We start from the raw sequence: 57,671 nt of genomic DNA, 5'->3' as shown, positions 1-57,671 counted from the left end.
ACCGAGCTCATCGACTACGAGGCCTTCTGCGGCGTCGTGTCCGAGGAGGCCCAGGAGGCGGCGGCCGGTTCCACGATCACTCCCAAGCAGCTCAAGGAGTGGATCGACGGCGACGAGAAGATCGAGATCATCGACGTCCGCGAGCCGAACGAGTACGAGATCGTCTCGATCCCGGGCTCCCGGCTGGTCCCGAAGAACGAGTTCCTGATGGGCAACGCCCTCCAGGACCTTCCGCAGGACAAGCGCATCGTCCTGAACTGCAAGACGGGCGTCCGCAGTGCGGAGGTCCTCGCGGTGCTCAAGTCGGCGGGCTTCGCCGACGCGGTGCACGTCGGCGGCGGTGTCATCGGCTGGGTCCACCAGATCGAGCCCGAGAAGCCGGTCTACTAGGCCCGCGGCAGTACATAGCGAAGGGGTCGGCTCCACACCGGAGCCGGCCCCTTCGCTTGCCGTGGCCTCAGGAGCAGGTGCGACCGTCCGCGGGGACCTTCCCTTCCAGGAAGCAGGCGTCGACGAGCGAGGTCACGCAGCCGCTCTCGCCGTAGTCGCCGTGCCACTCACCCCGCCGCGCCCCTGCGGGCCCGTCCACATGGGCGCATGCGCGCTCCCTCCCCGTGCCCGAAGGCCGCACGGAGAGGCGGCCCGGGTGTCACCGATGTCCGTCCGACGAGTGGTCACTCGCAGACCGTTCCCGACTTCGGGACCTTCCCTTCGAGCAGATAGCCGTCCACGGCCTTCTGCACGCAGGTGCTGCCGCCGTTGTACGCCCCGTGGCCCTCGCCCTTGTACGTGAGCTCGATCCCGACTCCCTTGCCGAGCTCGGCGGCCATCGCCTTCGCCCCGGCGTACGGCGTCGCCGGGTCCCCGGTGTTGCCGATGACCAGGATCGGGGCCGAACCGGGGGCGCTGACATCCGGGGCGTCCCATGCGCCCGCGACGGGCCAGCCGGTGCAGGCCATCAGGCCCCAGCCGAGGTAGTCGCCGAAAACGGGGGAGGCCTCGCGGAATTCGGGGAGTGCCTTCCTGGTCTGCTCCAGGGTGAACCGCTGCTTGGAGTCCGCGCAGTTGATGGCGGCGTTGGCGGCGTTCGAGTTGTCGTAGTGCCCGTCCTCGGAGCGGCCGTTCAGCGAGTCGGCGAGCGCGAGCAGCAGTCCGCCGTTGTTGCCGTCCGCCTCGTCGAGGCCCTGTTCGAGCAACGGCCAGGTCTCCTTGGAGTACAGGGCCGACGCGACGCCGGTGGTGGCCTGGGTCTCGGTCAGCTTCCGCTCGCCGAGCCCCGGGGCGGGCTTCTTCTCCAGCTTGGCCAGGAGGGCGGCGATCCAGTCCTGGACCTCCTTGGAGGTGGCCCCCGGGAGCTTGCAGTCGTCGCGTTCGGCGCAGTCGGCGGTGAAGTTGTCCAGGGCGAGCTGGAATCCCTCCGCCTGGCCGAGCGAGGACTGCAGGGAGTCCTCCGTCGGGTCGACGACCGCGTCCAGGACGGCCCGGCCGACCCTCTTGGGATACAGGTGGGCATAGACGCCGCCCAGTTCGGTGCCGTACGAGATCCCGAAGTAGTACAGCTTGTCGTCACCGAGCACCTGGCGCAGCAGATCCATGTCCCGGGCCGCGTTGGTCGTGCCGACGTAGGGCAGTTCGTCCCCGGAGTTCTCCTCGCAGTCAGCGATGTAGGACTTCTGGTCCTCGGCGAACGCCTTCTCCTCCTCGGCGTCGTCCGGGGTCCCGTCCTGCTCGTAACGTCTGTCCAGGGTGCTGTCGTCCGAGCACTCGACGCCCTCGCTGCGGCCGACCCCGCGCGGGTCGAAGCTCACCAGGTCGTAGCGGGTGCGGAGCGCGTCGTACGCGGTGCCGAACGACGGCAGCGTGGCGACGCCGGAGCCGCCCGGCCCGCCGAAGTTGAAGACCAGCGAACCGATCCGCCGGTCCTTGTTCCGGGCGGCGGCGCGGATGAGCGCCAGTTCGATGGTCCGCCCCTCCGGGTCCGCGTAGTCGAGGGGTACGTCCATGAAGGAGCACTCCCAGGAGGCCCCGCCCGGCAGCGGCGAGGGGGACGTGCCGCTGCCCTGGGCCTCGTTGGGGGCCGGGCACCGTTGCCAGTCGAGCTTCTGGGAGGACAGCTTCTCCGCCGTCGCCGTGGGGGAGGCCGTCGAGGCCGCCGATGGCCTCGCCGTCTCCGTACCCCCGTCGTCGCCGTCGTCCGAACAGGCGGCCAGTGGCAGCAGCATGCCGGTGGTGGCGACGAGGGCGGCGGCACGCAGAGCGGGGGAGGTCCTCATGAACCCATCGTGCGGCGGGGCGCGTGGGATCGCGCGGGGCGCGGTCCATGCGAGTGGCGCGCCCCCGTGCGTATGGACTGTGCGGATACGGCCTAGAGCTCGCCCTTGCGGGTCAGCTGGTTGAAGCAGATCCAGCCGGGAAGGACCGGCAGCCACAGCGTCATCACGCGGTACAGGAGCACGGCCGGCGCCGCGACCTCCTTCGGCAGGCCCACCGCGATCAGACCCAGGGTCAGCGCACCCTCGACCGCGCCCATACCGCCCGGGGTGGGCGCCGCGGATCCGATGGCGTTGCCCGCGAGGAAGACGACCGCGATGCTCGCGTAGCTGAGCTGGGGGACGTCAGGACCGCTGAACGCGCGGATCGACGCGTCGAGGCACAGCACGAACAGCCCGGTCAGCAGCAGCATGCCGCCGATGCCGGTGACCAGCTTCTGCGGGCGCTGCACCACATCGAGCATGCGGGGCACGACGCCGGCGAACAGTGACCGCACCCGGGTGACGACGAACTTCCGCAGGAACGGGATCGCGGTCACCACCAGCACGAGCACGGCGACCGTGAGCAGACCCGCGATGACCGTCCTCGACGGGGTGAGCGAGTCCGGGGTCTTCTCCGTGCCGGTCAGATACCCGAACAGGGCGAGCAGCAGGATGTGGCAGCCGAGACCGAACAGCTGGGACGCGCCCACGCTCGCGACGGCGAGCCCCGGGCGCACTCCGGCGCGTTGCAGGAAGCGCGTGTTCAGCGCCACCCCGCCGACCGCCGCCGGTGCCACGATCTTCACGAAGGAGCCGGCCACCTGCGCCAGCACGGTCTTCCCGAAGGCCACCCGCTCCGGCACGAAGCCGAGCAGGCTCATGGCGGCGGCGACGTAGCTCAGGGCGGAGAAGCCCAGCGCCGCCGCCACCCAGCCCCACTCCGCCTCGTCCACGACCGTGCCGAAGTCGGCCTCGGTGACCTGTGAGATCAGGAAGTAGGCGGCGATCGAACCCGCGATGAAGCTGAAGAGGGTGCGCGGCTTGATGCGCTCCAGCCGGACCGGCTCGACCGGTGCCTGCGGCCTGATCAGCAGCACCTGGCGGCGGATCTGGGCCAGCATGTCCTCCTCGCGGGCCTCTTCCAGGGCATCGTCTATCGCCCGCTTCTCGGCCTGCTTCTCCGTGCGCAGCGACTTGCGGACGGTCTTGCGGTCGCCGGCCTCCGAGCCCTGCTCCTCCGCCTTGGTCTGCTTCGCCGCCTGCGACGCCTCCAGCACCGCCTCACGCTCGCGCTGCGAACGCTCCCGGGCGATCCTGCGCAGCGTCGCCCGGGTGGACCGGCTCAGGGCGATGGGCTGCAACAGCGGCAGGCAGTCGGCGACGGCGTCCGGTCCGAGCACGGCGAGTGCCGCGGCGACGGCCCGTTCGGCGCCGACACGCAGACCTGTGGTGGTGAGCAGCTGGGCGACGTCCATACGCAGGATCAGGTCGCCCGCGGCGATCTCGCCGCCCCGCAGATCGGTGACGAACACCGTGCCGGAAAGATCCACCAGGATGGCGTCCCCGGTGAGCCTGCGGTGCGCGATCCGCCGCGACTGGAGCGCCTTCACCTGCTGCCAGGCGCTCTGCACGAGATCGTCGGTGATCTCCTCGTCCTCCATCGCGTCCAGCGAGCGCCCCCCGATGTGCTCGTACACGAGCATCACGGCGTCGGGCCCGAGTTCGGACGTGGCGATCAGCTTGGGTGCGTTGGCCCCGGCGGCGATCGCCGCGTACGCGAGGAGGGCCTCCTGCTCCAGGGCCTGACGCAGCGACTGGATGGAGCGCCGCTGGGTGATGCTGCGCAGGGTGAGCCTGCGCCACACCCGGTAGAAGAAGCCCTGGGCCTGCTGTTCACGGTCGACGACCGTCACGTCCAGCGGTGGCCCGTCCTCCAGGGTCACCAGATAGCGGCGGCCCCGGTCGATCTGGTCGATGTTCTCGGGAGCGTCCTCGGTGCGCATCGCCGCGACCGGACGGAAGCCGACATGGCGCAGACCGGCCATCAGGTGCTGACCGGTCGGGCGGACGTTCGGAGAGCCGACCGCGTACAGCGTGCCGTAGGCGACGGTCCAGCCGATCAGCACGGTGAGGACGATCGAGAACGGGGTGGTGTAGCCGCCGACCAGCATCGCGAAGGCGTCCAGGAGCAGCACCACCCACAGGACGACCCGCCAGCGCGGTCTGCGGGCCATCCCGACCGCCGTCATATAGGCGATGACGGGCGCGAGGTATCCGTGCACGGGATCGGTGAGCGCGTCCCCCGGCTGGGGCTGGGTCAGCGCCTCCCGGATGGTCCCGGGGGCCGACCGGGCGACCCAGAGGTCGGTGGCGAGGGTCACCCCGTGCGCCAGCACGGCGGCGAGCACCCCGTCCGCGATCCTCAGCCCGTCGCGTTTCACCAGACGCTCGATCGCGAAGGCGACCGGCACGAGGAGCACCGCGATGCTGGACACCAGGCCCGCGAGCTTGATCAGCAGATCGGGGGCCTGGTCGGTGCCCTTGGAGATGTCGTCCTCGAGGCCGGTGGTGGTCCCCTGGGCGAACGCGGCGACGGAGAACAACAGGACGATCGCGAGGACCCCGACGAGGAGCCGCAGCAGATCGGAGGGGCGATGGACCCGGGCGGGCAGCAGGGGCTCGTCACCCGACACCCGGTCGGTCAGGCTCGTCCCGGCCGACGCGAGCGTCGAGCCCGAGAGATGCTCCCCGGACGACCCGGGCATCTCCTCGGCGTCGGAGGCACCAGAGGCGTCAGGCGTGTCCGGGCGCGGCTCGGCGTCAGAGGCGTCCGCCGCCTTCGGTGGCTGCACGCCCTGCTCCTTAGCCTCTGACGAATCTTCGTGTTCTCGTATCACCGGTCACCGCCCGCATGATGGTGGCACGGCCTGCAGACAGAGGGGGGCATCAGGGTGCATTGCGCGGGCGCGATGCGCAACATACGCTGCTCCGCCCGCCCGTGCACGGTGTGTGACCAGGACGACACCTGGGGCCTTCCGCCAGGACCGGTTGTCGGTGGGGTACGGCAGGATGGGACGGATGAGCCAAGACCGGACGAGAGGCAGCAGCCGGACAGCGCCTTCCGGCCCCGTGACCGCCGAGCTGCCCGTCTACGCAGAGCGGGTCCTGGACGTGGCCGACCTGATCCCGCCGGGCCGCGTCATGACGTACGGCGATGTCGCGGAGTGGCTCGGTGACGGCGGGCCGAGACAGGTCGGCCGGGTGATGGCCCTGTACGGCTCCGCGGTGCCCTGGTGGCGTGTCGTGCGCGCCGACGGGCAGCTGCTGCCCGGCCATGAACTGCGGGCGCTCGGCCACTACCGCGAGGAGGGCACGCCGCTGAGAGCGGCCCCGCGCGACGCGGACGGCCATGTTCCGCGCCTCGACATGAGGCGCGCCCGATGGGACGGCGTGACCGGTGGCCCGGGCGACGAAGCTCACAGCTGACCGCTTCCGCCATCGTGACCCACCGGGACAGGCGGCCGGCCGGTGAGCGGGGCGCACCGGCGGGCCGGTATGTGACGGGTGACGCGGCCCATTGCCCGCTGTCCGCCCCGTCGGCGGCGTAGCGTCGTCCACACGCTGCACGCTCCGCTCCCTCATCCGAATACGTTCCCTGTCCGTTCCGTCCCTCATCCGTCCCCGTCACGACCGGCCGCCGTCACCCGGCCCTCAGCACCGTCCGGGGCCAGCAGCCGTCACACCCGGGCCCGTCACCCCATGGCCGGCCACCGCGCAGACCCAGTACACCCACCAGGACCGGCGATCCACGTGAGTTCCTCCTTCACCACCCGGAACAGCCCGCACCGCCAGGCACGGCGGCGGGCCCCGGGCGCGTACCGGCTGGTGCGCACCCCACCGGGCTCCGTGGACCCCCCTCTCCTGGACGCACCGCAGCGCGCCGTGGTTGACCACCGGGACGGTCCGCTGCTGGTCCTGGCCGGACCCGGCACGGGCAAGACGACGACGCTGGTCGAGACCGTCGCCCGGCGGGTGGCCGACGGGACCGACCCCGCGCGCATCCTCGTCCTCACCTTCAGCCGTAAGGCGGCGGTCGAGCTGCGCGACAGGATGGCGGCCCGGCTCGGCGGCATCCGTGGCCCACAGGCCACCACCTTCCACTCGTACTGCTACGCCCTGGTCCGTGCCCACCAGGACGCCGACCTGTTCGCCGATCCCCTGCGCCTGCTGTCCGGGCCCGAGCAGGACGTCACCGTCCGTGAGCTACTCGCCGGCCAGCTCGGCCTGGAGCAGGCAGGACTGGCCCATGTCCGCTGGCCGGACGAGCTGCGGGCGTGCCTGACCACCCGGGGCTTCGCCGACGAGGTGCGCGCGGTGCTGGCCCGCAGCCGCGAGCTGGGACTGGGCCCGGACGCGCTGGCCGCCTTCGCCCGACGCACCGGCCGCCCGGACTGGAGCGCCGCCGCCCAGTTCCTCGCCGAGTACCTGGACGTCCTCGACGCCCAGGGCGTTCTCGACTACGCGGAACTGGTCCACCGGGCGGTCCTGCTCGCCGAACGGCCGGAGGTGGCGGCGGCGCTGGCCGGAAGCTACGACGTGGTCCTCGTCGACGAGTACCAGGACACGGACCCCGCCCAGGTGCGGCTGCTGCACGCGCTGGCCGGGAACCAGGGCGGTGGAGCACCGGACACCGGCGGTGGCCGGACACTGATCGCCTTCGGCGACCCCGACCAGTCGATCTACGCCTTCCGGGGCGCCGACGTGAACGGCATCCTGGACTTCCCGGACGCCTTCCGCCGTGCCGACGGCGCACCCGCCCCCGTCGGGGTGCTCACCACCTCACGCCGCTCCGGCGCACAACTGATCGAGGCCACCCGGCTGCTCACCCGCCGGATGCCACTCACCCGCCTGCCCTCGGACAAGGTCCGTGCCCACCGGGCGCTGTCCGCCGTACGCGACGGCGGGCGCGTCGAGGCCTACACCTATCCGACGCCCTCCACCGAGCTGGAGAACATCGCCGACCTGCTCCGGCGCGCCCACCTGGAAGAGGGCGTGCGCTGGAGGGACATGGCGGTCCTCGTACGCGCCGGAGGGCGTTCGATCCCAGCCGTACGCCGGGCGCTCACCTCCGCCGGAGTCCCTCTGGAGGTGGACGGCGACGATCTTCCGCTGCGGCACGAGCCGGCGGTCGCCCCGCTCCTGACCGCCCTGCGCACCGTCGCCACGGCGTCGCTGCACCGCGCCGCGGCCGAGGACCCGGAGGACGAAGCCGGCGCCGGGAGCGACAGTGCTCCACCCGGCCGGCTCGACACCGAGACCGCCCTCGCCCTCCTCGCCTCGCCCCTCGGCTCCATGGACGCCGCCGACCTGCGCCGTCTCGGCCGTGCCCTGCGTGACGAGGAACGGGCCGCCGGGAACCGCGTACCGCCGCCGTCCGGGGAGCTGCTGGCCCGGGCGCTCTCCGAGCCCGAGCGCCTGGTGACGCACGACCCGGCGTACGCCCGCGGAGCTCAGCGGCTGGGCGCGCTCCTGCGCGAGGCCCGTGAACTCCTGGAGCGGGGCGGCACCGCCGAGGAGGCCCTGTGGACCCTGTGGAACGGCACCCCCTGGCCCGGCCGGCTGGAGCGGGCGGCGCTGCGCGGTGGTCCGGGCGGCCGGAACGCCGACCGTGACCTCGACGCCGTATGCGCCCTCTTCGACACAGCGGCACGGGCCGAGGAGCGCACGGGAGGGCGTGGCGCGCTCAACTTCCTGGAGGAGGTCGACGCCCAGGACATCGCGGCCGACACCCTGTCCCGGCGCGCCGTCCGGCCCGACGCCGTACGGCTGATGACCGCGCACCGCTCCAAGGGCCTGGAGTGGCGCCTGGTGGTCGTCGCCGGGGTGCAGGAGGGGCTCTGGCCCGACCTGCGCCGCCGGGGATCGCTCCTGGAGGCGGACCGGATCGGGCGCGACGGACTGGCCGAACCGCTCACCCCGGGTGCGCTCCTGGCCGAGGAACGCCGCCTGTTCTACGTGGCCGCGACCCGGGCCCGTGAACGTCTCGTCGTCACCGCCGTCAAAGCCCCCGCCGACGACGGCGACCAGCCCTCCCGTCTCCTCACCGAGCTCGGGACCGAGCCCCGGGACGTCACCGGACGCCCCCGCCGCCCACTCGCGGTGGCATCCCTCGTCGCCGAGCTCCGGGCGACGACCGTCGACCCCGCCGCGTCGGAAGCCCTGCGCGACGCCGCCGCACACCGGCTCGCCCGGCTCGCGGCGCTCACCGACGACGAGGGTCAGCCACTCGTGCCCGCGGCCCACCCGTACCGCTGGTGGGGGCTGGACGAGCCGACCCGCTCCGAGGTCCCGCTGCGCGACCGGGACCACCCCGTCGCGCTCTCCGGGAGCGCGCTCGACCAGCTCGCCAACACCTGCGCGCTCCAGTGGTTCCTGGGCCGTGAGGTCAAGGCCGACGCCCCGGCGACGGCGGCCCAGGGCTTCGGCAACGTCGTCCACGTCCTCGCGGACGAGGTGGCCTCCGGACGTACCGGCGCCGACCTGGACGTCCTGATGGAGCGCCTGGACTCCGTATGGGACGGCCTGGTCTTCGACGCACCCTGGAAGTCGCAGCAGGAGAAGGACCAGGCACGCGCCGCCCTGGAACGATTCCTGCGCTGGCACGTCATGGACCGCGCGGGCCGCACCCCCACCGCCAGCGAACACGACTTCGACGTCACCCTCGAAGCGGGCGAGTACGCCGTACGCATCCGGGGCTCCATGGACCGGGTCGAACAGGACACCGAGGGCCGGGCGTACGTCGTCGACTTCAAGACCGGCAAGGCCGCGCCGACCAGGGACGAGGTGGCCTCCCACCCCCAGCTCGCCGTGTACCAGCTGGCGGTCAGGGAAGGCGCCGTCGACGAGGTCTTCGACGGCCACCGCCCCCTCGCCGGCGGCGCCGAACTCGTACAGCTGCGCCAGCCCGCCCCGAAGAAGGAGGGAGGCGACACCCTTCCCAAGGTGCAGGCACAGGAACCCCTCTCCGGGGAATGGGTCTCCGACCTGCTGGCCACGGCAGCCGGACGGGTCCTGGACGAACGGTTCACCCCCACGACCGGCCAGCACTGCACCCACTGCGCGTTCAAGGCGTCGTGCAGCGCGCAGCCCGAGGGCCGGCAGGTCATCGAATGACGGCCCGGCCGGACCCGCGCGGGTCCACGTTGTCGGTGCGTCCGGTTAGCCTTTCCGGAGTGTCCTCACGTATCACCGATCCCGAGCAGCTCAAGGAGCTCCTCGGGATCCCCTTCACCCCGGAGCAGACGGCCTGCATCACCGCGCCGCCCGCCCCGCAGGTGATCGTGGCCGGAGCCGGCTCGGGGAAGACCACCGTGATGGCCGCCCGGGTCGTGTGGCTGGTCGGGACCGGACAGGTCGCCCCGGAGCAGGTCCTCGGGCTGACCTTCACCAACAAGGCCGCCGGTGAGCTCGCCGAGCGGGTCCGCAGGGCCCTCGTCGCGGCCGGGGTCACCGACCCGGACGTCATCGACCCGGACAACCCGCCGGGCGAACCCAGCATCTCCACCTACCACGCGTTCGCCGGACGGCTCCTCACCGACCACGGCCTGCGGATCGGCCTCGAACCCACCACCCGGCTCCTCGCCGACGCCACCCGCTACCAGCTCGCCGCCCGGGTGCTGCGGGAGGCCCCCGGCCCCTACCCCGCGCTGACCCGGTCCTTCTCCACGCTCGTCAGCGACCTGCTGGCCCTGGACGCCGAGCTCGCCGAACACCTCGTACGCCCCGGACAGCTCGCCGAGCACGACACCGGGCTCCTCCAGGCCCTGGAGACGGCCGGCCTCACCAACGCCGAGCTGCGCAAGATCCCCGAGACCGCCACGGCCCGCCGTGAACTCCTCGAACTGACCCGGCACTACCGCGCGGCCAAGCGCAGCCGGGACCTCCTCGACTTCGGCGACCAGATCGCACTCTCCGCCGAGCTGGCCCTCACCCGGCCCGAGGTGGGCGCCGTACTCCGCGACGAATTCCGGGTCGTCCTGCTCGACGAGTACCAGGACACCTCCGTGGCCCAGCGACTGCTCCTGGCGGCGTTGTTCGGCGGGGGAGGCGGGAGCGGCACCGCGGGCCACGCCGTCACAGCGGTCGGCGACCCCTGCCAGGCGATCTACGGCTGGCGCGGTGCCTCCGTGGCCAACCTCGACGACTTCCCGCTCCACTTCCCCCACGCCGACGGCACCCCGGCCACCCGCTACTCCCTCAGCGAGAACCGCCGCAGCGGCGGCCGTCTCCTCCACCTCGCCAACGGCCTCGCCGAACCCCTGCGAGCCATGCACGAGGGGGTCGAGGCGCTGCGCCCCGCCCCCGGAGCCGAGAGGGACGGCATGGTCCGGTGCGCTCTCCTGCGCACCCACGCCGAGGAGATCGACTGGCTCGGCGACTCGCTCGCCCACCTCGTACGGACCGGGACACCACCCGGGGAGATCGCCGTCCTGTGCAGGACCGCGGGCGACTTCCCCCGCATCCAGGCCGCCCTCGTCGACCGGGACGTCCCCGTCGAGGTCGTCGGCCTGTCCGGGCTGCTCCACCTCCCCGAGGTCGCCGACCTAGTCGCCGTCTGCGAGGTCCTCCAGGACCCCGGGGCCAACGCCTCCCTGGTCCGGTTGCTCACCGGCCCGCGCTGGCGCATCGGACCCCGCGACCTCGCCCTCCTGGGGCGCCGCGCCCGCCTCCTCGTCCACCGCTCCGCCACCGGCGACGACGCCGACCCGGACCAGCGCCTGGCCGAGGCCGTCGAGGGCATCGACCCCGCCGAGGTGATCTCGCTCGCCGACGCCCTCGACACCTTCCTGGAGTCCGGCGGGTCCGAGGACGACCAGCTGCCCTTCTCCGCCGAGGCACGCGTCCGCTTCGCCCGCCTCGCCGCCGAGCTCCGCGACCTCCGCCGCTCGCTGGCCGACCCCCTCATGGACGTACTGCACCGCGTCCTGGCGACCACCGGACTCGAAGTGGAGCTCTCGGCGTCGCCGCACGCCCTGGCCGCCCGCCGCCGTGAGACCCTCGCCAACTTCCTGGACGTCGCGGCCGGCTTCGCCGCGGTGGAAGGAGAGGCGAGCCTGCTCGCCTTCCTCGGCTTCCTGCGCACCGCCGCGCAGTACGAGAAGGGCCTGGACAACGCCCTGCCCGGCGGTGAGAACACCGTGAAGGTCCTCACCGCCCACAAGTCCAAGGGGCTGGAATGGGACGTCGTCGCCGTCCCCGGCCTCGTCGGCGGCCAGTTCCCCAGCACACAGTCCCGGGACGCGTGGACCTCGCAGTCCCAGGTCCTCCCGCACGCCCTGCGTGGCGACGCGGCCACGCTCCCCGCCCTCCACTCCTACGACGCCAAGGGCCTCAAGGCGTTCAAGGAGGAGATGAAGGGACATCAGCACACCGAGGAGCTCCGCCTCGGATACGTCACCTTCACGCGCCCCCGCACCCTGCTTCTGGGCTCCGGCCACTGGTGGGGGCCGTCCCAGAAGAAGCCCCGCGGCCCCTCCGCCTTCCTGGACGCGCTGTACGAGCACTGTGCGGCGGGATACGGCGAGATCGAGGTCTGGGAGGAGGAGCCGGCGGAGGACGACGAGAACCCGGCGCTCCAGGAGAAGGACGCCGACCAGGCCTGGCCGCTCCCGCTCGACGACACCGCCATGGCCCGCCGCCGCGCCGCCCGGGACACGGTGCTGGCGCACCTGGAGGCTCTGGCGACGACGCCCGTACCCGATGTGTACGACGACGAGGTGCCGCCGTACGACGAGCCGGAGTACGACCAGGGGCCCGAAGAGCCGCCGTTCGAGGACGAGGCGCCGGCCTACGACGGGGCGGCCTACGACGGGGCGGCCGCCCCGTACGACGACCCGTTCCCGGACGGCCGGCCTGGCGCCGCCGCCGACAGGAGCCCGCCCCCGGACGGCGACCAGGGCCCCGAGGGCGCCCCGCCCGCGCACCCGGCGGCCCCCGCCCCGCACGTACCCGCCGCCCGTGTCCCGGCGGACGCGGCCCTCACCCCTGAGGAGTCACGCGCCCTCGCCTCCTGGGACCGCGATCTCGACGCCCTCGCCGGTGAGCTGCGCCGTGCCCGTGCCGCCGTGCACGACGTCGTCGTGCCCGCCACGCTCTCCGCCACCCAGCTCCTGCACCTCGCCGACGACCCCGACGGTTTCGCGCGGGAGCTCGCCCGCCCCATGCCCCGGCCCCCGCAGCCCGCAGCCCGCCGGGGGACCCGTTTCCACGCCTGGGTGGAGTCCCGTTTCGAGGAACTGCCGCTGCCCATGCTGGGCCCGGACGAACTACCCGGGGGCGACGGCAGCGACGCGGAGATCGCCGACGAGCGCGACCTCGCCGAGCTCAAGGAAGCCTTCGAGCGCACCGCGTACGCCCGGCGCACTCCGTACCGTGTCGAGACCCCGTTCCAGATCACGCTCGGAGGACGGGTGATCCGCGGCCGGATCGACGCGGTCTACCGCACCGGCGACACGTACGAGATCGTCGACTGGAAGACCAGCCGGCACCGCACGGCCGACCCGCTCCAGCTCGCCGTCTACCGTCTGGCCTGGGCCGAACTGCACGGCCTGCCGCTGGAAGCCGTCGAGGCGACCTTTCTGTACGTACGCACCGGGGAGACGTCCCGTCCCACCGGGCTGCCGGGCCGGGAAGAGCTGGAGAAGCTCCTGCTGGACGAGCCACCTCCCCAGGGCCGATAGGCTCATAAGCATGAGCGACACCCCGGACAACGCCGTCCGTACGTACACCGAGCGGCACCGCGCGGCCTTCCTCGACGATCTCGCCGAGTGGCTGCGCATCCCGTCCGTGTCCGCTCAGCCGGAGCACGACGGAGACGTACGGCGCAGCGCCGAATGGCTGTCCGCCAAGCTCGCGGAGACCGGGTTCCCGGTCACCGAGATCTGGGAGACGCCCGGGGCCCCGGCGGTCTTCGCGGAGTGGCCCTCGGAGGACGAGGACGCACCCGTCGTCCTTGTCTACGGCCACCACGACGTGCAGCCCGCGGCCCGCGAGGACGGCTGGAGCAGCGACCCGTTCGACCCGGTGATCCGCGACGGCAGGATGTACGGACGCGGCGCGGCCGACGACAAGGGCCAGGTGTTCTTCCACACACTCGGTGTCCGCGCCCACCTCGCCGTGACGGGCCGCACGACCCCCGCCGTGCACCTCAAGCTCCTGGTCGAGGGCGAGGAGGAGTCCGGCTCCCCGCACTTCCGCGCGCTGGCCGAGGAGCGGGCCGCCCGCCTCGCGGCCGACGCCGTGATCGTCTCCGACACCGGCATGTGGGACGAGAACACCCCCACGGTCTGCACCGGCATGCGCGGCCTCGCCGAGTGCGAGATCGAGCTGCACGGCCCGGACCAGGACATCCACTCCGGGTCCTTCGGCGGCGCGGTGCCCAACCCCGCGACCGCGCTCGCCCGTCTTGTCGCCGCTCTCCACGACACGGAGGGCAGGGTCGCGGTCCCCGGCTTCTACGACGGCGTCGCCGAACTCACCGAGACCGAACGGGCCCTCTTCGCCGAGCTGCGCTTCGACGAGGACGCCTGGCTGCGTACTGCCGCGTCGCACGCCACGGCAGGTGAGGCCGGCTACTCCACTCTGGAGCGCGTCTGGGCACGCCCCACCGCCGAGGTCAACGGCATCGGCGGCGGTTACCAGGGCGCGGGCAGCAAGACCGTCATCCCCTCGTCCGCCCTGGTGAAGCTGAGCTTCCGGCTGGTCGCAGGCCAGGACCCGGAGCGGATCCAGGAAGCGGTCCGCGCCTGGGCCGAGGCCCGTATCCCGTCCGGTGTCCGGCACCGGATCACGTTCGCCCCCGCCACCCGTCCCTGTCTGACGCCCCTGGACCACCCCGCGCTCCGGGCCGTGGCCCGTGCCATGGGACAGGCCTTCGGGACGAAGGTCCTCTTCACCCGCGAGGGAGGCTCGGGCCCCGCCGCCGACCTCCGGGACGTGCTCGGGGCACCCGTCCTCTTCCTTGGTATCTCCGTACCGTCCGACGGCTGGCACGGCCCCGACGAGAAGGTCGAACTCGACCTCCTCCTCAAAGGCGTGGAGACCACCGCCCATCTGTGGGGCGAGCTGGCCGACGCACTCCGCTGAATCTCTGAACGCCCGATCCACCCCCGGGGGAGTAGGAAGCACCTGTGAGCACCTTCGACAACGCCACCGCAGACCGTCCGATCGGTCTCACCGCGCCCAGCGGCATCGACCGCGCGGCGCACCACCGGCTCGACGAGGCCTGGCTCGCCGCGGCCTGGAGCCACCCGACGACCAGAGTCTTCGTCGTCTCCGGGGGCCAGGCGCTCATCGACGACACCCCCGACGGGGGCACGGAGCTCGTCATGACGCCCGCCTTCGAGGCGCCCGTCACCGAGACCCACCGCTACTTCCTGGGTACGGACGAGGACGGCGTCCGCTACTTCGCCCTCCAGAAGGACTCCCTCCCCGGCCGCATGGACCAGTCCGCACGGCCCGCGGGCCTGCGCGAGGCAGGGCTGCTGCTCGGCCCGCGTGACGCCGGGCTGATGGTGCACGCGGTGGCTCTGGAGAACTGGCAGCGGCTGCACCGCTTCTGTTCACGCTGCGGCGAGCGCACCGTCATCGCGGCGGCCGGGCACATCCGCCGTTGCCAGGCCTGCGGGGCGGAGCACTACCCGCGGACCGACCCCGCGGTGATCATGCTGGTCACCGACGACCAGGACCGCGCCCTGCTGGGGCGCCAGGTCCACTGGCCCGAAGGCCGATTCTCGACCCTCGCGGGCTTCGTCGAGCCGGGGGAGTCGATCGAGCAGTCCGTGGCCCGCGAGGTGTTCGAGGAGGCGGGGGTCGTCGTCGGCGAGGTCGAGTACATCGCCAGCCAGCCCTGGCCCTTCCCCTCCAGCCTGATGCTCGGCTTCATGGCGCGCGCCACGTCCTTCGAGATCGATGTGGACGGCGACGAGATCGAGGAGGCCCGCTGGTTCTCCCGCGAGGAGCTGACGGCCGCCTTCGACTCGGGCGAGGTGCTGCCCCCGTTCGGCGTCTCGATCGCGGCGCGGCTGATCGAGCTCTGGTACGGCAAGCCGCTCCCGAGGCCGGGCACCATCGGCTGACGGTGCGGACGAACACGACGACGGCCCCGGAGCTCCTGCCCGGGGCCGTCGCCGTTCCTGTCTGTGCCAGCCGAATCCGCGTCAGGCGCCGATCTTCTGCTTGACCTGGGCCAGCGAGGGGTTGGTCAGCGTCGAACCGTCGGGGAAGAGAACGGTCGGCACGGTCTGGGGTTTTCACCCCGGAACAACGGCTCTGACCTAGGTGTTCACCTGGGGACAGTGGCCAGATGACAGGGGCGTTAGAACCTCGGGTTGCCCACCTGTTCTCAGGGTGGTTCGGCCATGACTTCACGTCGTGCTTTGGGTGTCGTTCGTCTTTCCGTCGGTGGATTGAATCAGACCGGTGAAGGAACCCAGAAGAAGAAGATCAGTACCAGGTGCGTAGCGGAAGAACTCGAATTCGTAGACTTCGCAATTGATGTCGACGTCTCGGCTTCCTACTCCCCGTGGAATCGTCCGCAACTCGGTAAGTGGCTGAACGAGCGGGTAGACGAATTCGATGTCCTGGTTGTGTACAAGCTTGACCGCATCGTTCGGTCCGTCCGTGACCTGACCGACCTACTCGACTGGTTGGAGAAGCACGGTAAGTCTCTGATCTCGATTGAAGAGGCTTTCGACTTCTCCACCACGTGGGGGAAGATGGTGGCCAAGCTTCTTGCCGTTCTGGCAGAGGCAGAGCTTGAAGCCATCAAGGCCCGTATCCAGGCTTCCCGTGAAGCCATGCGTACAAAGGGCCGTTGGCCCGGCGGTTTGGTTCCCTTTGGTCGCGTATCTGTTGCGGCCGAAAGTGGAGAGGGATACACCCTCGAACTCTGCCCTAAGTACGGGCCCTGGCTTCTCCGCATGATTGAGAAGTTCCTTGAGTTGAAGTCGTTCACGGCTGTAGCTGTGTGGCTGAACGAGAACAACGTAGCCACATCGCAGGACATTGCCCGTGTACGGGCAGGGAAAGCCGGAAGCACTAACACGCGACTCGTCAAGGAGAAGGCGAAAGCGCGCGGGGCTAAGTGGACAGCTACCGGAGTGCAAGCGGTCATCACTTCCCGGAACTTGCTCGGGGAGTACACCCGAAAGGATGGGACGGTTGAGCGCAATCCGGATGGAACTCCAGTCATTCGCTCCGTGCCCGTTCTCACGCAAGAGAAGTTCGATGAACTGCAATCCGTCGTGGCAACGGTGAAGTACACAAAGGGACCGCAGCGAACGAGCCCGTACTTGGGTGTCCTGTTCTGCGGTTGCGGAAAGCCTCTGTACTACGTGAAGCCCTATCTCAAGGGCATTCGCAAGTACGGGCCGAACAAGGGTCAAGAGCGTTGGAGTGAAGAACGCTTCCGGTGCCAGGGTGACCCGTCCAGGGACGTAAAGCCCTGTGACGGACAGAACTTCAAGGCGGAGGGAATCCGGGACGAGATCAAACGGAAGTTCCTCCAAATCCTTGAAGGCAAGCCGGTCATGGAAAAGCGGACCACCGTGGACGACGGGCCCGCTATGCAAATGGCGGTACTTGACGCGCGGCTGGACCAACTGACAGACGAACTCAAGGCCGGACACATCACAGCCGCTGAATACGGCTCGATGATGGCTGCAACAGCAGTAGAGCGAGAGGGCATCAACAAGAAGCCCATCAAGTCGGTTACCCGTTGGTCCAATACCGGGCAGACGTATAACCAGTGGTGGAACAACGCGAACGAGCAAGAGCGGCGAGAGAAGTTGGTTAGCTGGGGAGTAAAGGTCACATGGACATCGGAGACTATGACTCTCGACGTAGGGCCGCAAATCTACGAGGGGCTAAAGCTTAATGGGGGAGAGATTGAGCAAGCGGTAATCCTCTCTCACCGTGTGGAGTACGAGGTACTGGCCTAGCCCTAACCCCTGTCGGCAACGCCCTTTCCTGGCTCACTGGGAAGGGGCGTTCTGCTGTCCGGGCACAGGGGCTCACAGGCTCCCTCGGAGTCTCGGACGGGCCGGAGTACCCGAACGGCACGGCAGGGGCTCACAGAGCCGCACAGGGGTGCCGGACGGGCTACGGCCGGACAGAGCCGAGAGGGCCGCTATGCGGGCTCTGCGATCGGCCTCTTTGCCGCGCCGGAATATCGTCTCCGATCGCTCCGCTATCTCCTGTGTGGCGCACGTCCGCGCGGTGAAGTCGCTGGACAGAGGTAAAGGGTTTTAAAGGGTTGCGCCAAACATACCTAGTGAGCGGTGCTTCCCGCTGTTTCTTTTTGTCTCGTTCCGGCAATCCGATGGAGGAAGCAAGTGAAAGACAACTACACACGAGACCCAATGCTAGGTGGCCGTGTACCGGCTTGGCTTGACACGGCGGTAAGGGAAATCGCCAAGGAGAAGGGTGTTCCCACAGCTGAGATCTTCCGAATCGCTATCCGCAGATACGTTGAAGCAGAGGGAAAGCAGAAATAGCCCCAACCGAATGTTCCGATTGAAGGCTGCAATCCCTTGGCTGTACCTACTGGTTAGGCCACCGGGCCGGGCTGTGAAGTTAGCGCCTACTGGCTTGCTTGGTTCCTTGTTTCCTTGGAGCGCGTTCCCTGGTTTGTACGTCGTTCCCACCTGGGGACGATGTACCGACTCTGGCTGAACTTCCCTGCTGGGAATCCTTTGCACGCTTACCATTCTACCCGATAAAGCGGTGCGCGCCGGTATCGAATAGCTCTATCTGCTTTCACCTGGGGAAATGCCTAGGCGAAATAATGCAACCTGATACTAAGCAATTGAATGCTACAATAGCGGATATACGAATGAATATGCGCAAAGGGAGGCTGGCAATGGCCGGTAAGCGAGTCCCGTTAATCCACATCAACACGCCGCATTGGATGATCGCGGCCGTCAAGGATCACGGCAACAAGTCCGACCGAACAGATGCGGAGATCTTCCGCGCGGCACTGACCACCTATCTCAACCGTCTGGGCTACACCGAGGAAAAGTGGCTAGACGAAAACTTCCTGACCAACAACACCGAGGAGAGCAAGTGAACAACTCAGAAGAATTCCACGTAGACCCGAAGATGGTCGACGCAATCGACGTCATCGCAATGCATCACGGCCAGACGCGAGCTAACACCACTGACATCATCCTGCGTTTCGGTATCTCGGCTATGGCTTTGGCTGACCCAAGCCTGACCCATGCAGTAGCGGAGGTGTTAGGCGTATGAGTTACAACTCTCCCCGCCCCGAAAGCAGTATGCCGAATGAGCATTTCCGCTGCACACGTGCAGCGCACGCCGCAATTGGCTATATCCAGGATCGTGACGGGCTCAACCGCGCAGAGGTGATTCGTCGCCTTGTGGGTGTGGCTCTGAACCTTGAAGCAAAGTCCGATGCCGTAGTCGAAGCCATTGTCCTGGAGGACAACCGCTAAAAGTCACCGATAGGAACTGAACTGTAATGAGCGAAACCACATTCTTACCGATTAACTTCTCTGAGATCGACATCACCGACCTTACCGACATCGATACCGCGTTCGCTGAGATCTGCGAACCGGTAGACCTCTTAGCGTTAGGCAAAGTCCGTTGGCAGCGGGCTCGACAGTCCGCTAAGGCCGGAATCCCAATCGCACCGCTGCGCCCGAACACCAAGGAACCTTTCGGTAACTGCGAGGACTGTAAGGACGAACGCTGCGGTTACTCCGGCGCAGACAAAGCCAACTGCCCGTGTGTCGAGAATGGGAACCCCCAGGGAAACAAGTGCCACGCTGGTTATGCTGCCACGTGCGATCTCGTTGTAGTCGACTACTGGTTTGAAGAGTCCAATTACCAGATCAACTATCTTGAGCACAACACCCCGCTTTTCGTCCTGGACTTTGACGTTGTCTGGGTTGATGGCATTGCCACTATGCCCGGCAAGGAAGCGTTTGAAGAGGCGAACCCCGGTGTATTGGAGTCAGCAACACAGAAGGTCGTAACCCCGTCCGGGGGCGAGCATTACAAGTGGCTGCGCACGTACTCTGGCGAGATGTACCGAGGGTCCAAGGCTTTCGGAAAGCAGCTATTCGGAGACGGGAAGGATGACCCGAGCCGTCACACGGACACAAAGACGGGTCTCGGCTCGTACAACGTAGGTCCGCTCTCCCGTACGGATGACGGCACGTATGAGGAAGTACGCTCCGGCGAACTGACTGAGCTACAGGCCGACGTATTCGACCGCTTCAAGAAGAACGGCTCAGCGGCTGTCTCTGCGCCTCTCACGGGACAGGCGGGCACTTCCCCCACCCTGTACCGGGAAGTCCCTCAGATCTCGATGGGGGACCTTACAGAGACAATGCGTAAGGAAGTCATCGCAGACCTATTGGAACTGGAGTCGGATCTAGCCAAGGTGGACGAAGATTGGCACATGTCCTCTCTCGGCATCGTGGCCGATACCGGCAAATACGTAGGGTCTGGCCTGTACGACTTTGAACAGGCCGTAGAACGTCTGGTACCTATCGCTATGACTTCGGGGGCCGACGATAAGCCCAGGGATTCGGAAGCGGTCGTAGAGAGGAAGGTCCGCAACTGGTTAGCCAAGGGTGCGGCGGAGGGTCTGAGCGAGGTAAAGACCCGCTACTACCAAATGGGTGTCGACAGCGGAGCGCCTAGTTCATGGGACCCGGTCGACCTTTCAGCCCTACGGGCCAATGGCTATTCGCGTCCCGTGCCGACGTTCTTCACGTGCTGCAACAAGGCAGAAGTATCACTTCTCTATCCGGGAAAGTCACACACTGTCTATGGCAAGAGTGGCGACGGTAAGACACTGGCCATGCTCGGCGGTGCTGCTCAGGAACTGCTAAAGGGGCACTCGGTTCTGTTCCTGGATTTCGAGGACGACGCAGACATTGTGGTTCTTGACCGTCTGCACGACACATTCGGAGTTCCGTGGGAAATCCTTGACGACCGGTCTAAGTTCCGTTACGTCAATCCAGAGGGAAAGCCTGCGCCCGGATCTCCGGATGCGGCCAAGTTTGCTGAACTGTCCGGCCACGGCTGGGACATTGTCATCGTGGATGCCATGACGGAAGCTGCCGCAGCTTGGGGAATCGTTTTCGAGGGTGGATCGGACGGAGGGGCGGGGAAGATTTCCCAGTTCACACAGGAATTCGTTCTGCCATTCCTCAAGGCTGGTTCGTCTGTAACCCTAATCGACCATGTGAAGCTAGGCGATTCCAATGGGTTCGCTACCGGCTCTTCTCACAAGCGGAATGCAATCCGGGGAGCAGCATACGAAGTTACGGCCACAAAGTCGTTTGGGCTGGGTGCCCGTGGCTCTCTGGACTTCTATGTCCGCAAGGATCGTCCGGGCTCTCTGCGTAAGTTCGAGGACAACAAGAAGCGCGTAGCCACCTTTTGGCTGGACAGTACGAATGCCGATCACATCACGTACGGATTCGATTCCGTCCAGGGTGCCGTCTCTGTTGATTTCTCTACGGTCGAGATTTCGGATGAGGCCAAGGCTGAAATGGTCCACCAGTTCCTTGTCATCAATCCGGGTGCGAGCAAGCGCAAGGTACTGGCTGTACTGACTGGCGATCAGAACAAGCGTGACTCCACTCTCACCACGCTGATCTCTATCGGGCGGATCAAGATGGTTCGGGAGACGGACAAGAACGGCAAGACCAAGTCTGAGCGCCACTGGTGGGTAGACGATGACGAAACCGTGATCGGGCTGGACTGAGACGTCCGCAGAGGGTGTTATGGCCTAGGGTTTTCAGACCCCGCCATAACACCTGAATAACACCCTTCCATAACGCTCGAAGCGGTTGGGTGTTATGGATCTTCAAGGGGTAAACGTGCTGGATAACGCACCCATAACACGCGCATAACACCCATCCATAACACCCGGGCCTCCACACTGTTATGCCCCTCCCCCCTCCCTTGTAGGGGAGGGGTAATAACGGTAGGCGGATCAGACAGAAGAACAGGCCCTCTCAACACACAGAAAGAAGATCAACCAATGAGCGCTTTCAACCCTCGGCGAGCCAGTAGGGCCAAGACCTACAGCCGTCCCGAGAATCCGACCGTTGCCGACTCGCTGCGCCTCTTAGTGGGCAGGGAGCAGCCGGGAGCATGTGACTTCTGTACGGGTCACATGACGACCGTGGAAGCGCACCCCAAAGTGTTCGGCATGCTGATTCACCACGATGACGACTGCTCGTTCTACGCTGCTTACCAGGTTGCGGCCGACCTGCTTCCTGGCTAGGCCAGCGTCACCCTTTGGCCTCTACGCGCGAGGCAGTGTTCAAACGCTAGTGATCATTTACGGTATGCACTGCAATGCCTCTGTCTGCGGACGGGGGTACTCGGTGTTTGTGCAGGTCAATAGGGGTGTCAGGTCCAGCCGGCGAGTACCCAATGGGTGTGCAATGCAAATGACCGAATGTGCTCGTTGATCAAGCCCTTACGGCAAGTGATCCACGGTTCTTGGTAACCCTCTTGTGGTAAGTGCTGGCAAGTTGCCAAGGGGCAAGTTTGAGATCCCCCGGAACAGAGACACGAGAGGGTGGAGTCAGGCATTCGGTGTCTGTCACAGCCCCTAGGTCACCGATCCCTTGTAAACAACCCTATGTAAATCAACTGTGACCCACGTCACAGGGCGCTTTTCCCAGAAATGCTCGCTAGGTGTCGGCGGTCCGTCTAGTAAAGGCTCCCCTGGCAATACCCCCCTAGCCCCCTCCCTTTCCGGTTCGCGTCCCATCTCCATGGCGTCCCATGGAATGCCTGCCTGCGATCAGGTCCTAACGATTAAGTTCCACGGGGTGCGTGAAGGGACTCAGGGGCGTCTCTCCCGGCCTAGGGGCGTCTCAGGGCATCGGAGTGCCAGTGACGTGAGCCGGGGGCTACAGGGCGCAGAGAACGTGTCGAGTCATGCGCGCCCCACGCTGGCTAAGTTTCGATCTCCGATTCAGCAGAGACACCCGCGCGGCCCTAGTCCCGTGGGTATGGGGGTCGGGCAATCGGGGTTGCCCCCTCTCGGGATTTCCATGGTCTAGGGCTCTGCGTCTATCCGGCATCCCGCCCGCCATCAGGGGGCATCGATGGCAACCCCTCTACGTCAACCCGGTCGCCGTGACGTCCCTCGGCGCAACGTTGCTGGTCAGGGTGCATATGTGGCAGGTACAGAGTGTCAACCTGCCTGACGTCCGTAACGGAGAGTCCTGTCTCATCAGGGCTGTTCATAAACGATCGTTTATGAGACGACTGAGACAGTGCTGGATCGTGTCCGTTTCGTCCCATCTCTCGCGTCTCACAACCCGTCTCAAAAGACCTGCCCGATCTCTGGCTTATGAGACACGTTTGTGAGACAGTCTTGGCATGACGAACTCAGAGCACGCCACTCAGGTTGAACGCCATGACTGCCCGAAGTGCCAGGCACCCGCAGGAAGCCCCTGCCGTACGGGAGCGGGCAAGGTGGCAGCGGCGTACCACACCGCGCGTTTCGCCCTGGTGCCGTCGCTTAAGGCAGAGCTGACCGTGAAGACCCCTGCCGACCGCAACCCTGGTAAGGCATGGGTGGCCGGTACGCCCCTGCCTGCGGAAGCGGATGCCGTCATGTCAGGCGCGGCTATCCGTCTCGGGTACGCACGCTGTTCGACTGTGGGTCAGGAACTCCAGAGCCAATTGGACGCTCTTACCCGTGCCGAGTGCACACGGGTGTTCTCGGAGAAGATCAGCACCCGCGTGAAGGAGCGGCCGGAACTCGACAAGGCTCTGACCCTGGCACGGGAGATCAAGGCAGCCGCGCCCAATCAGCCGGTGATCCTTACCGTGGTCGAGATGAAGCGTCTCGCCCGTAGTGCTGCTGAGTTGATGACCCTCTCGTCTGTTCTCCAGTCCGAGGGAATCCAACTGGAATTGCTGTCCGGACCACTCCAGGGTGTGTACGACCCGAACGGGGCTGGTGCCATCGTGTTCGCGGTACTGGCAGTCAGTGCGGAAGTGGAGCGGGAGGGAATCCGGGAGAAGACTCTAGAGGGCCTGGACACAGCAGCACGCAAAGGCAACTTCGGCGGACGTCCGACCGTGGTGGATGCCGACAAGCTAGCCGTAGCCCGTGCCCGCCACGCAAAGGGAGAAAGCGTGCCCGCCATCGCTAAGGCGCTCGGGGTATCCAGGGCCACCCTCTACCGGCATCTCTAACCAGCAGATACAGGATGGGCCCGCCTACGGGTAATAGGCGGGCCCTTTCTGCTGTGTCAGCGCCATGCTACCGGCCGCGCCCTGGTGGTCCGGCAGGCAGGCGTACAGGGTCTGTGTCGGCACAGCAGAGAGCCGGTACCCGAGTGGGTACCGGCTCTCAGTGTCTGTGCGGCTCTGTGCGGCCCTTAGATGCTCGGGAGGTCCGAACCCTTCACCAGGGTGACGAACTCACTCCAGGAAGCCGGGGAGAAGGTGAGGGCCGGACCCTGGGGGTCCTTGCTGTCCCGTACCGGCACGATGCCGGGAACGATGGCAGTCTCAACACACGTGTTGTTGTCACCGCTATAGCTGGACTTGAACCAGTCATAGCCGGTTGCAGAAGCGTTATCGATGGATGGCATGGTCAGTCCGTTTCCTTGATGTGCGACTTGATGAGGGATAGCGATTGCTCGACAGGCAGTGCCTCTGAGTTCAAGCGACGGAACAACGCCGTATAGAACTCAACCTGCTTAGGTTCTTCGTAGTAGACGATACTCATCAGGTTGTCCGCATACACAACGTCCGTCTCTGCTGGTTCAGGGAAGCCCAAGATGCCGAACGGACCATGCAGGGCAACATTGATGGGTGCCCCGGACGGTAGTACCTGAATCTGAATGTTGGTCTCGCGGGCAAGGACGATTAGGGACTCAAGCTGTTCCCGCATTACATCCTTACCCAGGTCTGCCTTTAGGGCTGCTTCCGTGATGATTGCCCATAGGCGCAAGGGAGTTGAACGGGCGAACGCTTGCCTACGTTGTCCTCTTACCTTGACCTGTGCGGCTACTTCATCATCAGGCTTCTGGGGGTTCTGCATCCTGACAACTGCCTCTGTATAGGCAGCGGTTTGCAGTAGTCCGGGAATATGCGCTGTCTCCATCGCGTATACGTCGGACGCGTCCCACTCAAGCGCGATGTAGTCGCTGTACTCCGAGTTCAACGCACCCTCATATTGAGACCACCAACCACGCTCACGGCCGTTACGGGCAAGATCCTGAAACCGCGCACGGCTGGTCTTGTCGGTCACGTCGTAGAAGTCCAGGAGTGCCCGCAAGTCAAGAGACCGGATGCCGGATTGTGCGGCTTCTATCCGGCTGATCTTCGACTCGGCCGAGTCGAGTACCCCGGCGGCTTGGGCAATGGTCTTGCCAGCAGTCCCACGGGCCTCTCTGAGCATCCGGCCAAGTCGCCTCTGCCGAACCGTTGGGTTCCTGTTCACGGGCACGTTCGTGCGCCTCCTGGTTGGTCGTCTCGGTTCAGTCTCGCTGTTGGCTCCACCCCAGGGCAACCACGTTGAGTTACCTCAAAGTGGGGACTTGCACCGTGGGGTAGGAATCCCTCATGGTAGGGGTTGTTCCGTAAAGCAGAGTTCGGCTTGACAGATCGTCAAGTCACTTTGCGAGAGGCACTGTTGGCCGGAGAGTGATCATGGGAGATTTCCGAACGGATCGAACGCGGTACCCGACTCACCCCGCTCACGTGAAGAGCGCTCGTGACCGCGTCTCGGCTGTGGCGCGAGAGTGGGGACTCAAAGCGTCGATGATCGAGAGCCTGTGCTTAATCGCGTCGGAGTTGGTCACGAACGCGATGCTCCACGCGGGAGCACCCAGGGGCCGTGAGATCGGCGTAACCCTGGTTCTGAGTCCCGATTGCGTCCGGCTGGAAGTCCGAGACGCTGGGGACACTCTTCCGGCCGTGAGAGAGCCCACCAACGACGATCAGCACGGGCGCGGTCTGGTCATGGTCGGTCTGCTTGCTGACAGATGGGACGTGAGCACTCAGGTTGTCGGCAAGACTGTGTTCGTGGAGCTGGACCTAGACCCTTCAACTCCGGCCAAGAGCAACGGTGTTGCTCATGTCTGAACCCACGGCGGAACCTACGTCCGGTGACCCCTTCCGAGGAACGTCCTATGAGGCTTCCCCGGAAGGCTGGTGGACCGAGTACGGCGGGGCTCTGAACGTCGCATCCGGAGTGGTGTTCATCCCCCAAGGCTCGAAGGTTCCGCCGTGCCCATTCCCGTGTTCCATCTGTGTCAGGAAGGGACGCCAATGATGGACCGCCGAGACATTCACGTTGGGAACGTGGTCTATGACCGTGCTTACGAAATGGTCGCTCGCATCGCGGGTTGGGAGGGCTCACGCGTTGCCTTGATTCGTCCGGCGGGACTCACGTGGTCGTCATCTCTGGTCCATCTGCGTCCGGCGACGGAATACGAGATCAAACAGCTAGGCGCACTCGCCAAGCTCCACAAGCGACAGACCGCAGGGATAGCCCGTACAGCCTGACCCCCCAGGACACAGCAGAGCCCCGGCATCGCCACCACCTACGGACGCGTAGGGAGGAAGGCACCGGGGCTCACGTGTGTGCCCACCAGGTCAGACCCCTAGAGCCTGCTTGACCTGGGCAAGGGAGGGGTTCGTCATGACGACGTCGGGGGTACCCTCACTGGAGGAAGAAACCAAGACCGTGGGAACTGTCTGGTTGCCGCCATTCGCCTTCTCGACGAAGGCCGCCGAATCCGGGTCGTGCTCGATGTTGACCTCGGTGTACGCGATGCCTTCGCGGTCCATCTGCCCCTTGAGCCGGCGGCAGTAGCCGCACCACGTGGTGCTGTACATCGTCACAGTGCCCGGCATGTCGTCGGCGCTCCTTCGTCTTGTCTCCGTTGATGCGGGAGCGTGCGAACGCGCACGCTCCCGCATGGAGAGAACGCACGGGACCCGACCGCCATTCCCCTTGGCCGCCCGGCCGGTATGACGAACGGCACCCCCTGTGGACAACCGCCGCGCCCGCCCCTCACGACCTGGCAGCATGGCAGGGTGACAGCAGCAACGCATTCCACCCTCTTCCCCCAGGTCCCCGACTCCGCGGACGCCGTGCTCGACGGGCTCGACCCGGAGCAGCGCGAGGTCGCGCTGGCCCTCGGCGGACCCGTGTGTGTGCTGGCAGGAGCCGGGACGGGGAAGACGCGGGCGATCACGCACCGCATCGCCTACGGGGTGCGCGCCGGAATCCTCCAGCCGGCGACCGTGCTCGCCGTCACCTTCACCAACCGGGCGGCGGGGGAGATGCGGGGCCGGCTCCGCCAGCTCGGCGCGACGGGTGTCCAGGCCCGGACATTCCACTCCGCGGCCCTGCGCCAGCTCCAGTACTTCTGGCCGAAAGCTGTCGGCGGTGCGCTTCCGCGTCTGGTGGAGCGCAAGGTCCAGCTGGTCGCCGAGGCGGCGGCGCGCTGCGGGATCCGGCTGGACCGTAACGAACTCCGGGACGCCACCAGCGAGATCGAGTGGGCCAAGGTCACCCAGACCGTCCCAGCCGATTACCCGGCCGCGGTCGCCAAGACCCAGCGGGACGTCCCACGCGACCCGGCCGAGCTCTCACAGATCTACGCGATGTACGAGCAGCTGAAGCGCGACCGCTCGGTGATCGACTTCGAGGACGTGCTGCTGCTCACCGTCGGCATCCTGCAGGACCGCCACGACATCGCCGAGCATGTGCGCCGTCAGTACCAGCACTTCGTCGTCGACGAGTACCAGGACGTCAGCCCGCTCCAGCAACGGCTCCTCGATCTGTGGCTCGGCGACCGGGACGATCTCTGCGTCGTCGGTGACGCCGGACAGACGATCTACTCCTTCACCGGTGCCACCCCCGACCATCTGCTGAATTTCCGCACCCGCCACCCGGACGCGACGGTGGTCAAGCTGGTGCGCGACTACCGCTCCACACCCGAGGTCGTCCACTTGGCCAACGGGCTGCTCAGCCAGGCCCGGGGCAAGGCGGCCGAACACCGGCTGGAGCTGGTCTCGCAGCGGGACAAGGGACCCGAACCCGTCTACACGGAGTATCCGGACGAGCCCGCCGAGGCCGAGGGCACCGCGCGGCGGATCCGTGACCTGATCGCCGCCGGCGTCCCGGCAGGCGAGATCGCCGTGCTGTACCGGGTCAATTCCCAGTCCGAGGTCTATGAGCAGGCCCTCGCGGACGCGGGCGTCCCCTATCAGCTGCGTGGCGCCGAGCGCTTCTTCGACCGGCCCGAGGTGCGGGAGGCCGGCGTGGCCCTGCGCGGAGCCGCCCGCGCGGGAGGCAACGACGCGCTGCTCGACGGCGCCGACGACCTGCCCGCCGAGGTGCGGGCAGTGCTCTCCACCAAGGGCTGGACCTCCAAGCCGCCCGCCGGCTCAGGAGCGGTGCGCGACCGCTGGGAGTCGCTCGCCGCACTGGTGCGACTGGCCGAGGACTTCGAACAGGCCAAGCCGGGCGCGACGCTCTCCGACCTGGTGGCCGAGCTCGATGAGCGTGCCGCCGCCCAGCACGCGCCCGCGGTCCAGGGCGTCACCCTGGCGTCGCTGCACTCGGCGAAGGGCCTGGAGTGGGATGCCGCGTTCCTGGTCGGGCTCACCGAGGGCATGATGCCGATCGCGTACGCCAAGACGGACGAACAGGTCGAGGAGGAACGCCGGCTGCTGTACGTCGGTGTCACCCGGGCCCGCTTCCACCTCTCGCTGTCGTGGGCGCTGTCCCGGTCACCGGGGGGCCGGGGGAACCGCCGGGCGACCCGCTTCCTCAACGGGCTGCGGCCCGGCTCGGCCGCGCTCGGCACACGGGGCGGCGCCGGAGGAGGCGGCGGCATCGACCGCGGCTCCCGTACGGGCACGGTCGGCGCCGGCGCGGAGAGGCCGGTCCGGGCGGGCCGGAAAGGCCCGGTGCGGTGCCGGGTCTGCGGCAAGACGCTCACCGAGGCCGGCGAGATGAAACTGATGCGCTGCGAGGACTGTCCCTCGGACATGGACGAGGGGCTGTACGAGCGGCTGCGCGAGTGGCGCGCGGACCGGGCGAAGGAGATCAGCCAGCCCGCCTACTGCGTCTTCACGGACAAGACACTGATGGCCATCGCCGAGGCGGAGCCCGGCAGCGAGGGTGAGCTCGTCGTCATCGCCGGTGTCGGCAACCGGAAGCTGACCAGGTTCGGGGCCGACGTCCTGGCCATCTGCGCAGGTCGGACGGTGGGTCACGAGCTCGAAGAGGGAGACGGCGACGTGTGAGGAAAACTCGTCGAAAAAATAGTTTGCGCCCACAGCAGTCATCACCATAGGTTCTTAACCACGGGAACAGCGACTTCTCTGAAGCCCTGACCCCGTGCTGTACTTATCCGAATACGCAGGATCGGCCCCGGCCGGTCCCTTGAGACGCCGAGAGGAGGCGATTGTCGTGATCAGCATCATCAACACCATCAAAATGACCGATCCGTCGATCGTCTCCACCTGCTCGCTCGGCCTCACCCGCTCTTCGGAGCTCTCGCTTCGTGGCACCGGTGTGTCCGGCATCTCCGTGGTCAGCCCGCTTTCCCTGGCGAGCCTGCCCGTGCGGGAGCGCAATGAGCGACCGACCGAGGCACCGGAAGCAGCAGTAGCGAATGGACAGGCTTCGGCCTATGCCTTCGCGGCCGCCGGTGCCGGAGCCAAGAAGCAGACGATGCAGCACCACACGATGTGGGCCTTCCGTGGGCCTGAACCCTGGAGTGATCCAGCCTGACTCGATCAGGCCGGCGCCTTCAGGGCCGCGGAACCCCACTCGGGATCCGCGGCCCTTTTGTTTTGTCCGAACGGATGAGACGAGACGAAGGAGCCTCGGGACAGCAGGACCTGGTACCAGCCGCCAACCGGCCAACAGGCCGGCACGACCAGACGAGGACAACGCCACCGTGCAACTCGAGACGCACGCCCCGTCCGTACCGCCTTCCGACACGATCTCCCCGCCCGGCCTCACGGAGGACTCCACCTTGATCCCCCTCACCGCGCTCACCGCGCTCGACGACGCCATCGAGAACCTCGGCGTGCCCGTCCCCTGCCGTTCCTACGACCCGGAGGTCTTCTTCGCCGAGTCCCCGGCAGACGTCGAGTACGCCAAGTCCCTCTGCCGGACCTGTCCGCTGATCGAGGCCTGCCTCGCCGGCGCCAAGGAGCGGCGCGAGCCGTGGGGCGTCTGGGGCGGCGAGCTCTTCGTCCAGGGCGTCGTCGTCGCCCGCAAGCGCCCGCGTGGCCGTCCGCGCAAGAACCCGGTCGCGGCGTGACCCCCGGCCTGGGGGTCATGTCCCCCGCGCGAACGAAGCGCATCGGAACCATCGACCGTCCCCACACCCATGACCCCCGGAATCAGGCACCAATGATCACCACCACGAGGGAGCCCGTCGGCTCCGCCACCCCCGACGTCACCATCATCGGCGCGAACGACTCGCGTCAGAACAGGACCCGCGAGATGCAACTCATCCCAGAAGCCCTGAGTCGTGCGCATATGCACGACCGCATGAGGGAAGCCGAGGAGGGACGTCAGGCCGCGCGCCTGGTGGCCGCCCGGCGGATGCAGCGCCGTGCGGAACGTGCCTCGATGCGCGCCCGCCGCGCGCTCGCCATGGCCGTCATGCACTGACAGCCGCACCAGCAGTAAGGCGCACCACGGCTGCCGGGCCACCGCTCGGCCCCTCAGGCAGCCACCCTCCCCATCAGCGGGGCCGGCCCGATCGGGCCGGCCCCGCAGTGCGTTGCAGCGAGCGCCGCCCGGGCCGCGGCGTTATCGTCGCGAGGTGGACGAGGAGACTCAGCACCCCGTGAATCCGGCCGCCGGACACGTGGCGTGTGCCCGCTGCGGCACGACCGCCCGGTCGGACCCGCCACCTCCGACCTGGCTCTGCTCCGTGGAGAACGGCAGACGTCAGTACTTCTGCGATGACTGCGCGCGCACCCACATCAGGGCGATCGAGAGCGGGCTCGACTCCGCCTGGTGGTGAACCGGGGACCGGGGGGCGGTACGGGCGCCTGCGCCTCGGCCGCGCCCGTGCCCCGGCCCGCCTGTCCCCCTCCTCCACCTCGGCCCCCTTACACCTCGACCGCCGCACCCTCCTCGGCGCCGTCCTCGGCGCCGTCCTCGCCCGGTTCGTACTCCTGGAGGAACCCCGGCAGCCAGGACTCGAGTTCGTCCCGCAGACGGACCGTCGCACCCAGCTGGCACAGCACTCCGATGGTGCTCAGCGTCACTCGGTGTATCAGCAGGTAGGACGGGGGGAGGTTCAACTGCTTCCCCAACTGGTGCGCCGGAGACCGCGGATCGGCGATCCGCGTGGCCTGACTGCGCAGCCAGGAGCGGGTGAAGGTGAACTCGTCGGCCTGCGCGGGCTCGATGATGGGGAGGAGGTAGTCGAGCACGGCATCCGGTTCGAGATCGATCGACTCCTTGACGAAGCCTGCCTCACGCAGCATGGCGTAGACGGCGTCGGCGTCCCCGTCCAGCGTCATCCGCAGGGAGTCGCCGATGGTCTGCGGCAGACCACCCGGAAGACGGTCCACCGTGCCGAAGTCCAGCACCCCCAGGCGCCATGGGCCCTCGTCGCCGAGCTTGTCCGTGTCCCCGGCATCCGGGGGCAGCAGCCGGAAGTTGCCCGGGTGGGGGTCCGCATGCAGCAGACCGGTGCGCGCAGGCCCCGAGAAGAGGAATCGCGCCAGCAGCTGGCCCGCCCTGTCCCGTTGTTCCGTAGTGCCGTCAGCGATCACCTCCGACAGCGGGATCCCGTCGATCCACTCCGTCACCAGCACCTGCTCGGACTGATGCACCACTCCAGGTACCACCACATCCGGATCGTCCTCGAACTCCGTGGCGTGCTCCTGCTGGGCGTGGGCCTCGAGCTCGTAGTCCAGCTCCTCGGACACCCGGTCGCGCAGCTCCGTGATGAGCGGCTTGATGTCCATTCCGGGGACGAGCGGACCGAGCAGCCGCGCGAAGCGGCTGAGTTGGGTGAGGTCCGAGAGCAACGCCTGACCGGCGCCCGGGTACTGCACCTTCACGGCTACGTCGCGCCCGTCGTGCCAGACGGCACGGTGGACCTGTCCGATCGAGGCCGCGGCGGAGGGCCGGTCGTCGAACTCGGTGAACAGCTCCCGCCAGTCCTCGCCGAGCCGCTCCGCCAGGACCCCGTGGACCGTGCGGGTCGGCATGGGCGGTGCCGCTTCCTGAAGCTTGGTCAACGCCGCGCGGTAGGGGCCCGCCACATCCTCGGGCAGCGCGGATTCGAAGACGGACAGCGCCTGTCCGAGCTTCATCGCACCGCCCTTCAGCTCGCCGAGGACTTTGAAGAGCTGGTCCGCGGTGCGCTGCTGGACCTCGCGGGCCACGATCTCGGCGGACTTCCCGCCGATCCGCTTGCCCAGCCCCCATGTGGCACGGCCTGCGAAGCCGAGCGGCAGGGCTGCCAGCTTCGCGGTACGCGTGACCGCCTTCCGGGGAAGATCAGACATGTGCCCCTCCAGTTCCCAGACTGCCGTGTGGCGTGAGTTTCCGGCTCCGCTCCATCGGCGGCGGTCACCCGGCCATTGTGTCCTGCGGGGCGCCGGCCGCGGGGGTGAGCTCCACCTCAGTGTGCCCGGCGGCACCGCAGGCGCAGTCGGGGTGTGGTCCCAGCCGCTCCGACCGCCAGTCCAGCATCGGCATGGCGGCCTCCCATCGTGCCCCGGTGCTGGCGGGCAGCTCTCCGTCGAGAAAGGACAGCGCGTGGGCCGCGGTCAGGCCGGCCACCGCGGTCGCCAGGCCCAGATCGCAGGCCTGAACGCACGCGCGCCGCCCCGACCTCCACTGCGCGAGCATCCGTGGCCACTGGGGGTCCGCCTCCGCGCGGCTCAGCGCCAGGCAGCCCGCGCAGCCGGTACCTCCGGGGAGCACCAACGGACCGACCACTCCGGTGGCTTCGATCACTCCCGCGTAGAGATGCGGTGTACCCGAAGCGATCCACGGTGCCGCGGTGTCCGGGTCGGGGGCATAGACGGAGAGGCCGTCCCTGGGCGCCACCACGATCAGGGACAGGGCGGGTTCGCCGCCCGTCCGGGTTTCGCCCGAACCGCCCGACCGTGGCGGCCCGCCGACCGCGGACCTGCGCACCAGCTGCCGGGCAGCCGTGTCGCGGCGCTCTCCGACCGACGAAGCCGGAAGGCCGCCCGGCGCGACGTCCCAGGGCTCGGTGCGGCCGCCGTCCAGCACCTCGACATGCCCCACCCCTGACCCGGACAGCACCGCGGCGACCGCCGCGCCGACCCTGCCGGCTCCGCGCACCTGCACCCGCATCGCGCGCCGGGCCGCGAGCCTGCGCAGTCCGCTGCCGGGCGTCGGATGGACCACGGAGAGCGCCGCCGCGTCGGGACGCTGCCGCTCGAGGGTCTCGGCCCGTCGGCGTAAGGCGTCGGCCTCGGGGCCTCCCGCATCCGGATCGTCCAGCAGACCGGCCTCCGTGAGGCGTGAAACGAGAATGTCCACGTGACGGTCCGACAGATCCAGAGCCCTGGCCTCTTCGCGGAGCAGAGGAAGGCCGCGCGTTCCGTCGAGGAGTTCCAGAAAGCTGCCGGTCGCGATATCCATCGGGCCCAGTGTTACCGCGTGTGCGGGCGTCACGCCGAATTGCACGGTGTTCCGTCCACGCCAGGCCCGGCGGAGTGCGGGCTTCAGCATCGGATGCATGACTTCTCCCAGGTCGGTGTCGTCGGTGTCGGGATCTGTTGCCAGAATGCAACATGGCGGCGAAACGGACCGAAAGTTATCCACAGGCTGGGGTATTAGTCGTTCAAATGGTGCAAGCCGAGAAGTGGATCAACCTCGGTCCGTCGAGGGGGCGGGACTTCCCGCGCCGCCAGCGGGTAACGTCGTGTCGTGCCCGCCGACCCCTCTCCCGGTCTCGCCGGGGAGACCCCTGCGCGCAGCGCCGGACACCCGCAGCGCAGCGCAGCCAGCCAGCAGCCCCGCGCATCGGTGACGAGCGCGGTCGAGGTCCGCAGAAGCACCCGGCGCAGCAGAACGGTCTCCGCGTACCGGGAGGGTGACCGCACCATCGTGCTCATCCCGGCCCGGATGTCGGAGGCCGAGGAACAGCGCTGGGTCGGCGTGATGCTCGACAAGCTCGCCGCGCAGGAGAGTAGACGCGTCATCGGCGACAGCGAGCTCGCCGACCGTGCCGAGCGCCTCTCCGGTCAGTATCTCGACGGCCGGGCGCGGCCGGCCTCCGTGCGATGGGTGACCAACCAGAACACCCGCTGGGGCTCCTGCACCCCGGCTGAGGGAAGCATCCGGCTCTCGCACCGCCTGCAGGGGATGCCGGAGTACGTCCTCGACTACGTCCTCCTCCACGAGCTGGCCCATCTGCTGGTTCCGGGCCACGGTCCGCGTTTCTGGCGGCTCCTGGAGACCTACCCGCGAACCGAGCGTGCGCGGGGCTATCTCGAAGGTGTCGTCGCGGCCGACCGGCTTCCGCATCTGCCCGCCGCCCGCGAAGAGTGACGTCGCCGATTCTGTACCGGGTCTGTACCGGCTTGGCTCGGTGTCGTGGTTTGCGGTTAGCCTGACGCGACGCATTCACCTTCGGGATGGGGGACGGTCGTTACGCATGGCCAGGGAATTTCAGCGAGGCCACAAGGCCAAGATCAGTGATCTCACGTCAGGGACGGATCTGTACGTAGGTGTGCAGATCGCGGGCCCCGGCCTGACGTTCGACATCAGCTGCTTCGGTCTCGATGCCAATGAGCAGCTCTCCGACGACCGGTATTTCATCTTCTTCAATCAGCCGAAATCGCCTGAGGAGTCGATTCAGCTTCTCGGTGCCCAGGCCGGTGACACCGAATCCTTCCGCGTCACCCTCGACCGTGTTCCGGCGAACATTCACAAGCTGTCCTTCACCGCGACGCTCGACGGTGCCGGTCAGATGTCGCAGGTCGGCCCCGGATATATCCGGATCGTCGCGGGCGGCGAGGAAGTGGTGAAGTACGCCTTCACCGGCTCGGAGTTCACCACCGAGCGCGCGGTCATGCTCGGCGACTTCTATCTCAAGGACGTCTGGCGGTTCGCCGCGGTCGGCCAGGGCTTCGACGGCGGGCTCGACGCGCTGCTCAAGAACTTCGGCGGCGAGGTCGCCGAGGAAGCTCCCGCAGCGCCGCCCCAGGGCGCCGCGCCCTCGTTCGCACCGCCGGCCCAGGCCTCCGCGCCCCCTGCCTTCGGAGCTCCGGCCGCGCCCCAGGCTCCGCAGCCCGCACCGGTGTTCGGAGCTCCGGCGCCACCGGCTCCCGCACCGCAGCAGCAGCCGATCCACGCCGCTCCGACCATCGCGGCCCCCATGGCGCCGGCGCCGCAGGCACCAGCACCCGCGGCACCGGCGCCCGCGCCGTACGGACAGCCGCCCCAGCAGCCGCAGTTCGGACAGGTCCCGGGGCAGGGAGCTCCGCCTGCCGCCCCGCCCTACGGGCAGCAGCCGCAGGCCTACGGACAGCAGCCCCAGGCCGCCCCGCCCTACGGGCAACAGCCCCCGCCCTACGGGCAGCAGCCCCACGCCGCCCCGCCGTTCGGCCAGCAGCCCCCGGCCTACGGACAGCAGCCCCCGGGCATGCAGCCCGGTGTGCCGCAGGGCGTGCCCCAGGGTGTTCCCGCAGGCGGCGCAGGCCTGCAGGCCGCCCTGCAGCCCTACAAGGAAGCTGCCACCGGACAGCGCTGGACGTCGCAGAACCAGCAGCTCATGCGCGTCGACCTCACGATGGGCGGCACACCGGTGCTGGCTCGTCAGGGCAGCATGGTGATGTACCAGGGCAAGGTCGACTTCGGTTACAAGGGTGCCGGCTTTGCGGGCCGCATGGTCGGCAACGCGACGGGCCAGGAGATGCAGCTGATGCGCTGCAGCGGCCGTGGCCAGGTCTTCCTCGCCGAGGAAGGGGCGCACCTGCATCCCATCGAGCTGCAGGGTGACGGCATCTGCGTCTCGGCGGAGAGCGTGCTCGCATTCGACGAGTCGCTGCAGTACGAGGTCCGCAGGATCGAGGGGCACGGGATCCCCGGAGGCGCCCTGTTCACCATGCAGTTCCAGGGAACCGGCACCGTCGTCGTCAAGACCCACGGTGTGCCGGTGGTCCTGCCGGTCACCCCGACCACCTTCGCCGACTGCAACGCCGTGGTGGCCTGGTCGTCGGCATCCCAGGTGATCATCTCCAGCCAGGTCCGGCTGCGCCGCAACGCGTACCCGGGCCACAGCGGGGAGACCGTCAACCTCCAGTTCCGGGGAGCACCCGGAAACTTCATCGTCGTCCAGCCCTACGAGGTCTGAGGGAGCCCGTCATGAATCAGCAGCTCGCGGGCTTCGCCCCGACGCCCGTCACGGCCCGCATGGAGAACCACGGCCGTACGATGCTCAAGGTCGCCATGGCCACAGGCCAGGACCTCTACGCGCGCACCGGCTCGATGGTGGCCTACGAGGGCTTCATCCAGTACGAACCCAATCCGCCCGCCGTGCGCCAGATCGCGTCCCAGTGGATCACCGGCGAGGGCGCACCCCTGATGAAGTGCGCCGGCGACGGACTGCTCTACCTCGCCGACTACGGCGCCGACGTGGTCGTCATCAATCTCGACAACGACTCGCTCTCGGTCAACGGCACCAACCTCCTGGCCTTCGACGGTCACCTCAGCTGGGGTGTGGAGCGGGTCAAGGGGCTGGCCAAGTTCGCCGGCCAGGGCCTGTGGAACGTCAGGATCCAGGGCACCGGATGGGTCGCCATCACCTCGCGCGGCACACCGATCGTCGTCGACTGCGGCCGGGGCGAGGACGAGACGTATGTCGACCCCGACGCCCTCGTCGCGTGGTCCCCGAACCTCAAGGTGAAGGGCAAGCGCAGCTTCAAGGCGAGCTCGCTCATAGGGCGCGGGAGCGGGGAGGCGTACCAGATGGCCTTCTCCGGCCAGGGCATCGTCGTCGTCCAGCCGAGCGAGGACAGTACCGACCGCCTGCGGATCCGGAACTGAGCGGGGGAGAACACATCATGCAGAGTCCGCTTTTCAGCCACACGGAACAGCAGTCGCAGGACCGCTACACGGTCCAGAACCCGCAGCTCCTGAGAGTCGCACTGGCCGGCCACGACGACGTCCTCGCCCGCAAGGGCGCCATGGTCGCCTACCAGGGACTCATGGAGTTCGACGGGGAGTACCAGTCGCACGGCCAGCGCAGTGCCCGCAGGAACACCGGCGAGGGCCTCGACCTCATGCGCTGCTCCGGGCAGGGCACGGTCTATCTGGCCAACCTCGCCCAGTACATCCATATGGTCGACGTCGACCACGAGGGCATGACGGTCGACAGCGCCTACGTCCTCGCGCTGGACTCCTCGCTGCACACCGAGGTCATCGCGGTCGACAGCCAGTACGGGATCTCCGGCACCGGCAAGTACCAGCTCAACATCTCCGGCACCGGCAAGGTCGCCCTGATGACCTCGGGCCAGCCGCTGATGATGCAGGTCACCCCCGACAAGTACGTCAATGCAGACGCCGACGCGATCGTCGCCTGGTCGAGCGGGCTGAGGGTGCAGATGCAGGCCCAGACCCACTCCTCGGGCGTCATGCGGCGCCGTGGCAACACGGGTGAGGGCTGGGAGCTGAGCTTCCTGGGCCAGGGATTCGCCCTCGTCCAGCCGAGTGAGGTGCTGCCTCCGCAGAACGCTCAGATCGGCCAGGGGGCCGCGGCCCAGTTCGGTGTGGGCCAGCAGGGCGCGCACGGCCAGAACCAGAACAACTCCTGGAACTGAGCCGCGCCCCTCGGGCCGAGCACCAAGGGTGAGGGGCGGTTCTTCCGGGAACGGCTCCTCACCCTCTGCCCGGTGCCGCGGCGCTAGGCCCTGTCCAGCCGTGCGCGGGTGTGCGTCAGCAGCCGCTCCACCGAGGCGTCCGCCACTCCCGCCACCTCGTCATAGGCGAACCAGCGCAGATCGAGGGACTCGTCGCTGATCTGCTCCACCGCTCCGGCCGGCGCCGTCGCCGCGTACTGCACATCGAGGTGCCAGTGGCAGGGTGCCGGGATGGGATGCCGGTCCAGTCGTACGGGCCCGCCGGGCAGCAGGGTGAGCCCGGGGATCCCCGACTCCTCCGTGGCCTCGCGCAGCGCGGCCGCCGCCAGGGTGGTGTCCTGGGGTTCGCAGTGTCCGCCCATCTGCAGCCACCTCCGCAGCTTCCGGTGCAGCGTCAGCAGGACCCTGCCGCGCTCAGGGTCGATCACCAGAGCGCTGGCCGTCAGATGCCCCGCCCCGCACGCCTTCCACATGCCGTCGGGATGCTCTGCCAGATGGTCCAGATAGGTCCGGCGCAGCCCGGCCTGGGGTGCGTCGCCCCCGTCGTAGCCCTTGATCACCGAAATCGCGTCGTCGTGCAGGCTCACCGGCCGGAGTCGTCCTTACCGTCGCTCTTCGGGTCGTCGTCCGGGCCGTCGTCGCCGGGCTCGTCCTCGGCCTGCTCCTTGGGCTGCTCCTCGGAGGAGGGTTTCGCCGGGCCCTTCGCCGCCTCTCCGAGCATCTTGTCCAGCTCGGAGAAGTCCAGCTGCTCGTGGTGGACGAAGCCGTCCGGGTCGTCCAGGTCCCGGGCCGTCGGCAGCATGTCCGGGTGCTCCCACAGGCCGTCGCGGCCGTCGACGCCCCGGGCGTCCGTGAGCGAGGCCCACAGCCGCGAGGCGTCCCGCAGCCGGCGCGGCCGCAGCTGGAGCCCGATGAGCGTGGCGAAGGTCTGCTCGGCGGGACCACCGGAGGCCCGGCGCCTGCGCATCGTCTCGCGCAGCGCGTCCGACGAGGTCAGGCGTGATTTCGCGGCCTCGTGCACCACCGCGTCCACCCAGCCCTCGACGAGGGCGAGAGCGGTCTCCAGGCGGGCCAGCGACGCCTTCTGCTCCGGAGTGTCCTCCGGCTGGAACATGCCCTGCTGAAGAGCGTCCTGCAGCTGCTCGGGCTGCGACGGGTCGAACTGGCCGACGACGTCCTCGAGCTTGCTGGTGTCGACCTTGATGCCGCGCGCATAGGCCTCGACCGCGCCGAACAGATGCGAGCGCAGCCACGGAACGTGGGCGAAGAGCCGCTGGTGGGCCGCCTCGCGCAGCGCCAGATACAGCCGCACCTCGTCCTGCGGCACGCTCAGGTCCTTGCCGAACCGCTCGACGTTCAGCGGAAGCAGGGCGGCCTTGCCGGCCGGCGCGAGCGGGAGGCCGATGTCGGTCGAACCGACGACCTCGCCTGCGAGCACGCCGACGGCCTGCCCGATCTGCTGGCCGAACATGGCGCCGCCCATGGACCGCATCATGCCGATCAGCGGCCCGGCCATGGCCTGCATCTCCTCCGGAAGGACATCGCCCATGGCCAGTCCGACACGCTCGGCCACCGGGTCCACCAGCTGCTGCCAGGCCGGCAGCGAGGCCTCGACCCACTCGGCGCGGCTCCACGCCACCGTCGAGACGGAACCCGAGGGCAGCGACGTCACGCCGTCGAGCCAGAGATCGGCGAGACGCAGCGCCTCGTCGACGGAGGCCCGCTCAGCGGGTCCGACGCTCTCGTCCTTGCTGCCGTCCGTGGTGCCCTGCGACACCGTCTGGCGGGCGATCTGCTTGGCCATGTCCCAGTTCACCGGGCCGCCCTCGTAGCTCAGCATCTGGCCGAGCTGCTGGAAGGCCGCACCCAGGTCGTTCGGGTTCATCGAGCCGAACATCGCGGCGAACGGGTTGTCCCCGCCCGCGCCCGGCGGGAAGCCGAACGGGTTCGCCGGCCCGCCCGAGCCCTGCCCGGCACCGGTGGGGTCCTTCTTCTTGCCTTCGTCGCCGTCTTCCGGCTCCTCCGGCGGAAGGCCGAATCCGAATGGGGTGTCACTCACGGGTTTCCTCGGCTCGTAGGGCCGCCGGTTCGAACCGACGGCGACTGCCCGACATCACCATCCAGCGTAGACACCGAAGACCGCTTGGGCCCTCAGTGCTCCGCCGGCTCCCGGCCTGCGGCAGGATGGACGCCACCTGGTACGTACGCGTCATGCGGGTACGTACTGAAGACAACCGCTGGAGACGCCCGGTGAGTTCCCCAGATCCTCAGGTTCGCGCAGCGCGAAACCTGGCCGCCCCCTCGCCCGAAAGCAAGCCCACGAAAAATCGTTCCCGAAGCCGCGGCCCCGTCGTCGCGGTCACCGGTGCCGCGACCGGCGTCGGTGAGCTGCTCACCGCCCATCTCGCCGCATCCGACGAGATCAAGCAGGTCATCGCCATCGACGAGCGCCGGGGAGACGTCTCCGAGGCGACCTGGCACATCCTGGACGTGCGGGACCCCGCCATCGCGGAGAAGCTGCGCGGCGCGGACGTCGTCGTGCACATGGCGCTCGACCTCGACCTGGAGACCGATCCCGCCGCCCGTACCGCGTACAACGTGCGCGGTACCCAGACCGTGCTGACGGCGGCGGCGGCCGTGGGCGTCCACCGGGTGGTGCTGTGCACCTCGGCGATGGTCTACGGCGCGCTGCCCGACAACGACATCCCCCTCTCCGAGGACGCGGAACTGCGTGCCACGGCGGAGGCCACCGGTGTGGGTGACCTGCTGGAGATCGAACGGCTCGGCCGCCGCGCGCCCCGCGCCCACCCCGGCCTCAACGTCACGGTCGTACGGCCCACGGTCCTGGTCGGCGGTACGGACACGGCGCTGACCCGGTACTTCGAGTCCCCCAGGCTCCTCGTCGTCGCCGGCTCACGCCCGGCCTGGCAGTTCTGCCACGTCGACGACCTGGTCAGCGCCCTGGAGTACGCGGCTCTCGAAAAGATCGAGGGAGAGTTCGCGGTCGGCTGCGACGGCTGGCTGGAACAGGAGGAGGTGGAGGAGCTCTCCGGAGTCCGCCGTATGGAGCTGCCGTCCGCCGTCGCTCTCGGCGCCGCCGCCCGGCTGCACCGGATCGGCCTCACGCCCTCCCCGGCGGGCGACCTCGCCTACACCATGCACCCCTGGGTGGTGAGTGTGAGCCGGCTCCACGACGCGGGATGGCGCCCGCGCTGGACCAACGAGGAGGTCCTGGCAGCGCTCCTGGAAGAGGTGGAGGGACGCCACACGGTCGCAGGGCGGCGGCTCGGCCGCAAGGACGCCACCGCAGCCGGTGCCGCGGGGGCGACCGTCGCACTGCTGGGCACGGCGGCGCTGGTCCGGCGGGCCCGCAAGGCGCGCAGGCGCTTCTAGTGTTTCTCCCGGCGAGCCTTCGCCCGGCCGCGACGCCGGGCGGTCGGCGGCGCGGTCCTCCTGCCGGGCCGGAGCCCCGGGCGCCTGCCTGGTAGGAGGCTCCAAGCGGGCCGGCACGCCACCGGTCGAAAACGCTATTCCGGGATGCGCGTGCCGTGCGGCACGATGGCCCCATGGCACGCACCCAAGACCATCCCGGCGAGCAGGCCGCCCAGGACCCCATCCGGCTTCTGGACATCCGTGACACGCCGCTGTCCGTCGACGAGATCTTCCGCGCGGTCGGGGACGACGCAGCCGGAGGCATGGCGCTCTTCGTCGGCACCGTGCGCAACCACGACGACGGGCAGGATGTCGGCTCCCTCGGATACTCCTGCCATCCGACGGCCGGCGACGAGCTCCGCAGAGTGGCCGAGAAGGTGGTGGCGGAGTTCCCGGTACGGGCGCTGGCCGCCGTCCACCGGGTGGGTGAACTGGACGTGGGCGATCTGGCGGTGGTCGTAGCCGTGTCCTGCGCCCATCGGGGTGAGGCCTTCGAGGCCTGCCGCAAGCTGATCGACGACCTGAAGCACGAGGTCCCGATCTGGAAGCACCAGCGTTTCTCCGACGGCACGGAGGAGTGGGTCGGCGCCTGCTGAGCGCAAACCGCCCCAGGGGGCATCAGCCCCGATTTGCGTAACCGCACCCCTGCCGTGAGCGTTGGTCCTGCAAGTGGTTAATCTGCTGATCGTCAGTTGCGGTCGCTCATGGGGTAGGGAGGTCGTAGTGGCAGCACTCGCTTGGCTCTTGATTCCGCTTATAGCTGCTCTTGGCGCGGCGATATGGGGAGGGTGGGCAGCCCGCAATCGAACGACCGGCGATGTCACCGAACTCGCCGGCTACGCCAGGTTCCGTGAAGCGATGGAGAAGTCGCACTCCGGTTCCGAGGCCGTCTGAGGCATATGAGACTCCGCAGCTGTACGCAGTTGCCAACTCCGCACCGCACCCGCTCCCCGTAGGCGCAGTCAGCGCAGCGAGCGAACCCGCGATGCCCCTCGCTCCTCCCGGACCCCCTCCGCCGTCCGCCTCGTACGGACCGGCCCGGACGGTGCACTGACAGGCCGTTCCCGTACTGTCGTTCCATGCCACGCCGCACCGCGACGATGCTCGCCTCCACCCTCATCCTGATCGCGCTGCTCTGCGCAGGCGTGCTGATTCGCGTGCCGTATTCGGAGATGTCCCCCGGGCCGACCGTGAACACGCTCGGCGACGCCCGTGGTGAGCCCGTCCTGCACATCAGCGGGCACAAGACGTATCCGACGTCCGGGAACCTCAACATGACGACGGTGCGCGTCACCGGCGCGGACTACGACATGAACATCGTCGCGGCCGTCTACGGCTGGCTGGCCCATGACAGCGTGGTCGTGCCCCACAACACCCTCTACCCGGACGGCAAGACCGAGGAGGAGTCGACCCAGGAGAACGCCGAGGAGTTCAGCCAGTCCCAGGAGAGCGCCAAGGTCGCCGCCCTGGAGGAGCTGAAGATCCCGGTCACCTCCCGTGTGGTGGTCTCCACGGTCGTCAAGGACAGCGCCGCCGAGGGAGTGCTGCACGCGGGCGACGTGATCAAGGCGGTCGACGGCACGGCGGTCGAGCAGCCGGAGGACGTCGCGAAGCTCGTCACGAAGCACAAGCCGGGCGAGGACGTCGTCTTCACGGTGATCCCGGCCAGAACGGCGGCCGCGGCGGAGAAGGCGAACAAGGAGCCCGAGGGCTCCCGGGACGTCACCCTGACCACGCGGAAGGCGCCCGAGGACCCCGCGAACCCCTCGGAGGACCGGGCGATCGTGGGCATCCAGGCGGGGACGGACCACACGTTCCCGTTCGAGGTCGACATCAAGCTGGCCGACGTCGGCGGCCCGAGCGCCGGACTGATGTTCTCGCTGGGCATCATCGACAAACTGACGCCCGGAAAGCTGACGGGCGGCAAGTTCATCGCGGGCACCGGCACCATCGACGACGACGGCAAGGTCGGTCCCATCGGCGGGATCAACATGAAGCTGGTCGGCGCGCGCGACGAGGGCGCCCGGTACTTCCTGACCCCGGACGACAACTGCTCCGCAGCGGCGTCCGACACGCCGAGCGGCCTCACCCTGGTGAGGGTGAAGACCCTCGACGACGCCAAGAAGTCCCTGGAGAAGATCCGTACGGGGGACACGGCCGGCCTGCCGAGCTGCTCGAAGGGCTGAGAGCCGGTCGGTGGCCTCCGGCCGGGGGGCCGAGGCCACCCGACCGGCTCTGAGGCCGGCCCCCGCCGGAGGCGTCAGGACTCGAAGGTGGCCGCGAGCGCCTCGGCCAGCCCAGGAACCAGCCCCGCGCCGGTCAGGACCTCAGTCGGGGAGTCCTTCTCCCGCAGCCGCACGGCGGAGTCCCGCGCGCCGTCCCGCAGCACCGCCACGGTCATCCGCACCTCCTGGCGGGCGGGGTGCTCGGCGACCCACTTGGTCAGCTGCGCGTCGGTCAGGCCGTCCGGTACGGACGCCTCCGCCGAAGGCGGCAGCATCAACCGTTCGACGGTCATGGCGCAGCCGACGACGGCGTCGGGCCAGGCGATCGTGGCGAGGAATTCGTCCAGCGCGGTGCCGGCGGGGAGCTCCTCCTGCTCGACAGGAGTGAGGGCGGTGGTCGTGGAAGCGGCGTCGTCGAGGCCGAGCTGGGCGGCGAGGCCCGGCTCGTGGGCACGCAGCCGGGCGGTGTCGACCAGGGCGAACAGCCTGGCCGGCTGGTCCCAGCCGAGACCTGCTGCATAGGCGTCGATCTCGAGGACGGCGACGGTGAGTGGGCTCGCGGCCATCGGAGGGCCTGAGGGGGAAACGTTGGGCATGCTCAACATCCTGCCTCCTTATGCCCCGGGAACGGGAACTAGGTAAAGCCTCAGTAAGTTGCATAGGTGGGCTCTACGATCGCTGGGCCCGCTCCACACGACCGCGAACTTCGAGGTGCGCACGTTGGCTTTCCAGATGCCGGACCGCGGCGGAGGCCCGACCGGGCCACGGATCAGAGTCGGCCGCCCGTCCCGGCGCGTCCGTACCCTGCTCATGACATTGGGTGTCCTGGCGGTTCTCGCCATGGCCTTCGTCATGTTCGCGGGGTTCTGGACGGACTGGCTCTGGTACAGGTCGGTCGCGTATTCGTCCGTCTTCACCACCACCCTGTGGACCAAGATCGGGCTGTTCCTCGTCTTCGGACTGCTGATGGCTGTCGCCATCGGCCTGAACATCTGGCTCGCGCACCGGCTCCGGCCGCCGTTGAGCGCGATGTCGCTGGAGCAGCAGAGCCTGGACCGCTACCGGATGAGCGTCGCCCCGTACAAGAAATGGGTGCTGCTCGCCGTCACCGCGCTCGTCGGGCTGATCTCCGGCGCATCCGCGTCGGGCCAGTGGCGCACATGGCTGATGTACGTCAACGGCGTGCCGTTCGGGCAGAAGGACCCCCAGTTCAAGCTGGATGTCTCCTTCTACGCCTTCGACCTGCCGTGGTATCGCTTCATGCTCGGATTCGGGTTCGCCGCAGTGGTGCTGTCGCTGATCGCGGCCGCGCTGACCCACTATCTCTACGGCGGGCTGCGGATCACGAGCCCCGGCGCCCGGGCCACCGGTGCCGCCACCGGGCATCTCTCCGTGCTGCTCGGCGTCTTCGTGGCGCTGAAGGCCGTGGCGTACTGGCTCGACCGGTACGGCCTGGCCGTGAAGTCCAGTGACTTCAAGGCCACGGACAACTGGACGGGCCTGCGGTACGTCGACGCCAACGCCTATCTGCCGGCGAAGACGATTCTGTTCTGCATCGCCGTCATCTGCGCGCTGCTCTTCTTCGCGACCCTCTGGCGGCGCACCTGGCAGCTGCCGGTGATCGGCTTCGGCCTGATGGTGCTCTCGGCGATCCTGATCGGCGGCCTCTACCCGGCCATCGTGCAGAAGTTCCAGGTCCAGCCCAACGAGCAGGCCAAGGAAGCGCCGTTCATCCAGAAGAACATCGACGCGACGCGGGACGCCTACGACATCGACGACGCGAAGGTCGACGACTACGCAGGCACCAGCAAGACCGACGACAGCAGCAAGCTGAGGGCGAGCGCCGACGCCGCCGCAAGCTACCGCGTGATGGACCCGAACGTCGTCTCGCCCGCGTTCCAGCAGCTCCAGCAGAAGAGGAACTACTACCAGTTCCCCAAGACGCTGGACGTCGACCGCTACAAGGGCGAGGACGGCAAGGAGCAGGACACCGTCGTCGGTCTGCGCGAGCTGAACCTCCAGGGCCTCCCCAAGAGGAACTGGATCAACGACCACTTCACGTACACCCACGGCTACGGGGCCATCGCGGCCCGGGGCACCACGACCGGCACCAACCCGGCGGGATCCCCCGACTTCACGGAGTCGGGCCTTCCCACCACCGGCGAACTGGGCAAGTACGAGCAGCGGATCTACTACGGCGAGAAGACCGAGCAGTACTCCATCGTCGGCGGGCCCCAGAAGGAGCTCGACTACGAGGAGGACGGCGAGAAGACCACCAGCTACAAGGGTGACAGCGGGGTCAGTCTCTCCAACGCCTTCAACCGGGCGGCCTACGCCGTGTCGTTCAGTGAGCCGCAGATCCTGTATTCGGGAGCCATCGGCGAGGGCTCGCGGGTCCTTTACAACCGCACGCCCAAGGAGCGCGTCGAGGCGGTCGCGCCGTGGCTGACCATCGACGGCGACGCCTACCCGGCGGTCGTCGACGGCCGGATCCAGTGGGTCGTCGACGCGTACACCACGACCAACGGTTATCCGTACGCCTCGCGTACGACGCTCGGTGACACCACGGCCGACTCGCTGACCACCAACCAGCGCGCGGTCGTCGCCCAGCAGAACCAGGTCAACTACATCCGGAACTCGGTGAAGGCCACCGTCGACGCCTACGACGGCAAGGTCAAGCTCTACGAATGGGACACCGAGGATCCGGTGCTCAAGACGTGGCGCAAGGCCTTCCCCGGCACGGTGGAACCGCGGGCGGACATCCCGCAGGAGCTCATGGACCACCTGCGCTACCCGCAGGACCTGTTCAAGGTCCAGCGTGAGCTGCTGACGCGGTACCACGTCGAGAACCCCGCGCAGTTCTACAGCGGCAGTGACGCCTGGCAGGTGCCGGACGACCCCACCAACAAGGAACCCGGGTCCGTTCCGCCGTACTACCTGAGCATGAAGATGCCGGACCAGGACGCGCAGACGTTCTCCCTGACCACGACCTTCACCCCGAAGGGGCGACCCAACCTGGGGGCGTTCATGGCGGTGGACGCGGACGCGGCCAGCAAGGACTACGGCACGATCAGACTGCTGAGAGTCACCAGCACGGTCAAGGGACCGGGCCAGGTACAGAGTGAGCTCAACGGCAACGACGACGTCGCCGAGTTCGTGAGAAACCTCAAGGGGACCGACTCGGACATCGAGTACGGCAACCTGCTGACGGTGCCACTCGACGGAGGCTTCCTCTACATCGAACCGGTCTACACGCGCGGTGGCACGCAGAACTATCCGCTGCTGCGCAAGGTCGCCGCGTCGTACGGGTCGAAGATCGTGTTCGAGAACAGTCTCGGAGAAGCGCTGAACGCGGTCTTCGGGGTCGAGGACTCCGATACGACGACACCGCCCACCGAGCCCGACGAGCCACCGGGCGACACCACGGAGCCCCCGGCCACCGGGGACGCGGCTCTCAAGAAGGCCATCGCGGACGCCCAGAAGGCGTACACGGCGGGTGAGACGGCTCTCAAGGAGCAGGACTGGGAGGCCTACGGCAAGGCCCAGACAGACCTTCAGGAGGCCCTCGAGCGCGCGGCGGCGGCTCAGCCCGAGGCCGGCGGCTCCTCCGGCGCCGACGACGCCGACGGTGCCAAGAAGCCGGAGGGCGACGACCAGGGCAGTTGAGAAAAATCCACCCCCGCGTCGTGGTACGGTTTGGACACAACGGCGCGGGGTGGAGCAGCTCGGTAGCTCGCTGGGCTCATAACCCAGAGGTCGCAGGTTCAAATCCTGTCCCCGCTACTGAAAGGCGAAGGCCCGGATCCCAAGGGATCCGGGCCTTCGCCATGTCTGTTGCCTTTTCTCAAGTTGTCGGAGTGAAGAGCGGTTCGTGGGGCACCAGTTGGACCCAGCCGTGTTTCACTTGTCTCTCTGTGGGCATGTCGACAAAACGCCGAAGTGACTTCACTGGCCGCGTATACCAGGTGTACGCGGGTAGCAGGTGGTGCGACGATGGTATTTATGGGGGACAGGGCAACTCTGTTGGAGACAGGGCGGTTTGTGCAGCGACGCGGCCGGACGACGGAAAACATGGCAGATGTGGCATTCGCCGCTGCCCTGGCCGAGACCGCTGACACCGCCGACGGCGACCGCGAGGACCCCGTCTTCACCGTGGACATCACCTACACGGCCGATGCCGTCGAGAGCGCCGGGGCGACCGGGAGCACGGACACAGCCGGGAGCGCGGACACCACGGACACCACGGACCACGGCGACGAGACCGAGGCCCGGCACCGGCGCGCCGCGGAAGCCGGGGACACGGCGTCGATGAGCGTCCTGGGCGCACTCCTGCTGCGCCGAGGCGACCTGGACGGCGCCGAAGCCTACCTGCGCGCGGCCACCGCCGAGGGCGACCGGGCCGCGGCCAACAACCTCGGCGTGCTCCTTCACCAGAGGGGATACACGGACGAGGCGGCCGGGTGGTGGCGTATCGCCGCTGTCGCCGGCTCCGCCGCCGCCGCGCACGCCCTCGGGCGCCATTTCAGGGAGCGCGGGGACGAGCCCGGCGCCGAGTACTGGCTGTGCCAGTCCGCCGAGCAGGGGCACGCGCTCGGTGCGTACGCACTGGCCGACCTGCTGGAGCACCGCGGTGACGCCGGCGCCGAGCGCTGGCTTCGTGCCGCCGCGGAGCAGGGGCACCGCGAGGCGGCGTACCGCCTGGCACGGACGATCGAACGCAAGGCCGTCGGCGACGCGCACGACGCGTTCGGCATGGGCCGCGTCGTGGGCGAGGACCGCCCGGCGCCGGCCGCTGCCGCACCGGCGAAGCCGGACGGCCCCGTCGCGGGCCCCGACGCCGGACGCGTCGGGGAGGCCGAGCAGTGGTACCGCCAGGCCGCCGCGCGTGGGCACCGCCGTGCCGCCCTGCACCTCGGCGCCATCCTCGAACAGCGGGGCGAGCTGAAGGAGGCCGGCCGCTGGTATCTCACCGCCGCCAAGGACGGTGAGCCCCGGGCGGCCTGCGCCCTGGGTTTCCTGCTGCGTGACGCGGGCGACGAGGAGAGCGCCGCCGTGTGGTGGCTGCGAGCGGCCCAGGACGGCGACGGCAACGCCGCGAACGCCTTGGGCGCCCTGCACGCGGCCAGAGGCGAGCAGCAGACCGCGGAGCGCTGGTACCGAGCCGCCATGGACGCCGGTGACGTCAACGGGGCGTACAACCTCGGCCTGCTCTGCGCCGCCCAGGACCGGATCCCGCAGGCCGAGCAGTGGTACCGCCGCGCCGCCTACGCCGGGCACCGTGAGGCGGCGAACGCGCTGGCCGTGCTGCTCCTCCAGGCAGGGGACGCGACCGGGGCCGAGCCCTGGTTCTCCAAGGCGGCGGAGGCGGGCAGCGTGGACGCCGCCTTCAACCTCGGCATCCTGCACGCCGGACGGGACGAGGACCGCACCGCGCTCGGCTGGTACCAGCGGGCGGCGGCGGCCGGGCACACCGATGCCGCGCTCCAGGTGGGCATGGCCCTGCTGAGGGACGGCGAAGAGCGGGAGGCCGAACGCCATCTGCGCTGCGCCGCGGGCGGCGGCAGCGCCGAGGCCGCCTTCCGGCTGGCGGGCGTGCTCGATCTGCGCCAGCCGGCACCGGGACCTCCCGCGCTGGGAGAGCCGATGCCGGAGAAGACCGAGTGCGAGGAGTGGTACGAGAGGGCTGCCGAGCAGGGCCATCGCCGCGCCCAGGTCAGGGCCGGGATGCTCGCGGCCGCGCGCGGGGACATGGCGAGCGCCGCGCGCTGGTACCGCGAGGCCGCCGAGTCGGGCAGCCGCAACGGGGCCTTCAACCTCGGGCTGCTGCTCGCTCGTGAGGGCAGCGAGCGCGAGGCGGCCCTGTGGTGGAGCCGCGCCGCCAACGACGGCCACGGCCGGGCGGCCCTGCGGCTCGCGCTGCTCGCCGCCCGCCGGGGTGAGCTCACCGAGGGGCAGCGCTGGTGTGCCCGGGCGGTCGAGCTGGGCCCGGCGGAGGTGGCCGAGCGGGCCGCAAGGCTGCTGGAAGCACTGCACCAGGAGCTCACCGCGTGATGACGGGGCGGGCCGGTCCGTGACCCGGGCCGGCCGGTTCACGGTGCGCGCGGGTGTCCGGGGAATGAATTTGCTCCTGCGGGCATGAGTGTCGTAGAGTTGCAATCACAACGGCGCGGGGTGGAGCAGCTCGGTAGCTCGCTGGGCTCATAACCCAGAGGTCGCAGGTTCAAATCCTGTCCCCGCTACTAAAAGACTGAGGCCCGGATCCTTCCAAGGATCCGGGCCTCAGTCGTATGCCCATGCAAAGCCCACTCCGAGGGGTGTTCGTGCCCGGACGGAGGCCGTCCGGGCACGCGGAGCGGACTCAGGCCGTGGCGGCGCAGTTCGGACAGGTGCCGCGGTAGGTCACCTCGACGTCCGAGACGGTGAAGCCGAACCGCTCGTCGTCCGGCAGGTCCGCGAGGGGGTTGCCGGACGGGTGCACGTCCCGGATCGCTCCGCAGCGCCCGCACACCAGGTGGTGGTGGGGGCGGTGGGCGTTCGGGTCGTACCGCTTGGCCCGGCGGTCGGTGGAGACCTCGATGACCTCTCCGAGGGACACCATCTCGCCCAGCGTGTTGTACACGGTGGCCCGGGAGATCTCGGGCAGCCGGTCGACGGCCCTCGCGTGGACCTCGTCCGCCGTCAGATGCACATGGTCCCCTTCGAGAACCTCGGCCACCACGCGCCGCTGTGCCGTCATGCGCCAGCCGCGTCCACGAAGTCGTTCCAAGAGGTCACTCATGGGGCCCAGCCTAACAGCGGAGGGGCCCGAGTTCCGAGTCGGTGTGACTTTAGATCTCTGATTGACTTGGACAAAGTCCATTGTAGGATCGGTAGCGTACTGGCCAAGGACAGGCTGCGGCCGAGAACAGGCTGCACAGGGAACGACGCTGTGCAGGACATGACGCAGGAGGCGCGCGTGACTCAGGGACCGCTCACCACGGAGGCCGGCGCTCCGGTGGCCGACAATCAGAACAGCGAGACCGCCGGCCCGGGTGGACCGGTTCTCGTCCAGGACCAGGCGCTTCTCGAGAAGCTCGCCCACTTCAACCGCGAGCGCATCCCGGAGCGTGTCGTGCACGCCCGTGGCGCCGGTGCCTACGGCACCTTCACGCTGACCAGGGACGTCTCGCAGTGGACCCGCGCGAAGTTCCTCTCGCAGGTCGGCAAGCAGACCGAGACCTTCCTGCGCTTCTCGACCGTGGCGGGCAACCTCGGCTCCGCCGACGCGGCACGGGACCCCCGGGGATGGGCGCTGAAGTTCTACACCGAGGAGGGCAACTACGACCTCGTCGGCAACAACACCCCGGTCTTCTTCATCAAGGACGCCATCAAGTTCCCGGACTTCATCCACACCCAGAAGCGCGACCCGTACACCGGCTCGCAGGAGGCGGACAACGTCTGGGACTTCTGGGGGCTGTCGCCCGAGTCGACGCACCAGGTGACCTGGCTCTTCGGCGACCGTGGCATCCCTGCCTCGTACCGTCACATGGACGGTTTCGGCTCGCACACGTTCCAGTGGAACAACGAGGCCGGTGAGGTCTTCTGGGTCAAGTACCACTTCAAGACCGACCAGGGCATCAAGAACCTCACCACCGAGGAGGCCGTCCGCCTCTCCGGGGTGGACCCGGACAGCCACCAGCGTGACCTGCGCGAGTCCATCGAGCGCGGCGACTTCCCGTCCTGGGCGGTGCAGGTCCAGATCATGCCGGCGGCGGACGCGGCCACGTACCGCTTCAACCCGTTCGACCTGACCAAGGTCTGGCCGCACGCGGACTACCCGCCGGTCGAGATCGGCAAGCTGGAGCTCAACCGCAACCCGGAGAACATCTTCGCCGAGGTCGAGCAGTCGATCTTCAGTCCGGCGCACTTCGTGCCCGGCATCGGACCGTCCCCCGACAAGATGCTCCAGGGCCGTCTCTTCGCGTACGGCGACGCCCACCGCTACCGCGTCGGCATCAACGCCGACCACCTGCCGGTGAACCGCCCGCACGCCGCCGAGGCGCGTACCAACAGCCGTGACGGCTATCTGTACGACGGCCGGCACAAGGGCGCGAAGAACTACGAGCCGAACAGCTTCGGCGGCCCCGCCCAGACGGACCGGCCGCTCTGGCAGCCCGTGTCCGTCACAGGCGGCACAGGCACCCACGAGGCGCCGCTCCACGCCGAGGACGACGACTTCGTGCAGGCCGGCAACCTCTACCGGCTCCTGTCCGAGGACGAGAAGGCCAGGCTGATCGACAACCTCGCCGGATTCATCTCCAAGGTCTCGCGCGACGAGATCGCCGAGCGCGCGATCAACAACTTCCGTCAGGCCGACGGAGACTTCGGCAAGCGGCTGGAGGTCGCGGTCCAGGCCCTGCGCGGCCAGTAGCCCTTGCCGTCGGTGGTGGGCCGGATTCCCCGGATTGTTCCGGGGGGTCCGGTCCGCTGTCGTACGCGGGCGCCGGTCAGAGGGCCATCTCGGCGCGGGAACGCCGGACCGGCGCCCAGCACCTGATGATGTCGCGCACCGAGACGATGCCGACGGGGCCGTCGCCGTCCAGCACGATCAGATGCCGGAAGCCGCCGTGCGTCATGGCTTCGGCGGCCTCCTCAAGGGTCCAGGCGGGGGAGGCGAAGACCACGTCGGTGGTGGTGTGGGTGGACGCGGTCTCGACATCGGGGTCCAGCCCGGCGCCGACGGCGTCGAGGATGTCGCGCTCGGTGATGATGCCGAGACCGCAGGTGTCCGGGTCGTGGACGACCGCTGCTCCGATACGGCGGGCCGACATCAGCCGGGCCGCCTGCCGGAGCGTGTGGGCCGGGCCGATGGTCAGGACCAGGGTGCTCATGGCGTCACGGACAAGCATGCGGGGAGCCACCTCCTTCGAGAAGTGAGCTGTGAAGGCCTTCGTGAGGCGATTCACAAGTTCACAAGTGGGGGGACTCTCAGAGTCGCACCCAGGAGGGAACTCAACAAGGGGGTGTGCGCCGTGGCTAGTAGCGCTGGTTGAGATAGCCGAGCAGCTCGTGGTGCAGCAGACCGTTGGACGCCGCCGCGTTGCCACCGCCCGGCCCGGAGACACCGTCCAGGCTGGTGAACTGCCCGCCAGCCTCCTGGACGATGATCGCGTTCGCCGCCATGTCCCACAGGGAGAGCTCCGGCTCCGCGCAGATGTCCACCGAACCCTCGGCGACCATCATGTACGGCCAGAAGTCCCCGTACCCACGCGTGCGCCAGACGGCCCGCGTCAGGTCCATGAAGCCGTCCAGGCGGCCCTGCTCCTCCCAGCCGGTCATCGAGGCGTAGGCGAACGAGGAGTCCGCGATCCGCTCGACCTTCGACACATGCAGCCGCGTCGCGGACGTCAGGCTCCGGCCGGAGAAGGCCCCGGCGCCCTTCGCCGCCCACCAGCGACGGCTCAGCGCGGGGGCGGACACCACGCCGACCACCGGCTGGAAACCGTCCTCGCCCGCCTCCATCAAGGAGATGAGCGTCGCCCAGACGGGGACACCGCGTACGTAGTTCTTGGTGCCGTCGATCGGGTCGATGACCCAGCGCCGTGGACCCGTGCCCTCGATCCCGTACTCCTCGCCCAGGATCGCGTCGCGCGGGCGTGCCCGGTGCAGGTGCCCCCGGATCAGCTCCTCCGCGTGTTTGTCGGCCTCGCTCACCGGGGTCATGTCCGGCTTGGTCTCGACCTTGAGGTCCAGAGCCTTGAACCGGTCCATCGTCGCCGCGTCGGCGGCGTCCGCGAGTACATGGGCAAGGCGCAGATCATCGTGGTAGTCGGGCATGCCGTCACAGTATCCACAGCCACCCGTCCGGGCTACACGGCCCCGCACGGTGCGCCGGGCCGCGTCCACGGCGCGCGGACCCTTGACAGTGCCTCCGAGCGCGTCAACTCTGATGCGCAGGTCCCCGGCGTGGGAGGCGACGATGCCATCGGCGCGAGAAGCACTGCTGGACTCCGCACACTCGGCGCTCTCCACCCTGCCCTGGACGGCCGTGCGCATGGTCGACGTGGCGGCCCGGGCGGGAGTCTCCCGGCAGACGCTCTACAACGAGTTCGGCAGCAAGGACGGTCTGGCCCGCGCGCTGATCCGGCGCGCGGCCGACGACTATCTCGCCGGCGTGGAACAGACGCTCGGAACGGGCCGCACCCGGGGGGAGGGGCCGGCGGAGCTCGCTCGCTGGACGGTCCGGGCGGCCGGTGCGGACGTCCTGGTCAAGGCTCTGCTCACGGGTGTCTGGGGAGAAGGCTTACCCAGACCGGGGGACCCCCCGGCCGGGAGGCGCGCGGAGAGAGCGCTGCCCACGCCCACCGAGCTGCTCACCCTTGTCCGGGACCGGGCCGTGGCCGCACTGGAGGACGGGCCTTCGCCGCGCGACCCCGGTGAGCTGGAGCTGAGCTGCGAGATCGCGCTCCGGCTCGCACTCTCCTACACGCTGGTGCCGGAGCCCGGGCTCAGTGCGCGGAGCCGGACAGCTGCAGACCGATCACACCGATGATCACCAGCGAGATCGACACCAGCTTGAGCGCGGAGACCACGTCGTCGAGGAAGATCATTCCGTAGATCGCCGTCCCCGCCGCTCCGATACCGGTCCACACCGCGTAGGCCGGGCCGACGTCGAGCTTCTTGAGCGCCAGCGTCAGCAGGCCGAAGCTGCCGAGGGCGAACGCACAGAACGCGATCGTCGGCCAGAGCCTGGTGAATCCGTGCGAAAGCTTCAGGCACACGGCGAAGCCGGTCTCGAGCAGTCCAGCGACCACGACCAGCAACCACGGCATCGTCAGGTGCCTCCCACGTAGGTGACGCTTCGTCTCGCTTGCGCGATTATGCCCTTACCAGTCGTGGGAGCCCGCAAACGTGCGCGAGTCGGGCAGCGGCGTCCGCCGCCATGGCTCAGTCGCCCTCGCGCCGCTCCCGCGTCGCCAGCAGTCTCCGCAGCGAGTCGAGCCGTGCCGGATCGGCATGCCCCTCCGCGACCCACGCGTCCAGGGCGCACTCCGGCTCCTGGCCGTCGTGGGTGCAGCCGCGCGGGCAGTCCTCCGTGCCCGGCTGAAGATCGGGGAAGGCGTTGATGACCCGCGAGGGGTCGACGTGGTGCAGCCCGAACGACCGCACGCCCGGGGTGTCGACCACCCAGCCACGGCCGTCCGGCAGCGGCAGGGCGAGGGCCGACGTGGTGGTGTGCCTGCCGCGCCCCGTGACGGCGTTGACCACTCCGGTCGTCCGCCGCCGGTCCTTCGGCACCAGCGCGTTGACAAGCGTGGTCTTGCCGACCCCGGAGTGCCCGACGAAGGCGGTGACCCGGTCGTTCAGCAGCTCGCGCACCTGATCGGCGGCATCTCCGCTCTCCAGCTCCTCGCGGCTGGTCACTATGTACGGGACGCCCAGTGGGGTGTACGCCTCCAGGAGCTCGTCCGCCGAGGCCAGGTCGGACTTGGTCAGCACCAGGAGCGGCGTGAGGCCGCCGTCGTACGCCGCCACCAGGCAGCGGTCGATCATGCGCGGGCGGGGCTCGGGATCGGCGAGCGCGGTGACGATCGCCAGCTGGTCGGCGTTGGCGACGACCACCCGCTCGAAGGGATCGTCGTCGTCCGCCGTACGGCGGAGCACCGACGTGCGCGCACCGATCCGCACGATGCGCGCCAGGGTGTCCTTGCCGCCGGAGAGGTCACCCACCAGGGAGACCCGGTCGCCGACCACGGCGGCCTTGCGGCCCAGTTCGCGGGCCTTCATGGCCATCACCGTACGGTCCTCGACCAGGCAGGTGAGCCTGCCCCGGTCGACGGTGAGGACCATGCCGTCCTGGGCGTCCTCGTGCTTGGGACGTGTGTGCGTACGGGGCCGGTTGCCCTTGGGGTTGGGGCGGACGCGGATGTCGTCCTCGTCGGGGTTCTTCCCGTAGCGGCGCATGTCCTCAGACCCCGCGCCTGCCGGCCGGTGCGCCGGGCGCCCCGGGGGAGACGCCGACGGCGCCGGAGGGTTCCCCGAGCATGCCGGTCCACATGGCCGGGAAGTCCGGCAGGGTCTTGGCCGTCGTGCCGACGTTCTCGATCTCGACCCCGGCCACGGCGAGACCGATGATCGCGCCCGCTGTCGCCATGCGGTGGTCGTCGTACGTGTGGAAGGTGCCGCCGTGCAGCGGACGGGGGTTGATCCGCAGGCCGTCGGCGGTCTCCGTGACGTCGCCGCCGAGTCCGTTGATCTCCTTGGTGAGGGCCGCCAGCCGGTCCGTCTCGTGCAGTCGCAGGTGGGCGACGCCGCTCAGGGTGGACGGGGAGTCCGCGAGGGCGGCGAGGGCCGCGATGCCCGGTGTCAGCTCACCGACCTCGCTCAGGTCGACGTCGATGCCGTGGACCGAGCCGGAGCCGGTGAAGGTGAGACCGTGCTCGGTCAGCTCGCACGCGCCACCCATTGCGGTGAAGATCTCGCGCAGCGCGTCACCCGGCTGGGTGGTCCGCAGCGGCCAGTCGGGGACGGTGACCCGGCCGCCGGTCACCAGCGCGGCGGCCAGGAACGGCTGGGCGTTGGAGAGGTCGGGCTCCACGGTCAGATCGCGGCCCAGCAGAGCGGAGGGGGAGACCCGCCAGACATCGGGCTCGCCGCCCGACTCCGGCTCGTCGACCTGGGCGCCGACCGAGCGCAGCATGTCGACGGTCATCCGGATGTGGGGCATCGAGGGCAGCGCCGAGCCGGTGTGGCGCACCTCGACGCCCTGGTTGAAACGGGGTGCGGACAGCAGCAGGGCGGAGACGAACTGGGAGGACGAGGAGGCGTCGATGGACACCGGGCCGCCGTCCAGCGCGCCCGCGCCGTGCACGGTCAGCGGCAGCGTCCCCCGGCCGTCGTCGTCGATCCGGGCACCCAGGGACTTCAGCGCGCCGATCACGCCGTTCAGGGGCCGCTCGTAGGACCGCGGGTCCCCGTCGAAGTGGACGGGGCCGTCCGCGAGGCAGGCCACGGGCGGCAGGAAACGCATCACCGTGCCCGCGTTGCCCACGTCCACCTGGGCCGGGCCGTGCAGACCTGCGGGGATGACCCGCCAGGCCTCGCCCGAGCCGTCCGGGCCCACGCCCTCCTCGATGCCGACGCCCATCGCGCGGAGTGCCTGGGCCATCAGCAGGGTGTCGCGGGAGCGCAGCGGGCGGCGCAGCCAGCCCGGCTCGGAGGAGAGCGAGGCGAGGACGAGGGCGCGATTGGTGACCGACTTCGATCCGGGCACGGTGACGGTCGCGTCGACGGCCCCGGTCGCTCGGGGGGCGGGCCAGAGGGCGGGGTGCACGGAACTTTCGGTCATGCCCCTCACTTTAGTGGCTCAGCGCAATCCCAGATCCTGAACAAAAGTGCCGAAACCAGGACGTAATACAAGGGTGGTACGGGCGGTCCGGCGCCCGGGCCCCGTCACGCACCCTCACAGCCCGAGGAGCCAGCGCCCGCCGCCGATCAGCGAGCAGAGCGACACCGCGTGGAAGAGGAAGAGCCAGATCGCGGCCGGTGCGTGCGTCAGCCGGGCGAGCTGGTCGGCGTCGGAGTCGGGAGCACCGCCGTGCCTCCGCTTGGACTGCAGCTCGAACGCCGGGCGCACGCCGCCGAGCAGCAGGAACCAGACCACGGTGTACGCGAACGCCGACTGGACGTCGGCCGAGGTCAGCCAGGACACCAGCAGGAAGGCCGTACCCGTGAAAATGACGGTCAGCGCCCCGTACAGATTGCGGATCATCACCAGCATCACCGCCAGGAGCGCGGTCGCGAGCCACAGGAGGAGCGTGATGCGGCCGTTGGTCAGCAGCCAGGCGCCGCCGAGACCGAGCAGCGGTGGCGCTGTGTAGCCGGCCGCCGCGGTGAGGATCATGCCGATGCCGGTGGGCTTGCCGCGGCTGACGGTGAGGCCGCTGGTGTCCGAGTGCAGCCGGATGCCGGACAGCTGGCGTCCGGTGAGCAGGGAGATCAGGCCGTGCCCTCCCTCGTGCGCGATGGTGATCGCGTTGCGGGAGAGCCGCCATATGAGGTTCGGGACCACCACGACGAGCGCCACCGTGGCCGTGACGACCACCAGCCACTGCTCGGGTGCGGGCTGGGTTCCGAAGACGCGATCCCACAGATCGCCGAGGTCGGTGCTGTCCATGGTGCGGGCGGCTCCTTGAGGTGCTCGGCGGATGGGCATCCACTCGAGTGGCGGGTCGTGGCAGTCTGGCACTTATGTGCGGACGGTATGCAGCGAGTCGGCGGCCGGAGGATCTGACCGGGCTCTTCGGCGTGGAGAAATGGGAACCCACGGAGACCTTGGAGCCCGACTGGAACGTCGCGCCGACCAAGGAGGTCTACGCGGTCCTGGACCGTCCTGTGAAGGACGCGGACGACCAGCGGCCGGTTCGCCAGCTGCGTGCCCTGAAATGGGGACTCGTGCCGTCCTGGTCGAAGTCGCCGGAAGGCGGCGCCCGCATGATCAACGCCCGCGCGGAGACCGTCCACGAGAAGCCGTCCTTCCGCCGTCCCTTCGTGTCGAGGCGCTGCATCCTGCCCGCCGACGGCTACTACGAGTGGGTCACGGGCACCGACGAGCGCCGGCTGGAGGAGAAGGGGAAGAAGAAGCGGCCCCGCAAGCAGCCGTACTTCGTGACGCCCGCCGACGGCTCCGTCTTCGCCATGGCGGGCCTGTACGAGTTCTGGCGCGACCGGACGCTCCCCGACGCCCACCCGGGGGCCTGGTGGGTGACCTGCTCGGTGATCACCACCGAGGCGGAGACGGCCCCGCTCGCCGTCGCCCCCGCGGAGGGGCCCGCCTCGCTCTCCGACATCCACCCCCGGATGCCGC

The 57,671-nt window shown here is 68.7% G+C and carries 47 protein-coding genes, 2 tRNA genes and 1 pseudogene (2 of these 50 running past the window's edge); 32 read left to right on the top strand and 18 right to left on the bottom strand.

All coding sequences use genetic code 11. The annotated features are described in order from the left end of the window. Positions 1-390: the end of an adenylyltransferase/sulfurtransferase MoeZ gene (gene moeZ, locus ACIREO_RS02920; RefSeq protein WP_404104103.1), read on the top strand. Its footprint begins 789 nt before the window's first position; 390 of the gene's 1,179 nt are visible here — the last part of the coding sequence; the start codon falls outside the window, past its left edge; the stop codon is at positions 388-390. A gap of 284 nt (positions 391-674) precedes the next feature. Here moeZ and ACIREO_RS02915 read toward each other — a convergent pair whose 3' ends face one another. Both ACIREO_RS02915 and ACIREO_RS02910 read right to left on the bottom strand, forming a co-directional pair. After that, positions 675-2,273: an alpha/beta hydrolase gene (locus ACIREO_RS02915; protein ID WP_404104100.1), complete on the bottom strand. Its 1,599-nt coding sequence runs from the start codon at positions 2,271-2,273 to the stop codon at positions 675-677. A 92-nt stretch (positions 2,274-2,365) separates the two neighbouring features. Beyond that, positions 2,366-5,104, bottom strand: a complete 2,739-nt coding sequence (locus ACIREO_RS02910) for a lysylphosphatidylglycerol synthase domain-containing protein (RefSeq protein WP_404104097.1) — start codon at positions 5,102-5,104, stop codon at positions 2,366-2,368. 226 nt (positions 5,105-5,330) lie between these two features. Here ACIREO_RS02910 and ACIREO_RS02905 point away from each other — a divergent pair, with 226 nt between their 5' ends. The 5 genes from ACIREO_RS02905 to nudC all read left to right on the top strand — a co-directional run bounded on the left by ACIREO_RS02905 (position 5,331) and on the right by nudC (position 15,388). Then, a complete protein-coding gene (locus tag ACIREO_RS02905; protein ID WP_404104095.1) occupies positions 5,331-5,738 on the top strand; it encodes an MGMT family protein in 408 nt (135 codons plus the stop codon). Between the two features lie 324 nt (positions 5,739-6,062). Continuing rightward, positions 6,063-9,425, top strand: a complete 3,363-nt coding sequence (locus ACIREO_RS02900) for an ATP-dependent helicase (RefSeq protein ID WP_404104092.1) — start codon at positions 6,063-6,065, stop codon at positions 9,423-9,425. 59 nt (positions 9,426-9,484) lie between these two features. After that, a complete protein-coding gene (locus tag ACIREO_RS02895; protein ID WP_404104090.1) occupies positions 9,485-12,991 on the top strand; it encodes a UvrD-helicase domain-containing protein in 3,507 nt (1,168 codons plus the stop codon). Between the two features lie 10 nt (positions 12,992-13,001). Further along, positions 13,002-14,396: a dipeptidase gene (locus ACIREO_RS02890; protein ID WP_404104087.1), complete on the top strand. Its 1,395-nt coding sequence runs from the start codon at positions 13,002-13,004 to the stop codon at positions 14,394-14,396. Between the two features lie 44 nt (positions 14,397-14,440). Next, complete coding sequence (gene nudC / locus ACIREO_RS02885) at positions 14,441-15,388, top strand: NAD(+) diphosphatase (RefSeq protein WP_404104085.1); 948 nt, start codon at positions 14,441-14,443, stop codon at positions 15,386-15,388. 81 nt (positions 15,389-15,469) lie between these two features. Here the strand turns inward: nudC and ACIREO_RS02880 are convergent. Beyond that, positions 15,470-15,556: pseudogene (locus ACIREO_RS02880) on the bottom strand (NrdH-redoxin); the annotation flags it as partial. Between the two features lie 114 nt (positions 15,557-15,670). On the opposite strand from ACIREO_RS02880, the gene ACIREO_RS02875 reads away from it, so the two are divergent. The 6 genes from ACIREO_RS02875 to ACIREO_RS02850 all read left to right on the top strand — a co-directional run bounded on the left by ACIREO_RS02875 (position 15,671) and on the right by ACIREO_RS02850 (position 23,513). Continuing rightward, a complete protein-coding gene (locus tag ACIREO_RS02875) occupies positions 15,671-17,251 on the top strand; it encodes a recombinase family protein (RefSeq protein WP_404104082.1) in 1,581 nt (526 codons plus the stop codon). 893 nt (positions 17,252-18,144) lie between these two features. Beyond that, the gene (locus ACIREO_RS02870) at positions 18,145-18,378 is read left to right on the top strand and encodes a hypothetical protein (RefSeq protein WP_404104079.1); all 234 of its coding nucleotides are present in this window, start codon (positions 18,145-18,147) and stop codon (positions 18,376-18,378) included. Then, complete coding sequence (locus ACIREO_RS02865) at positions 18,375-18,557, top strand: hypothetical protein (RefSeq protein WP_404104077.1); 183 nt, start codon at positions 18,375-18,377, stop codon at positions 18,555-18,557. Before ACIREO_RS02870 ends, ACIREO_RS02865 begins: the two co-directional genes overlap by 4 nt. Then, positions 18,554-18,763 (top strand): hypothetical protein, encoded by a 210-nt coding sequence (locus ACIREO_RS02860; protein WP_404104075.1) that lies wholly within the window; start codon positions 18,554-18,556, stop codon positions 18,761-18,763. The genes ACIREO_RS02865 and ACIREO_RS02860 overlap by 4 nt, the downstream gene beginning before the upstream one ends. A 26-nt stretch (positions 18,764-18,789) precedes the next feature. After that, on the top strand, positions 18,790-21,051 hold the full coding sequence (locus ACIREO_RS02855) for a bifunctional DNA primase/polymerase (RefSeq protein WP_404104072.1): 2,262 nt from the start codon (positions 18,790-18,792) through the stop codon (positions 21,049-21,051). 1,637 nt (positions 21,052-22,688) lie between these two features. Beyond that, entirely contained in the window at positions 22,689-23,513 is an 825-nt protein-coding gene (locus tag ACIREO_RS02850) for a recombinase family protein (protein ID WP_404104069.1), read from the top strand. 185 nt (positions 23,514-23,698) lie between these two features. On the opposite strand, the gene ACIREO_RS02845 is transcribed toward ACIREO_RS02850, so the two are convergent. Further along, complete coding sequence (locus ACIREO_RS02845; RefSeq protein WP_404104066.1) at positions 23,699-23,914, bottom strand: DUF397 domain-containing protein; 216 nt, start codon at positions 23,912-23,914, stop codon at positions 23,699-23,701. A gap of 2 nt (positions 23,915-23,916) precedes the next feature. Beyond that, complete coding sequence (locus tag ACIREO_RS02840) at positions 23,917-24,774, bottom strand: helix-turn-helix domain-containing protein (RefSeq protein ID WP_404104063.1); 858 nt, start codon at positions 24,772-24,774, stop codon at positions 23,917-23,919. A gap of 203 nt (positions 24,775-24,977) precedes the next feature. Here ACIREO_RS02840 and ACIREO_RS02835 point away from each other — a divergent pair, with 203 nt between their 5' ends. Beyond that, positions 24,978-25,412 carry an ATP-binding protein gene (locus tag ACIREO_RS02835; protein ID WP_404104061.1) on the top strand — a complete coding sequence of 145 codons (435 nt, stop codon included), beginning with the start codon at positions 24,978-24,980 and terminating at the stop codon, positions 25,410-25,412. A 513-nt stretch (positions 25,413-25,925) separates the two neighbouring features. Here ACIREO_RS02835 and ACIREO_RS02830 read toward each other — a convergent pair. Beyond that, positions 25,926-26,186 carry a mycoredoxin gene (locus ACIREO_RS02830; RefSeq protein WP_404104058.1) on the bottom strand — a complete coding sequence of 87 codons (261 nt, stop codon included), beginning with the start codon at positions 26,184-26,186 and terminating at the stop codon, positions 25,926-25,928. 183 nt (positions 26,187-26,369) lie between these two features. Here ACIREO_RS02830 and ACIREO_RS02825 point away from each other — a divergent pair, with 183 nt between their 5' ends. From ACIREO_RS02825 to ACIREO_RS02805, 5 genes are all read left to right on the top strand, one after another. Further along, the gene (locus ACIREO_RS02825) at positions 26,370-28,592 is read left to right on the top strand and encodes an ATP-dependent DNA helicase UvrD2 (RefSeq protein WP_404104055.1); all 2,223 of its coding nucleotides are present in this window, start codon (positions 26,370-26,372) and stop codon (positions 28,590-28,592) included. A gap of 166 nt (positions 28,593-28,758) precedes the next feature. Then, entirely contained in the window at positions 28,759-29,082 is a 324-nt protein-coding gene (locus tag ACIREO_RS02820; protein WP_404104052.1) for a hypothetical protein, read from the top strand. Positions 29,083-29,251: 169 nt separating this feature from the next. After that, positions 29,252-29,620, top strand: coding sequence for a WhiB family transcriptional regulator (locus ACIREO_RS02815; protein WP_099174590.1), 369 nt, complete (start codon positions 29,252-29,254; stop codon positions 29,618-29,620). A gap of 17 nt (positions 29,621-29,637) precedes the next feature. After that, positions 29,638-29,976, top strand: coding sequence for a hypothetical protein (locus ACIREO_RS02810; protein WP_404104049.1), 339 nt, complete (start codon positions 29,638-29,640; stop codon positions 29,974-29,976). Positions 29,977-30,130: 154 nt separating this feature from the next. Beyond that, entirely contained in the window at positions 30,131-30,334 is a 204-nt protein-coding gene (locus ACIREO_RS02805; RefSeq protein ID WP_404104047.1) for a hypothetical protein, read from the top strand. An 88-nt stretch (positions 30,335-30,422) separates the two neighbouring features. Here ACIREO_RS02805 and ACIREO_RS02800 read toward each other — a convergent pair whose 3' ends face one another. Then, complete coding sequence (locus ACIREO_RS02800) at positions 30,423-31,835, bottom strand: ABC1 kinase family protein (RefSeq protein WP_404104044.1); 1,413 nt, start codon at positions 31,833-31,835, stop codon at positions 30,423-30,425. Positions 31,836-31,899: 64 nt separating this feature from the next. After that, entirely contained in the window at positions 31,900-33,045 is a 1,146-nt protein-coding gene (locus tag ACIREO_RS02795; protein ID WP_404104041.1) for a ThiF family adenylyltransferase, read from the bottom strand. A gap of 189 nt (positions 33,046-33,234) precedes the next feature. On the opposite strand from ACIREO_RS02795, the gene ACIREO_RS02790 reads away from it, so the two are divergent. From ACIREO_RS02790 to ACIREO_RS02775, 4 genes are all read left to right on the top strand, one after another. After that, entirely contained in the window at positions 33,235-33,858 is a 624-nt protein-coding gene (locus tag ACIREO_RS02790) for a M48 family metallopeptidase (RefSeq protein WP_404104038.1), read from the top strand. A gap of 106 nt (positions 33,859-33,964) precedes the next feature. Further along, positions 33,965-35,665 (top strand): TerD family protein, encoded by a 1,701-nt coding sequence (locus ACIREO_RS02785; RefSeq protein ID WP_404104035.1) that lies wholly within the window; start codon positions 33,965-33,967, stop codon positions 35,663-35,665. 11 nt (positions 35,666-35,676) lie between these two features. After that, a complete protein-coding gene (locus tag ACIREO_RS02780) occupies positions 35,677-36,357 on the top strand; it encodes an AIM24 family protein (protein ID WP_404104033.1) in 681 nt (226 codons plus the stop codon). 17 nt (positions 36,358-36,374) lie between these two features. Next, on the top strand, positions 36,375-37,130 hold the full coding sequence (locus ACIREO_RS02775; protein ID WP_404104030.1) for an AIM24 family protein: 756 nt from the start codon (positions 36,375-36,377) through the stop codon (positions 37,128-37,130). A gap of 83 nt (positions 37,131-37,213) precedes the next feature. Here ACIREO_RS02775 and ACIREO_RS02770 read toward each other — a convergent pair whose 3' ends face one another. Together ACIREO_RS02770 and ACIREO_RS02765 are read right to left on the bottom strand one after the other, a co-directional pair. Continuing rightward, complete coding sequence (locus ACIREO_RS02770; protein ID WP_404104027.1) at positions 37,214-37,756, bottom strand: NUDIX hydrolase; 543 nt, start codon at positions 37,754-37,756, stop codon at positions 37,214-37,216. Continuing rightward, positions 37,753-39,228, bottom strand: coding sequence for a zinc-dependent metalloprotease (locus tag ACIREO_RS02765; RefSeq protein ID WP_404104025.1), 1,476 nt, complete (start codon positions 39,226-39,228; stop codon positions 37,753-37,755). Before ACIREO_RS02765 ends, ACIREO_RS02770 begins: the two co-directional genes overlap by 4 nt. 191 nt (positions 39,229-39,419) lie before the next feature. On the opposite strand from ACIREO_RS02765, the gene ACIREO_RS02760 reads away from it, so the two are divergent. The 3 genes from ACIREO_RS02760 (at position 39,420) to ACIREO_RS02750 (ending at position 42,787) form a co-directional block, all read left to right on the top strand. Then, positions 39,420-40,562, top strand: a complete 1,143-nt coding sequence (locus tag ACIREO_RS02760) for an SDR family oxidoreductase (RefSeq protein WP_404104022.1) — start codon at positions 39,420-39,422, stop codon at positions 40,560-40,562. 173 nt (positions 40,563-40,735) lie between these two features. Beyond that, positions 40,736-41,197: a molybdenum cofactor biosynthesis protein MoaE gene (locus ACIREO_RS02755; RefSeq protein ID WP_404104020.1), complete on the top strand. Its 462-nt coding sequence runs from the start codon at positions 40,736-40,738 to the stop codon at positions 41,195-41,197. Positions 41,198-41,680: 483 nt separating this feature from the next. Continuing rightward, positions 41,681-42,787 carry a PDZ domain-containing protein gene (locus tag ACIREO_RS02750; protein ID WP_404104017.1) on the top strand — a complete coding sequence of 369 codons (1,107 nt, stop codon included), beginning with the start codon at positions 41,681-41,683 and terminating at the stop codon, positions 42,785-42,787. A 74-nt stretch (positions 42,788-42,861) separates the two neighbouring features. On the opposite strand, the gene ACIREO_RS02745 is transcribed toward ACIREO_RS02750, so the two are convergent. Continuing rightward, entirely contained in the window at positions 42,862-43,431 is a 570-nt protein-coding gene (locus ACIREO_RS02745; protein ID WP_404104014.1) for a PPA1309 family protein, read from the bottom strand. Between the two features lie 127 nt (positions 43,432-43,558). Between ACIREO_RS02745 and ACIREO_RS02740 the strand changes: the two genes are divergently transcribed. The 4 genes from ACIREO_RS02740 (at position 43,559) to ACIREO_RS02725 (ending at position 49,065) form a co-directional block, all read left to right on the top strand. Beyond that, positions 43,559-46,492, top strand: coding sequence for a UPF0182 family protein (locus ACIREO_RS02740; protein ID WP_404104479.1), 2,934 nt, complete (start codon positions 43,559-43,561; stop codon positions 46,490-46,492). 43 nt (positions 46,493-46,535) lie between these two features. Next, positions 46,536-46,609 (top strand) — tRNA-Met (locus ACIREO_RS02735). A 210-nt stretch (positions 46,610-46,819) separates the two neighbouring features. Continuing rightward, positions 46,820-48,877: a sel1 repeat family protein gene (locus ACIREO_RS02730; RefSeq protein ID WP_404104011.1), complete on the top strand. Its 2,058-nt coding sequence runs from the start codon at positions 46,820-46,822 to the stop codon at positions 48,875-48,877. Between the two features lie 114 nt (positions 48,878-48,991). Next, positions 48,992-49,065, top strand: a tRNA-Met gene (locus tag ACIREO_RS02725). Positions 49,066-49,184: 119 nt separating this feature from the next. On the opposite strand, the gene ACIREO_RS02720 is transcribed toward ACIREO_RS02725, so the two are convergent. After that, positions 49,185-49,604 carry a Fur family transcriptional regulator gene (locus ACIREO_RS02720; RefSeq protein ID WP_404104009.1) on the bottom strand — a complete coding sequence of 140 codons (420 nt, stop codon included), beginning with the start codon at positions 49,602-49,604 and terminating at the stop codon, positions 49,185-49,187. Between the two features lie 177 nt (positions 49,605-49,781). On the opposite strand from ACIREO_RS02720, the gene ACIREO_RS02715 reads away from it, so the two are divergent. Further along, on the top strand, positions 49,782-51,236 hold the full coding sequence (locus ACIREO_RS02715) for a catalase (protein ID WP_404104007.1): 1,455 nt from the start codon (positions 49,782-49,784) through the stop codon (positions 51,234-51,236). Between the two features lie 76 nt (positions 51,237-51,312). Here ACIREO_RS02715 and ACIREO_RS02710 read toward each other — a convergent pair whose 3' ends face one another. Continuing rightward, complete coding sequence (locus tag ACIREO_RS02710) at positions 51,313-51,714, bottom strand: cyclic nucleotide-binding/CBS domain-containing protein (protein WP_404104005.1); 402 nt, start codon at positions 51,712-51,714, stop codon at positions 51,313-51,315. A gap of 127 nt (positions 51,715-51,841) precedes the next feature. Then, positions 51,842-52,642 carry a histidinol-phosphatase gene (gene hisN / locus ACIREO_RS02705; protein WP_403991133.1) on the bottom strand — a complete coding sequence of 267 codons (801 nt, stop codon included), beginning with the start codon at positions 52,640-52,642 and terminating at the stop codon, positions 51,842-51,844. Between the two features lie 142 nt (positions 52,643-52,784). Here hisN and ACIREO_RS02700 point away from each other — a divergent pair, with 142 nt between their 5' ends. Next, on the top strand, positions 52,785-53,357 hold the full coding sequence (locus ACIREO_RS02700) for a TetR/AcrR family transcriptional regulator (RefSeq protein ID WP_404104002.1): 573 nt from the start codon (positions 52,785-52,787) through the stop codon (positions 53,355-53,357). Here ACIREO_RS02700 and ACIREO_RS02695 read toward each other — a convergent pair. The 4 genes from ACIREO_RS02695 to ACIREO_RS02680 form a co-directional block, all read right to left on the bottom strand. Continuing rightward, a complete protein-coding gene (locus ACIREO_RS02695) occupies positions 53,314-53,637 on the bottom strand; it encodes a DMT family transporter (protein WP_404103999.1) in 324 nt (107 codons plus the stop codon). The two genes, ACIREO_RS02700 and ACIREO_RS02695, sit on opposite strands and share 44 nt — an antisense overlap. Before the next feature lie 115 nt (positions 53,638-53,752). Then, complete coding sequence (rsgA, locus tag ACIREO_RS02690) at positions 53,753-54,769, bottom strand: ribosome small subunit-dependent GTPase A (protein ID WP_404103997.1); 1,017 nt, start codon at positions 54,767-54,769, stop codon at positions 53,753-53,755. Between the two features lie 4 nt (positions 54,770-54,773). Further along, a complete protein-coding gene (gene aroA, locus ACIREO_RS02685) occupies positions 54,774-56,153 on the bottom strand; it encodes a 3-phosphoshikimate 1-carboxyvinyltransferase (protein WP_404103995.1) in 1,380 nt (459 codons plus the stop codon). A gap of 114 nt (positions 56,154-56,267) precedes the next feature. Continuing rightward, complete coding sequence (locus tag ACIREO_RS02680; RefSeq protein WP_404103992.1) at positions 56,268-56,981, bottom strand: M50 family metallopeptidase; 714 nt, start codon at positions 56,979-56,981, stop codon at positions 56,268-56,270. Positions 56,982-57,055: 74 nt separating this feature from the next. Here ACIREO_RS02680 and ACIREO_RS02675 point away from each other — a divergent pair, with 74 nt between their 5' ends. Then, positions 57,056-57,671 carry the 5' portion of an SOS response-associated peptidase gene (locus ACIREO_RS02675; RefSeq protein ID WP_404103989.1) on the top strand. The gene runs 200 nt beyond the window's last position, so 616 of the gene's 816 nt are visible here — the first part of the coding sequence; its start codon is at positions 57,056-57,058; its stop codon lies beyond the right edge, outside the window.

This window comes from Streptomyces sp. NPDC102441 (assembly GCF_044765585.1).
GTDB lineage: Bacteria > Actinomycetota > Actinomycetes > Streptomycetales > Streptomycetaceae > Streptomyces.
Note: the sequence above shows the minus strand (reverse complement) of the source record. Positions and strands in the feature narration are given on the sequence as shown.

Excerpts from the sequence above, each read along its gene's own strand:
- ACIREO_RS02915 (WP_404104100.1), bottom strand. The coding sequence starts at position 2,273 with ATGAGGACCTCCCCCGCTCTGCGTGCCGCCGCCCTCGTCGCCACCACC.
- ACIREO_RS02905 (WP_404104095.1), top strand. The coding sequence starts at position 5,331 with ATGAGCCAAGACCGGACGAGAGGCAGCAGCCGGACAGCGCCTTCCGGC.
- ACIREO_RS02890 (WP_404104087.1), top strand. The coding sequence starts at position 13,002 with ATGAGCGACACCCCGGACAACGCCGTCCGTACGTACACCGAGCGGCAC.
- ACIREO_RS02875 (WP_404104082.1), top strand. The coding sequence starts at position 15,671 with ATGACTTCACGTCGTGCTTTGGGTGTCGTTCGTCTTTCCGTCGGTGGA.
- ACIREO_RS02870 (WP_404104079.1), top strand. The coding sequence starts at position 18,145 with ATGAATATGCGCAAAGGGAGGCTGGCAATGGCCGGTAAGCGAGTCCCG.
- ACIREO_RS02860 (WP_404104075.1), top strand. The coding sequence starts at position 18,554 with ATGAGTTACAACTCTCCCCGCCCCGAAAGCAGTATGCCGAATGAGCAT.
- ACIREO_RS02855 (WP_404104072.1), top strand. The coding sequence starts at position 18,790 with ATGAGCGAAACCACATTCTTACCGATTAACTTCTCTGAGATCGACATC.
- ACIREO_RS02850 (WP_404104069.1), top strand. The coding sequence starts at position 22,689 with ATGACGAACTCAGAGCACGCCACTCAGGTTGAACGCCATGACTGCCCG.
- ACIREO_RS02845 (WP_404104066.1), bottom strand. The coding sequence starts at position 23,914 with ATGCCATCCATCGATAACGCTTCTGCAACCGGCTATGACTGGTTCAAG.
- ACIREO_RS02835 (WP_404104061.1), top strand. The coding sequence starts at position 24,978 with ATGGGAGATTTCCGAACGGATCGAACGCGGTACCCGACTCACCCCGCT.
- ACIREO_RS02830 (WP_404104058.1), bottom strand. The coding sequence starts at position 26,186 with ATGCCGGGCACTGTGACGATGTACAGCACCACGTGGTGCGGCTACTGC.
- ACIREO_RS02810 (WP_404104049.1), top strand. The coding sequence starts at position 29,638 with ATGTCCCCCGCGCGAACGAAGCGCATCGGAACCATCGACCGTCCCCAC.
- ACIREO_RS02800 (WP_404104044.1), bottom strand. The coding sequence starts at position 31,835 with ATGTCTGATCTTCCCCGGAAGGCGGTCACGCGTACCGCGAAGCTGGCA.
- ACIREO_RS02795 (WP_404104041.1), bottom strand. The coding sequence starts at position 33,045 with ATGCATCCGATGCTGAAGCCCGCACTCCGCCGGGCCTGGCGTGGACGG.
- ACIREO_RS02785 (WP_404104035.1), top strand. The coding sequence starts at position 33,965 with ATGGCCAGGGAATTTCAGCGAGGCCACAAGGCCAAGATCAGTGATCTC.
- ACIREO_RS02780 (WP_404104033.1), top strand. The coding sequence starts at position 35,677 with ATGAATCAGCAGCTCGCGGGCTTCGCCCCGACGCCCGTCACGGCCCGC.
- ACIREO_RS02775 (WP_404104030.1), top strand. The coding sequence starts at position 36,375 with ATGCAGAGTCCGCTTTTCAGCCACACGGAACAGCAGTCGCAGGACCGC.
- ACIREO_RS02755 (WP_404104020.1), top strand. The coding sequence starts at position 40,736 with ATGGCACGCACCCAAGACCATCCCGGCGAGCAGGCCGCCCAGGACCCC.
- ACIREO_RS02750 (WP_404104017.1), top strand. The coding sequence starts at position 41,681 with ATGCCACGCCGCACCGCGACGATGCTCGCCTCCACCCTCATCCTGATC.
- ACIREO_RS02745 (WP_404104014.1), bottom strand. The coding sequence starts at position 43,431 with ATGTTGAGCATGCCCAACGTTTCCCCCTCAGGCCCTCCGATGGCCGCG.
- ACIREO_RS02740 (WP_404104479.1), top strand. The coding sequence starts at position 43,559 with ATGCCGGACCGCGGCGGAGGCCCGACCGGGCCACGGATCAGAGTCGGC.
- ACIREO_RS02730 (WP_404104011.1), top strand. The coding sequence starts at position 46,820 with ATGGTATTTATGGGGGACAGGGCAACTCTGTTGGAGACAGGGCGGTTT.
- ACIREO_RS02720 (WP_404104009.1), bottom strand. The coding sequence starts at position 49,604 with ATGAGTGACCTCTTGGAACGACTTCGTGGACGCGGCTGGCGCATGACG.
- ACIREO_RS02710 (WP_404104005.1), bottom strand. The coding sequence starts at position 51,714 with ATGCTTGTCCGTGACGCCATGAGCACCCTGGTCCTGACCATCGGCCCG.
- hisN (WP_403991133.1), bottom strand. The coding sequence starts at position 52,642 with ATGCCCGACTACCACGATGATCTGCGCCTTGCCCATGTACTCGCGGAC.
- ACIREO_RS02700 (WP_404104002.1), top strand. The coding sequence starts at position 52,785 with ATGCCATCGGCGCGAGAAGCACTGCTGGACTCCGCACACTCGGCGCTC.
- ACIREO_RS02695 (WP_404103999.1), bottom strand. The coding sequence starts at position 53,637 with ATGCCGTGGTTGCTGGTCGTGGTCGCTGGACTGCTCGAGACCGGCTTC.
- rsgA (WP_404103997.1), bottom strand. The coding sequence starts at position 54,769 with ATGCGCCGCTACGGGAAGAACCCCGACGAGGACGACATCCGCGTCCGC.
- aroA (WP_404103995.1), bottom strand. The coding sequence starts at position 56,153 with ATGACCGAAAGTTCCGTGCACCCCGCCCTCTGGCCCGCCCCCCGAGCG.
- ACIREO_RS02680 (WP_404103992.1), bottom strand. The coding sequence starts at position 56,981 with ATGGACAGCACCGACCTCGGCGATCTGTGGGATCGCGTCTTCGGAACC.